We start from the raw sequence: 57,671 nt of genomic DNA, 5'->3' as shown, positions 1-57,671 counted from the left end.
CTGTTGGTGGCGCCGGCCGATGAAATTGCCGCGCGTGAGCGTCAGGAGCTCGAGTCGCAGAAGCAGATCGCCGAACTGGCGCCGCTGCGTCGCGAACTGATTCAGGTGAACTACGCCAAGGCCAGCGACATGGCCAAGTTGTTCCAGTCGGTCACCAGCGCCGAAGGCCGTGCCGACGAGCGTGGTTCTATCACGGTGGACGACAGAACCAACAGCATCATTGCCTACCAGACCCAGGATCGCCTGGATGAATTGCGTCGGATCGTGGTGCAGTTGGATGTGGCTGTGCGTCAGGTGATGATCGAGGCGCGGATTGTCGAGGCCAACGTCGACTACGATAAAGCGCTGGGCGTGCGATGGGGTGGCAACTTCTGGGCTGGTGATAAGTGGAGCGCCTGGGGCAAGAATGGTCAGTTGGGGATTGCGGACGATCCCGATGCAAATGGCAAGCCAGGGGACGACGATTTCATCCCGTCGCGCAACGTGGGTCGTTTCCGGGGTATTCCCGAGGTTCCCGCGAACTCTCCTTTCGTCGATCTGGGCGTTGCTGGCACCTCGGGCATCGGTATCGGTTTCATTACCGATAACGTTCTTCTCGATCTGCAGCTAAGCGCGATGGAGAAAACAGGTTCCGGTGAGGTGGTTTCCCAGCCTAAGGTGGTTACCGCCGACAAAGAAACTGCGAAGATCCTGAAGGGTACTGAGGTGCCTTATCAGGAGGCGAGCTCAAGTGGAGCCACCAGTACCTCATTTAAAGAGGCGGCCTTGTCGTTGGAAGTGACGCCGCAGATTACTCCAGACAATCGCATCATTATGGAAGTCAAGGTCACCAAAGATGCACCGGATTTCTCTGTCACGGCGTCTACCGGTGGGGTTCCCGCGATTAACAAAAATGAGGTCAACGCCAAGGTTCTGGTGGCTGATGGAGAAACCATCGTGATCGGTGGGGTGTTCTCCAATACGCAAGCCAAGTCGGTCGATAAGGTTCCCTTCTTGGGTGACGTGCCTTTCTTGGGGCGTTTGTTCCGGCGTGATGTGGTACAGGATAGAAAATCCGAGCTGCTGGTCTTCATCACCCCGCGTATCATGAACAACCAGGCCATTGCTGTGAGCCGTTGACCCTGTGCGTAATGTAATCCTCGTAGGCCCGATGGGCGCTGGTAAAAGCACCATCGGGCGTTTGCTTGCCAAAGAGTTGCGGTTGCTGTTCAAGGACTCCGACAAGGAGATCGAGCAGCGCAGCGGTGCCGATATTCCGTGGATCTTCGATGTCGAGGGTGAGCAGGGCTTTCGCGAGCGCGAGCGGGCGGTAATTGCCGATCTCTGCGAATTGGATGGCCTGGTGCTGGCCACCGGCGGCGGTGCTGTGCTGCATCCGGACAACCGTGCCGCACTGCGGCGTGGCGGTCGTGTGGTGTATCTGTACGCCTCGGTCGAGCAGCAGCTCGATCGCACTTCGCGTGACCGTAATCGTCCCTTGTTGCGCACTGCCGACCCGGGCAAGGTGCTCGCTGATCTGCTGGCGATTCGCGATCCGCTGTATCGCGAAATTGCCGATGTCATCGTGCAGACCGATGAGCGTCCGCCGCGTTTGGTTGTACAAGAAATACTGGAGTGCCTCGAAGAGCTTTCTCCCCGTTAAAGCAAGGGCCGAACTGCGCTATCCTAGAGCCCTTTTGACGTCGGGGGCTCCATGCAAACTCTTCAGGTCGATCTCGGCGAGCGCAGCTATCCCATCTATATCGGTGCCGATCTGTTGCGTCGTGCGGATTTGCTGGCGCCGCATATCATTGGTCGTCAGGTGGCCATCGTTACCAATGAAACGGTTGCGCCGCTCTACCTGGATGCGCTCAAGGCCGCGCTTGGCGGTTATGCGGTGAGCGCGATCGTCTTGCCGGATGGCGAGGCGTTCAAAACCTGGGAAACCTTGCAGCAAATTTTCGATGGTCTGCTCGGCGCACGACACGATCGGCATACGACCGTGATCGCGCTGGGCGGCGGGGTCGTCGGTGATATGGCCGGCTTCGCTGCGGCCTGTTATCAGCGGGGGGTCAATTTCATCCAGATCCCGACCACCTTGTTGTCCCAGGTCGATTCCTCGGTGGGAGGCAAGACCGGTATCAATCACCCGCTCGGGAAAAACATGGTGGGGGCGTTCTATCAGCCGCAAGCCGTGTTGATCGATACAACCAGCCTGGTCACGTTACCGGCGCGCGAGCTGTCGGCGGGGCTGGCCGAGGTGATCAAGTATGGCTTGATCTGTGACGAGCCTTTTCTGTCCTGGCTCGAGCAGCACATGCCGGTACTGCGGGCGCTCGATCAGGAGGCGTTGACCACCGCGATCGAACGCTCCTGTGCGGCCAAGGCGCGGATTGTCGGTGCCGATGAGCGGGAGTCGGGGCTGCGGGCCACGCTCAATCTGGGGCACACCTTCGGTCACGCCATCGAGACGCAGCAGGGTTATGGCGTCTGGTTGCACGGCGAGGCGGTAGCGGCGGGAACCGTGATGGCGCTGGAAATGTCGCAGCGCCTGGGCTGGATTTCGCCGGCCGAACGCAATCGCGGCATTCGCCTGTTTCAGGCGGCGGGTTTGCCCGTGGTGCCGCCGCAAGACATGACGCCGGAGCACTTTTTGGCGCATATGGCGGTCGATAAGAAGGTGCTCGATGGTCAGTTGCGCCTGGTGTTGTTGCGGCATATCGGCGAGGCGGTGGTGACGGGTGAGTTTCCGCGTGAAATTTTGAATGCCACGCTGAGCGTAGATTACGCGGCGCTGGTGGATCAGCTTGAACATTAATGAGTGTCCCATGACCAGTTTGCATGCTGACGAGGCTTTTCTCGATCACTACCAATTCAGCCACGATCCCTTTGCGGCACGGGTGCCTGGCTTCAAGTTCTTTCCGGCCCAGCGCAAGCCGGTGTTGGGGCAGTTGCATCACCTTGCCCGCTACAGCCAGTTGCTGCTGTTGGTCTGCGGTCCCCTGGGGAGTGGCAAGACCCTGCTGCGCCAGGCGCTGGTGGCCAGCACCAACAAGCAAACTGTGCACAGCGTGGTTGTGTCCGCCCAGGGCGCAGCCGATACGGCGGGCATTCTGCGTCAGGTGGCTCAGGGCCTGCAGGTGCAGCAGTCAGAGCCGCAGGCGATTCTGGCGCAGGTCGGGCAACTGGCCTTGACTGGCCAGGACGTCTACGTGCTGGTCGACGATGCCGAGCAGTTGAGCGATGCGGCGCTGGCCAGTCTGCTGGCTCTGGCGGCGGGCAACGGCGAGGGGCGCCCGCATGTGTTTCTGTTTGCCGAGCCGGAGTTGATTGCGCGCCTTGAGCTGCTGGCCGACGGTGAGGAGTGCTTCCATGCCATCGAACTGCAGCCATATAGCGAAGATGAAACGAGTGAGTATCTGGCGCAGCGCCTGGAAGGCGCGGGGCGGGGGCTCGAGTTGTTGACGGATGAGCAGGTCGCGGCCATCCACGAGCGGTCCGCGGGCTGGCCCGGGGCGATCAACCAGGTTGCCCGTGACACCCTGATCGAGGCCATGCTGGTGCAGCGCGGTGCCGTCAAGCGCGCAGGCTTTGCAGTCAACCTGCCGCGCAAGCATCTGCTGGCCTTGGCGGTGGTTGGGCTTGGGGTCTTGGCGGCCTGGTTGATGCAAGGTCGTCCGGATGATGCGGTGGCTGTGCCTGTGACGACGCAGTTGCCACTCGATCAGGCCGCGCAACCTGTTGTCGAGGCGCCTGTTCCTGCCTCCGGTGCTGCTGGCACCGGCGCACCGGCAATCGAGTTCGAGGGTGGCAATCAGCCCGTCCCGCTGCCTCTGGTTGGCGAGGCGCAGCCGGTGATGCGTGAGCCCTTGGCTCGAGCTGCTGGCTTGAGCGGGGTCGAGGAGGCGGATATCGCGGATGCTGCCGGTTCGGGCTCAGTCGGTGTGCTGGTGGATGAGCGGGTTGCTTCGCTAGCCCAGGCTTCGCCGGTAGTGCCGGTGGCTCCTGCTCCTGCGCCTGCTCCGGTGGCGCCGGTCGCTCAGCCCGCGCCGGTGGTGGCGCCTGCACCGAAGCCGCCAGCAGTAGCGGCGGCACCGGCGAAGGCGGTGGCGGTCGATGATTGGTACGCTGTTCAGGCAGGTTCGCGCTACACCCTGCAAATACTCGGTGCGCGCGCGGAGGATAGTGCTCAGGCCTTTGTGCGTGAGCACGGAGCGCAGTACCACTATTTCAAGAAGCAGCATCAAGGCCAGCCACTGTATGTCGTGACCTATGGTAGTTTCGCCACACCGGAGGCTGCTCGGGCTGCGTTGAAGGGGTTGCCGGACAAGGTGCAGGCAGGTAAGCCTTGGCCGCGGACGTTTGCCAGCATCAAGCACGAGATTGCCCAGGTCCGCTAGCGGAAGCCGTACTTGCACACACCGGCAGGCCGGCATGCGCCGCCGAGAGGGGCTGTGACTCGCGGGTCATTAGCACGACCTCGCGGTCGGTTCCTTCGTTTTCGCGACATAAGCTTGCAGTGGGTCGTCACGCCGATTTGTGACGGCCTTGGTGGATATGTACAATGACCTCCGTTTTGCCTGCGCAAAGCTGGCGCTATGCCCTGCGCGCAAGGTAAGTATTTGAATTAGAAAGCAATTTGTCTCGTTTAGAGGCAGCCTGGTGAGAGTCCCTATGAAAGCAGGTTTGTACCGTCCTGATGAGTTCAAGGATAACTGCGGCTTCGGCCTGATCGCCCATATGCAGGGCGAGGCCAGCCATCACCTGCTGCAGACCGCTATTGAAGCGCTGACATGCATGACCCACCGCGGCGGGATCAACGCCGACGGCAAGACGGGTGATGGTTGTGGTTTGTTGATCCAGAAGCCTGATGCCTTCCTGCGCGCGATGGCCCAGCAGCACTTCGCGGCCGAGCTGCCGAAGCAGTACGCCGTGGGCATGGTGTTCTTCAACCAGGATCCGGTGAAAGCCGAGGCTGCGCGCGCGAACATGAATAGCGAGATTCTGGCGGCCGGGTTGAGCCTGGTTGGCTGGCGCAAGGTGCCGATCGACACCAGCGTACTCGGCCGTCTGGCCCTGGAGCGCCTGCCGCAGATCGAGCAGGTGTTCATCGGTGGCGAGGGCCTGAGCGATCAGGAGTTCGCGATCAAGTTGTTCAGCGCCCGCCGCCGTTCGTCGGTGAGCAACGCCGCCGACAGCGATCACTACATCTGCAGCTTTTCGCACAAGACCATCATCTACAAAGGCCTGATGATGCCGGCCGACCTGCAGCAGTTCTACCCGGACCTGGGTGACGAACGCCTGCAGACCGCGATCTGCGTGTTCCACCAGCGTTTCTCGACCAACACCCTGCCGAAGTGGCCGTTGGCGCAACCGTTCCGTTTCCTCGCCCACAACGGCGAGATCAACACCATCACCGGCAACCGCAACTGGGCGCAGGCGCGCCGGTTGAAGTTCGCCAACGACCAGATCTTCGATCTGGAAGAGCTCGGCCCGCTGGTCAATCGCGTCGGTTCCGACTCCTCGAGCATGGACAACATGCTCGAGCTGATGGTCACCGGCGGCATCGACCTGTTCCGTGGCGTGCGCATGATCATTCCGCCCGCCTGGCAGAACGTCGAGACCATGGACGCCGACCTGCGCGCGTTCTATGAGTACAACTCCATGCACATGGAGCCGTGGGATGGTCCGGCCGGAGTGGTGCTGACCGACGGTCGCTACGCCGTCTGTCTGCTCGACCGCAACGGCCTGCGCCCGGCGCGCTGGGTCACCACCCGCAATGGCTACATCACCCTGGCGTCGGAGATCGGCGTGTGGGACTACCAGCCCGAAGACGTGATCGCCAAGGGCCGGGTCGGTCCGGGGCAGATCCTTGCCGTGGATACCGAAACCGGCCAGGTGCTGGGCACCGACGACATCGACAACCGCCTGAAGTCGCGTCACCCGTACAAGCAGTGGCTGCGCAAGAATGCCCAGCGTATCCAGGCGACCCTGGAAGACCGCGACCACGGTTCGGCGTTCTATGACCTCGACCAGCTCAAGCAGTACATGAAGATGTACCAGGTCACCTTCGAGGAGCGTGACCAGGTGCTGCGTCCGCTGGCCGAGCAGGGGCAGGAAGCGGTCGGCTCCATGGGCGACGACACGCCGATGGCGGTATTGAGCCAGCGCGTGCGTTCGCCGTACGACTATTTCCGCCAGCAGTTCGCCCAGGTCACCAACCCGCCGATCGATCCGCTGCGCGAAGCCATCGTCATGTCCCTGGAGATCTGCCTCGGTGCCGAGCGCAACATCTTCCAGGAGTCGCCGGAACATGCCTCGCGGGTGATCCTCAGCTCGCCGGTGATCTCCCCGGCCAAATGGCGCACGCTGATGACCCTGGAGCGTCCGGGTTTCGAGCGGCAGCTGATCGACATGAACTACGACGAGTCCGTCGGTCTCGAAGCGGCCGTGCGCAACATGGCCGACCAGGCCGAGGAAGCGGTGCGCGCCGGCAAGGTGTTGCTGGTGCTGAGCGACCGCCACATCGGCCCGGGCAAGCTGCCGGCGCATGCCGCGCTGGTCACCGGCGCCGTGCACCATCGCCTGACCGAAACCGGCCTGCGTTGCGATTGCAACATCCTGGTCGAGACCGCCACCGCGCGTGACCCGCACCACTATGCGGTGCTGCTCGGTTTCGGCGCCTCGGCGGTCTATCCGTTCCTCGCCTACGAAGTGCTGGGCGACCTGATCCGCACCGGCGAAGTGCTGGGCGACCTCTACGAAGTGTTCAAGTACTACCGCAAGGGCATCTCCAAGGGTCTGCTGAAGATCCTGTCGAAGATGGGCATCTCCACCGTGGCCTCCTACCGCGGTGCGCAGCTGTTCGAGGCGGTCGGTCTGGCCGATGAAGTCACCGAGCTGTGCTTCCGCGGCGTGGCCAGCCGGATCAAGGGCGCGCGTTTCGTCGACCTGGAGGCCGAGCAGAAACTGCTCGCCGCCGAGGCCTGGAACAACCGCAAGCCGATCCAGCAGGGCGGCCTGCTCAAGTTCGTCTACGGCGGCGAGTACCACGCCTACAACCCGGACGTGGTCAGCACCCTGCAGGTCGCCGTGCAGCAGGGCAGTTACGAGAAATACAAGGAATACAGCGCCCTGGTCGACACCCGTCCGGTGTCGATGATCCGCGACCTGCTCAAGCTGAAGCTGGCCGAGCAACCGCTGGGTCTCGACCAGGTCGAGCCGCTGGACAGCATCTTCAAGCGCTTCGACTCCGCGGGGATTTCCCTTGGCGCGCTGTCGCCCGAGGCCCACGAAGCCATCGCCGAGGCGATGAACCGCCTGGGTGCGCGCTCCAACTCCGGCGAGGGCGGCGAAGACCCGGCCCGCTACGGCACCGTGCGCAGCTCGAAGATCAAGCAGGTGGCCACCGGCCGTTTCGGCGTGACCCCGGAATACCTGGTCAACGCCGAAGTGCTGCAGATCAAGGTCGCCCAGGGCGCCAAGCCCGGCGAGGGCGGCCAGCTGCCCGGCGGCAAGGTCAACGGCCTGATCGCCCGGCTGCGTTACGCCGTACCGGGCGTGACCCTGATTTCGCCGCCGCCGCACCACGACATCTATTCGATCGAAGACCTGGCGCAGCTGATCTATGACCTCAAGCAGGTCAACCCGGCCGCTCTGGTCTCGGTCAAGCTGGTGGCCGAAGCCGGCGTCGGCACCATCGCCGCCGGCGTGGCCAAGGCCTATGCCGACCTGATCACCATCTCCGGTTACGATGGCGGCACCGGCGCATCGCCGCTGAGTTCGATCAAGTACGCCGGCGCACCCTGGGAGCTGGGCCTGGCGGAGACCCATCAGACCCTGCGCGGCAACGACCTGCGCGGCAAGGTGCGGGTGCAGACCGACGGTGGCCTGAAGACCGGCCTGGATGTGGTCAAGGCGGCCATTCTCGGCGCCGAGAGCTTCGGTTTCGGCACCGCGCCGATGATCGCCCTGGGCTGCAAGTACCTGCGCATCTGTCACCTGAACAACTGCGCCACCGGCGTCGCCACGCAGAACGACAAGCTGCGCAAGGATCACTTCATCGGCACCGTCGAGATGGTGATGAACTTCTTCCAGTTCGTCGCCGAAGAGACCCGCGAGTGGTTGGCCAAGCTTGGCGTGCGCAGCCTCGAAGAGCTGATCGGGCGTACCGATCTGCTGGAGATTCTGCCGGGCGAGACCGCCAAGCAGAATCACCTGGATCTGAGTCCGTTACTCGGCAGCGAGCAGATCCCGGCCGACAAGCCGCAGTTCTGTCTGGTGGAGAAGAACCCGCCGTTCGATCAGGGTCTGCTGGCCGAGAAGATGGTCGAACTGGCCAAGCCGGCGATCGATGCCGCCAGCGGCGGCGAATTCGCCCTGGACATCTGCAACTGCGACCGCTCCATCGGCGCCCGCGTCTCCGGCGAAATCGCCCGGGTACACGGCAACCAGGGCATGAACAAGGCGCCGATCACCTTCCGCTTCAAGGGCACTGCGGGTCAGAGCTTCGGCGTGTGGAACGCCGGCGGCCTCAATCTGTACCTGGAAGGCGATGCCAACGACTACGTCGGCAAGGGCATGACCGCCGGCCAGCTGGTGATAGTGCCGCCGCAGGGCAGCCCGTTCAAGACCCAGGACAGCGCCATCATCGGCAACACCTGCCTGTACGGCGCCACCGGCGGCAAGCTGTTCGCCGCCGGCACCGCGGGCGAGCGTTTCGCCGTGCGCAACTCAGGTGCCCATGCCGTGGTCGAGGGCACCGGCGATCACTGCTGCGAGTACATGACCGGCGGTTTCGTCTGCGTACTGGGCAAGACCGGTTACAACTTCGGTTCCGGCATGACCGGCGGCTTTGCTTACGTGCTCGACCTGGACAACAGCTTCTACGACCGGGTCAACCATGAGTTGGTGGAGATCCAGCGGATCAACAACGAGTCGATGGAGGCCTATCGCAGCCATCTGCAGCGGGTACTCGCCGAGTATGTGCAGGAGACCGCCAGCGAGTGGGGGCGTAACCTGCTGGAAAATCTCGACGATTACCTGCGCAAGTTCTGGTTGGTCAAGCCCAAGGCCGCGAGCCTGAAGTCGCTGCTCTCCAGCACCCGCGCCAACCCGCAATAGAACAGAGTTGCAAGCGGCAAGCCGCAAGCCCCGAGTGGGGCCAGGCTTGCCTGCTACCGTGATCGTCTCGCAGCTTGAGGCTTAGAGCTTCGAGCTGCTGCTAAGAGGTTTTGCTATGACTGAACGTCTGAATAACGACTTCCAGTTCATCGATGTCGGGCGCAAAGACCCGAAGAAGAAGCTGTTGCGTCAGCGCAAGAAAGAATTCGTCGAGATCTACGACAACTTCAAGCCGGCCCAGGCCTGCGAGCAGGCGCACCGTTGCCTGGGTTGCGGTAATCCCTATTGCGAGTGGAAGTGCCCGGTGCACAACTACATTCCCAACTGGCTGAAGCTGGTGTCCGAGGGCAACATCCTGGCCGCCGCCGAGTTGAGCCACCAGACCAACACACTGCCGGAAGTCTGCGGCCGCGTCTGTCCACAGGACCGCCTGTGCGAGGGCGCCTGCACCCTCAACGACGGCTTCGGCGCGGTGACCATCGGCTCGGTGGAGAAGTACATCACCGATACCGCCTTCGCCATGGGCTGGCGCCCGGACATGTCGCGGGTCGTCTCGACCGGCAAGCGCGTGGCCGTGATCGGTGCCGGCCCGGCCGGCCTGGGTTGTGCCGATGTGCTGGCGCGCAATGGCGTGACCCCGGTGGTGTTCGACAGGAACCCGGAAATCGGCGGTCTGCTGACCTTCGGCATCCCCGAGTTCAAGCTGGAAAAGACCGTGCTGAGCAATCGCCGCGAAGTCTTCAGCGGCATGGGCATCGAGTTCCGCCTGAACACCGAGATCGGCAAGGACGTGACCATGCAGCAGTTGCTCGATGAGTACGATGCGGTGTTCATGGGCATGGGCACCTACACCTACATGAAGGGCGGCTTCCCCGGCGAAGACCTGCCAGGGGTGTACGATGCCCTGAATTTCCTGGTCGCCAACGTCAATCGCAACCTCGGCTTCGAGAAATCGCCGGAAGACTTCATCGACACCAAGGGCAAGCGCATCGTCGTGCTCGGTGGCGGCGACACCGCCATGGATTGCAACCGCACCGCGATCCGCCAGGGCGCCAAGAGCGTGACCTGCGCCTATCGCCGCGACGAAGAAAACATGCCGGGCTCGCGCAAGGAAGTGAAGAACGCCAAGGAAGAGGGGGTGAAGTTCCTGTTCAACCGCCAGCCCATCGCCATCGTCGGCGAGGATCGGGTCGAAGGCGTCAAGGTGGTCGAGACCCGCCTCGGCGAGCCCGATGCCCGTGGCCGGCGCAGCCCCGAGCCGATTCCCGGTTCCGAGGAGATCATTGCGGCCGATGCCGTGCTGATCGCCTTCGGCTTCCGCCCAAGCCCGGCGCCCTGGTTCGAGCAGTTCAGCATTCAGACCGACAATCAGGGCCGCGTGATTGCCCCGGAGCAGTCGCAGTTCAAGCACCAGACCAGCAACCCGAAGATCTTCGCCGGTGGCGACATGGTGCGCGGTTCCGACCTGGTGGTGACGGCGATCTTCGAGGGGCGCAACGCCGCCGAAGGCATCCTCGACTACCTCGGTGTCTGATCTGCCGATGCTGACGTAGGATGGGTTGAGCTTGGCGATACCCATCTCTGTTTTGATGGGTAACGCCTTCGGCTACCTATTCTGCGGCCGAGTAAAATAGCCGCAATGGACAAAAGGCACGGCGCCCGCCGTGCCTTTTGCTTGGGGGTCTGCGAAAATGCCCGCACTTTTTTACTGCCTGCTCATGTCTCGGGAATTGCTATGACCGCCCTGAAAAACGACCGTTTCCTGCGTGCCCTGCTCAAGCAGCCCGTCGATGTCACCCCGGTGTGGATGATGCGCCAGGCCGGCCGTTACCTGCCGGAGTACCGCGCCAGCCGGGCCAAGGCCGGTGATTTCATGAAGCTGATGATGAACCCCGAGTTCGCCTGCGAAGTCACCCTGCAGCCGCTGGACCGCTACCCGCAGCTGGACGCGGCGATTCTGTTCTCCGACATCCTGACCATTCCCCATGCCATGGGCCAGGGTCTGTACTTCGAGACCGGCGAAGGCCCGCGCTTCAAGAAGGTCATCTCCTGCGCCGCCGACATTGAGGCTCTGCCGATTCCCGACCCGGAGCAAGACCTGGGTTATGTGATGGACGCGGTGCGCACCATCCGCCGCGAACTGAACGGCCGGGTGCCGCTGATCGGCTTCTCCGGCAGCCCCTGGACCCTGGCCACCTATATGGTCGAGGGCGGCTCGTCGAAGGATTTCCGCAAGTCCAAGGCCATGCTCTACGACAACCCGCAGGCCATGCACGCACTGCTCGACAAGCTGGCGCAGTCGGTCACCAGCTACCTCAACGGGCAGATCCTTGCCGGTGCCCAGGCGGTGCAGATCTTCGACACCTGGGGCGGCAACCTGTCGTCGGCGGCCTATCAGGAGTTCTCCCTGGCCTATATGCAGAAGATCGTCGACGGTCTGATCCGCGAGCATGACGGGCGCAAGGTGCCGGTGATCCTGTTCACCAAGAACGGCGGCCTGTGGCTGGAGTCCATGGCCGCCACCGGCGCCGACGCCCTGGGTCTGGACTGGAGCTGCGACATCGGCGAGGCCCGCCGCCGTGTTGGTGGCCAGGTGGCCCTGCAAGGCAATATGGACCCCACCGTGCTCTACGCCCAGCCCGCGGCCATCCGCGCCGAGGTGGCGCGCATCCTCGCCAGCTACGGCCAGGGCTCGGGCCATGTATTCAACCTCGGCCACGGCATCACCCCGGAAGTCGACCCGGCCCATGCCGGCGCCTTCCTCGAGGCGGTGCACGAGTTGTCGGCGCAGTACCACGGCTGAATGATTACAGGCCGTATGAAGGCCTCCCGGCAGCCCGGCGCCGAGTGGCAAGGGCAAGAGGCAACCAAGAGCCTCGCCCTTGTCATGCGCTTTGCATAGAATCCGGGGTCAACGGAATCAGGGAGGTTTGTCATGCGGCGTGTGGTGTTCAATCAGAAAGGCGGGGTGGGCAAGTCCAGCATTGCCTGCAACCTGGCTGCGGTAAGCGCCTCGCAGGGCTATCGCACGCTGTTGGTCGATCTGGATTCCCAGGCCAACTCCACCCACTACCTCACCGGCCTGACGGGCGATGAGATCCCCATGGGCATCGCCGAGTTCTTCAAGCTCAGCCTGACCAGCGGCCCCTTTGCCAAGAAAGGCCGGGTCGACATCTACGAGACGCCGTTCGACAACCTGCATGTGGTCACGGCCACCGCCGAACTGGCCGATCTGCAGCCCAAGCTGGAGTCGAAACACAAGATCAACAAGCTGCGCAAGCTGCTCGATGAACTTGCCGGGGATTACGAGCGGATCTACCTGGATACGCCGCCGGCGTTGAATTTCTACACGGTTTCCGCGTTGATCGCCGCTGATCGGGTGCTTATTCCCTTCGACTGTGACAGTTTTTCGCGTCAGGCCCTGTACGGCCTGTTGCAGGAGATCGAGGAGCTCAAGGAAGACCACAACGAAGGCCTGGAGGTCGAGGGCATCGTGGTCAACCAGTTCCAGCCCCGGGCGACCCTGCCGCAGCAGTTGCTCGATGAGCTGATCGCCGAGGGCTTGCCGGTGTTGCCGGTGAATCTGATGAGTTCGGTGCGCATGCGTGAGTCGCACCAGGCTTGTATGCCGCTGATCTATCTGGATGCGCGACACAAGCTGACCCAGCAGTTCGTCGACCTGCACGACTTGCTCAACGCCGCCGATTAATCGGGGTCGAGCAGAACGACAAAGGCGCCAGTGGCGCCTTTGTCGTTCTGCTCGGGTGGTGGCCTGTTAGCGGCGTACGACGAAAATGTCGCAGGGCGCCTTGTGCAGGAAATGCTGCGCCAGGCTGCCGAGCAATGCCTGGGACAAGGCGCTGCGGCCATGGCTGCCGAGTACCAGCAGCTCACTGTGGCGGCTTTTCAGCTGTTCCTGCAGGCTGCGCAGGATGCCGCCCTGAAGTACCGAGTGGCCCAGTGTGGGACCTTCTGCGGGCAGTTTCTGTGCCTCGTCCCGCATCAGCTGATCGATCAGGGCGCACTGGATCTGCAGTTGCGCCTCGACTTGCTGCGGTGTGCCCTTGTCCGGCTCGAACACGTGCAGGGCATGCAGTTCGGCCGTCTCCGGCAGCAGGCGATAGGCCTGCTCCAGGGCGCTGCAGGCACAGAGGGAGAAGTCGATGGCGGCAAGTGCGCGCTGGTAGGGCTGGAACTCGCTGCGTGCCACCAGCAGCAACGGCACGCGGCAGTTTCTGGCGATACGATCCAGGCTGGTGCCTGAGAAGAAATCGTGGCGCTGGTGATGGGCGCCCAGCACCAGCAGGTCGCAATCGAGCTCGTCCACTTGCTGCAGCACAGTCTCGGAAGGTTTGCCGCTGATCAGCCGCAGCTCGCTGCCCGGCGGGGCATAGCGGGTCAGGCTGCGATCCAGGGTCTGATGGGCCTGCTCATGCTCCTGGCTGCTCTGGGTGGGGTCGAGGACGTGCAGTATCGTCAGCTTGGCATTGTGCTGCTGGGCCAGCTGGGTGGCGCGGCACAGGGCCATGTCGGCGGTGTCGCGCAAATCATGGGCAATGAGAATATGGGTGAACATGGGACATATCTCCGGCCGATGGATGTCGGCGATTTATTATCCATCAAGCAATAGCCTTTCTTTTGATCCAAGGCAAGGCCAGACGTCAGCGTGCACGCAACTGATAGAGGCCGCGACTCTCGGCCACTACTTCGCCACTGGCGTCGGTCAGCTGCAGGTCCAGTACATACTCGGCTTTGCCCCTGCATTCTGCCTCGCCTTGCAGTCGCTCGATCTGCTCGGCAGCGAGTCGGGCCTCGACACGAATATCGCCGGTTGCCGGACGGCGGAAGCGCAGGTTCACTTCCTTGACCACCGGGTAGAAGCGCTGGCTGTCGAAACTGGTGAGAAACAGGGCGCCGCCGGGGATCTCTGCCAGGGTGAAGAGTGCGCCGGCGTACATGCTGCCGATATGGTTCTGGTTACCGGTCAGTGGCATGCACAGGCGCACATACCCCGGCTCGAGCACTTCGGCCCTGAGGCCGCTGCGTTTGACGAAGGCGATCTGTTCTTCGGTAAGTTGGCGCGCCAGTTCAATAGGCATCGGCATCGTTCGGCTCCCTGGGTGACGGTCAGCTCAGCCTAAAGCTTGCCTGGGCGCCGGGTAATGACCGCAAGGCCGGCCGCGGCTTGACCGATTCGCTCAGATGCCGTGCTGACGCAGCCAGCCGAGCAATTGCGCCAGCGGCAGCGCACCACTCTGGCGCGCGACTTCGCGGCCACCCTTGAACAGGAGCAGGCTGGGGATCGAGCGGATGCCCAGCTGCGCAGACAGTTGCGGGCTGGCCTCGCTGTCCAGCTTGCCCAGGCGGCAGCGTCCGTGCAGTTGCTCGGCTGCCTGGTTGAAGGTCGGCGCAAAGGCCTTGCAGGGGCCGCACCAGTCGGCCCAGACATCCACCAGCAGCGGCAGGTCGCCCTTGAGCTGGCTGGTGAAGTTGGCCTGGGTCAGTTCGATCGGCGTGCTCGGCACGACTTCATGCTTGCAGCGCCCGCAACGAGGTGTCTCGCCGAGGCGGCCGGCGGGGATGCGGTTGAGGCCGTTGCAGCTTGGGCAGGGGATCAGCAGTGAGTCGGACATGAGCGGCTCCAGAGACGGGGTACCCCTTATCTGGAGCCGGCGGGTCGACTTGTCAAGGTCGATCCCTTAATCCCTGGCGGCCTGCAGTGCCTGCTGCAGGTCGGCAAGAATGTCGTCGCTGTGCTCGATGCCGATCGACAGGCGCACCATGTCGCGCGGCACCCCGGCCTTGGCCAGTTCCTCGTCGTTGAGCTGGCGGTGGGTGGTGGAGGCGGGATGACAGGCCAGCGATTTAGCGTCGCCGATATTCACCAGGCGCACCACCAGCTTGAGCGCATCGATGAAGCGCGCGCCGGCTTCTTGCCCGCCGACGATGCCGAAGGAGAGGATCGAGGCCGGTTTGCCGCCGCAGTAGCGCTGGGCCAGTTGGTGCTCGGGATGATCAACCAGGCCGGCGTATTTTACCCAGGCCACCTGCGGGTGGTCCTGCAGGTATTCGGCGACCTTGAGCGCGTTCTCGCAGTGACGCTCCATGCGCAGAGCCAGGGTTTCCAGGCCTTGCAGGATCAGGAACGAGTTGAATGGCGAGATCGCCGCGCCCATGTTGCGCAGCGGAACCACCCGGCAGCGACCGATAAAGGCCGCCGGGCCGAAGGCCTCGGTGTAGGTCACGCCATGGTAGGACTGGTCCGGGGTGTTGAGCAGGGCGAAGCGTTCCCTGTGCTGCGTCCAGGGGAAGTTGCCGGAGTCGACCACGACGCCGCCGATACTGGTGCCGTGGCCGCCCATGTACTTGGTCAGCGAGTGAACCACGATGTCGGCGCCGTGCTCGAAGGGGCGACACAGCATGGGCGTGGCCACGGTGTTGTCGACGATCAGCGGCACGCCATGCCGGTGAGCCGCGTCGGCCAGCGCTTGCAGGTCGATGATGTTGCCGGCCGGGTTGCCGATGGACTCGCAGAACAGCGCCTTGGTCTTGCCGTCGATCAGCGCTTCCAGGGCGGCGATGTCGTCATGGGCGGCGAAACGCACTTCGATGCCCTGACGCGGCAGGGTGTGGGCGAACAGGTTGTAGGTGCCGCCATACAGCTTGGCCACCGAAACGATATTGTCGCCGACTTCGGCGATGGTCTGGATGGCGTAGGTGATGGCCGCCATGCCGGACGCCACGGCCAGCGCGCCGACGCCGCCTTCCAGGGCCGCCACGCGCTTTTCCAGCACGTCGGTGGTGGGGTTCATGATCCGCGTGTAGATGTTGCCGGCGACCTTGAGGTCGAACAGGTCGGCGCCGTGCTGGGTGTCGTCGAAGGCGTAGGAGGTGGTCTGGTAGATCGGCACCGCCACCGCCTTGGTGGTCGGGTCGGGGCTGTAGCCGGCGTGGATGGTCAGGGTTTCCAGTTTCATGCAGGCGTTCCTTCGGGCAGATTGAAAGAGCCGCAGCATGGCCAGAGAGGCCAATCGTGGTCAATGATCTGCGGCAATGAAACTGCTGCGACACAGGGGCAACGGGCGTTGACCCTGTGTCGCTCAAGGGCTCACAGCGGCGTCAGCGGCCAGAACCAGGGAATCACCAAGCTGGCCACCACCCAGAGCAGCAGGTTGAGCGGAATGCCGACCTTCATGAAGTCGGTGAAGCGGTAGCCGCCGGCGTTGTAGACGAAGGTGTTGGTCTGGTAGCCGATGGGCGTGGCGAAGCTGGCGCTGGCGGCGAACATCACCGCGACCACGAAGGCGCGCGGGTCGACGCCCAGGTGCTGGGCCATGCCGATGGCGATCGGGGTGACCAGCACCGCCACGGCGTTGTTCGACAGCACCTCGGTGAGGATCGAGGTGAACAGGTAGATGAACGACAGCATCAGCAGCGGCCCGGCCCAGGGCAGCAGGTCCATCATGTTCTGCACCATCAGCGTGACCAGGCCGACCTTGTCCATGGCGATGCTGATCGCCAGCATGCCGAAGATCAGGCTGAGGATCTTCCAGTCCACCGCCTTGTAGGCGTCTTCCACGTCCAGGCAGCGAGTCGCCAGCACAGCCACCGCGCCGATGATCGCCAGGCCCTCGATCGGCATCACGCCGAAGGCGGCGAGGAGCATCACCGCCAGGGTGGCGATGATCGCAATCGGCGCCTTGTCGCGGCGGAAGGCGCGTTCCTGCACGGCGTTGAGGCTGATCAATTCGCCATTGTCGGCGAAGCGCTTGATTTGCGAGGGGGTGCCCTCGACCAGCATCACGTCGCCGAACTGCAGCTCGAAGTCGTCCAGGTTGCCCTGGATGTTCTCGTCCTGACGGTGCACGGCGAGCACGGCGATGCCGTAGCGCGCAGTCAGGTCGAGGTCGCGCATGGGCCGGTGGCTGAAACGCGAACTGCGCCCGACTATGGCCTCGGCCAGCACCACGTCGTGGCTGCTGATGGTCTCGAAGGCGTCGCCGCGGTTGAAGGTCAGGTGACCGCTTTCACGCAGCTCCACCACGTTCTTCACCTGGCCATGCAGTACCAGGCGATCGCCATTGGCCAGTTGGGTGTCGTGGGTCGGTTCGGTGAACTCCTGGTCCTCGCGGAACAGTTTGAGCACCTGCAGGCCACTGCCGCCGTTGAGGTTGGCTTCGGCCAGGGTCTTGCCGATCACCGGTGAGCCATGGGGCACCAGCAGTTCGGTCATGAAGGTGCGGTCGAGGTCGGGGCGCAGCTGCTTGGACAGGGTGTCGCGCTCGGGCAGCAGGTGGCGGCCGATGGTCAGCAGGTAGAGCATGCCGACCGTGGCCAGGATCAGCCCGGCGCCGGTGATCTCGAAGATGCCGAAGGGCGCCAGGCCGGCCTTGCGCGCCACGCCGTCGACCAGGATGTTGGTCGAGGTGCCGATCATGGTCAGGGTGCCGCCGAGGATGGTGGCGTAGGACAGCGGGATCAGCAGTTTCGACGGCAGAGTGCCGGCGCGGCGGGCCAGGGAGATCGCCACCGGGGTGAGAATGGCGACCACCGGGGTGTTGTTCAGGCAGGCGGAAATCACCAGGGCGGTGAGCGTCAGACCGGTGAGCACGCGGATCGGGCTGGTGCCGACCAGGTCGCCCAGCCAGTTGCCCAGGGCGTCGATGCAGCCGGTGCGCTCCAGGGCGGCGGACAGTACGAACATGCAGGCGATGGTCACCGGCGCCGAGTTGCTCAGCACGCTGAGCACTTCGCCGGGCGTCAGCAGTTGCGTGACCAGCAGCGCCGCCACGGCAATCGCCGCGACTATGTCCGGGCTCCACTTCTCGCGCACGAAGGCATACAGCACCCAGATCAGCAGGGCGCCGACAAACAGCAAGGGCAGGGGTAGCGAGTCCCAGAACATGAACGTCCTTAGCGTGCAAATCTCGTGTAAGGCGGCGGGCGCGCTCAAGGGCGGCCATGCGAGGCGCTGAAGATAAGGCTTGCTGCTTAGAGAGTCTAAGAATGTTTGAGAAGGTTTATATGCCTTTTCGATTTAACAGATAAGGCTGCACCCGCCCTCCCGGCCGCGCACCGTCCATGCCGGCGCGCGGGGGCACATGCGCGGCGCTGCCGCTGCTCGACGGCAGCGGGTTGCAGGTGATCATGGCTTGGAGTGGCTATTGGGTGGTTCGCAGGGGACCGCCTGCGGCCTGAGGCGACACAGCGTGGGAGGCGCTTTCGGCTCGGGCATCCTGCTTCGCTCTACCTCCTGCATCCATGCAGTCGCAGCGGCGACAGTCGCGGCTAGCAGGCCGTTGAAAAACGTAGACGAGGCAGGCAATACAAGGACTAGGCGTCCCCGCAAACAGGCGAGGAAGCGACTGGGGTCGCATCCGACTTTACGAGCTGTAAATGAGCATTTTGACGGGGGCGCCTAGCCTGGGCTCGCATCCGAGCCTGTTTTTAACGCGGTATTGCCAACGCAGCTAGTTTTTCAACAGCCTGCTAAAGCCCCTCCCACCCTTGCGCAATTGTTTACGACGAGCAGCTGATCTCCAGGTGCTTGCCCCATTCCGGCGGACGCTGGGCATAGCGCTCGAAGCCGGGTTGCTCGTCGAACGGCCGGCTGAGTACGGCGTGCAGTTCGCGCACGGGGCCGTAGTCGCCCTGTTCGGCGGCATCGATGACTTGCTGGGCCAGGTAGTTGCGCAGGATGTACTTGGGGTTGGCCGCGTGCATGCGCGCGCGGCGCTGCGCCTGATCGGCGCCGTCGCGTGCGCTGCGGGCGCGGTAGTCGCAGGCCCAGGCGTCGAAGCCCTTGAGGTCGATGAAGTCTTCGCGCAGGCGGGCGAGGGCCTGGTCGGGGGTGCTGGCGCCCAGTTCGCGGAAGAAATTGCTGTAATCCACCGCGCTGCTCTGCATCAGTTGCAGCAGGCGCTGGATCAGCCCCTCGTCGCCGACGTCGCTGCTGAGCCAGCCCAGGCGCCGGCGCATCAGGTCGAGGTAGTGGGCCTGGTACAGCGGCAGGAACAGGTTCAGGGTCTCGCGCAGCGCATCGAGCGGCACCAGTGGGGTCAGCGCCTGGCCGAGGGCGGCGAGGTTCCACTGGGCGATCGGCACCTGGTTGCTGAAGCTGTAGCGCCCCGTGTCGTCGGAGTGGTTGCAGATATGGTTGGCGTCGAAGTCATCGAGGAAGGCGTAGGGGCCGTAGTCGAAGGTGATGCCGAGGATCGACATGTTGTCGCTGTTCATCACGCCGTGGCAGAAGCCATAGGCCTGCCAGTGGGCGATCAGCTCGGCGTTGCGTTCGACTACTTCGCGGAACATCGCCAGGTAGGGTTCGGGCTGGGCCAGGCAGGCGGGGAAGTGGCAGCTCAGCACATGCTCGCCGAGCTGTTTCAGCAGGTCGTGCTGGCGGGTGTAATAGAAGTACTCGAAGTGGCCGAAGCGTACATGACTCTGCGCCAGGCGCAGGAGCATGGCGGCGCTTTCCTGCTTCTCGCGCCAGACCGGGGTGCTCGAGGCGGTTACGCACAACGCCCGCGAGCTGGGAATGCCGAGGGCATGCAGGTGTTCGCTGGCGAGGAACTCGCGGATCGATGAGCGCAGCACCGCACGGCCATCGCCCATGCGCGAGTAGGGCGTCTGCCCGGCGCCCTTGAGGTGCAGATCCCAGTACTCGCCGGCGTCGTTGACCACCTCGCCGAGGAGCAGGCCGCGGCCATCGCCCAGGCGTGGGTTGTAGCTGCCGAACTGGTGCCCGGAATAGACCATGGCCCGCGGCTCGGCCTCGCTCCACAGCTTGTGTCCGGCGAATACTTGGGCGAACTCTTCGCTGTCGGCCTCGCGCGGCTCGAGGTCGAGCAGGGTCATGGCTGCCGGGCTGACCACCACCAGGCGCGGCTCGGCGATCGGCTCGGGCAGCACAGGGGTGGAGAAGGCATCGCCGAGACGGGCGAAGCGATTGTCGAAGGTCAGGTCGGTGAGCGACTTCAAGGCAAGACTCCACGAGGACGGGGCGGCAGGGTTGAGCCGCGCGTTGCTCGAAGGGTAGACCCCGAGCAACGCGAGATGTTTACTGCGGATCGACTGCCGGCAACGCCGGCTGCGCCTGCGTTTTCGGCGGCTGGACGAAGTTGGTCAGGCCGCTGCCGAGGTTGAGCTCCTGGCCCTGGGCGTTCTTCACCGTCACCTCGACCTGGTTGAAGGCCATCTCGACGTTGTGCTCGCGGAAGCTCAGGGCGATGCGGGTGAGAATTTCATCGGTGGAGGCATTGCGGTCGCCCAGTTCGCGCACATGGAAGCGCAGTTCATAGTCGAAGGTGCTGGCGCTGATGGTCAGGAAGAACAGCAGCGGCTCGGGGTCGCGCAGCACCCGTGGATTCTCCACGGCGGCCTGCATCATCAGCTGGCGCGCCAGATCCAGGTCGGTTTCGTAAGCTACACCGATCTTGATGATCACCCGGGTGATGGTGTCGTTGAGCGACCAGTTGACCAGTTGGTCGGTGACGAAGGTCTTGTTCGGGACGATGATTTCCTTGCGATCGAAATCGGTGATGGTGGTGGCGCGGATGCGGATCTTGCTCACAGTGCCCGACAGGTTGCCGATGGTCACCACGTCGCCGATGCGCACCGGGCGTTCGAACAGGATGATCAGACCGGAGATGAAATTGGCGAAAATTTCTTGCAGGCCGAAACCCAGGCCCACCGAGAGCGCCGCCACCAGCCATTGCAGTTTGTCCCAGCTGACCCCCAGGGTCGACAGGGTGACCACGAAGCCGATGGCGACGATCAGGTAGGACAGCAGGGTGGTGGTGGCATAGGCGCTGCCCTGCGCCAGTTTCAGGCGTGACAGCACCAGCACTTCGAGCAGGCCCGGCAGGTTGCGCCCGAGGGCCACGGTGATGCCGACGATGATCAGCGCACCGAGCACATCGCTGAGGCTGATCGGCACCAGGCTGGCGGTTTCGCCGCTGCCGCTGCTGTATTCGTAGAGGCTGATGTTGTCCAGGTAGGCGAACACCGAGATCAGGTCGGCCCACACCCAGTACAGCCCGGCAATGAAGGCGCCAAGCAGGGCCAGGCGAATCAGGCGCAGCGACTGCTGGTTGACCTGTTCGATGTCCAGGGTTGGCTCTTCCACCACCACCTCGGCGCCCTCGCTACCCTCCTTGGCCTGAGCCTGGCGTTTGACTGTGGCGCGCTGGTAGGCCAGGCGTCTGGCGGCGACGCCGAGGCCACGCACGAAGGCGGCTTCGACGAACAGCCAGATGACCAGCAGGTAGAGGGTGTCGATCAGGCGGTCGCTGAGTTTCAGTGCGGTGTAGTAGTAGCCGAAGCCGACCGCGACGATCAGCGCCAGCGGCAGCAGGCTGAACAGCAGGCCGAGGAATATGCGGAACGCCGAGGCATGCTCGCGTGCCGGGCCGCTCAGCAGCAGCTGGTGCAGCAGCCAGGCCATCAGGCCGTAACAGCCCAGCACCACGGCGATGCCGATCACATCGTCGGCCAGGCTGGCAGGCTGGTGTTCGGCGACGGCAACCACGCCGGCCAGAGCCATGACCACCAGGCCAAGACGGCGAATCTGCCGGTGGAGGAAATTGACCTGCGCGCGCGGCCAGCGGAAATGCAGCTCGGCCACGCCGCCCGGTGCGAGAACCCGATAGAGGGTATAGAACACCAGCCAGGCCTGGGCCATCTCGAACAGGGCCGCACCGAGGTTGACGTTCTGCCCACGGGCGTCCATCTGCAGGGCGAAGCCGCACAGGGCCAGGAACAGGGTGCCGGGCAGCGCCAGCAGCAGGTTGAACAGAATCGCCAGGGGCGTGTGCAGTTGGCTGTCGCGCTTGAAGTGGCCGATGTCCTGGTGCAGTTCGTTCAGCTTGCGGTACAGGTAGCTGCGTTTCCACAGCAGCAGGCCGATCAGCAGCAGCAGCGGCAGAAACAACAGTGGCCGCTCGATCAGGCCGGCGCCCAGCTCGCGCAGGTTGGAGCCCCATGGCAGGTCGGCTATTTGCCGCTCCAGCAGCTGCGGCACGCTTTTGAACCAGTCGAGATCCAGCGGCTTGTTGCTGGGGATCCAGAACATCTGCTCGTCCAGGGTCGTGCGCAGGGCGCGGGCGGTGCTTTGCAGTTGTTTCTGGTTGAGCTGCAGGGTGATCGACTCGTTGAGCAGCGCATTGAGCTCACGATTGAGGCGTTCGAGCAGTCCGCGCCGCGTGTCCATCAGTTCGAGCAGGGTTGCACGCAATTCTGCGCTGACGTTCTCGGCGGGTTGCTTGGCGAGTAACTGCTCGACATAGGCGCCGGGGTTGCTGAGCCGCTCGCGCTGCTGGGCCAGGTCGAACTGGTAGAGCCGGATGTCGGCGATTTCATTGGCCAGGCCATTGTCCAGGCTCAGCTTGGGCAGAGCCTGTTTTTGCTGGTAGAGGATTTTCGATAGCAGCAGGCTGCCTTGCAGCACGCTGATCTGCTCCTCCAGGGCCTGGTCGCTCTGGTTGAGGGCGTCCAGTTGCTGGCGGGTCTGCAGGTTCTGCTGGGTCAGCTGGTTGAGGCGTTCGGTGGCGCGCAGCAGGTAATCGGACAGCTTGAGGTTGCGTGCGCTGACGCTGGTCAGCAGCTTGTCGGAACCGGCTTTCTGCGCCTCCAGCGATTGCTCGGCGACGGTCTTCTCGGACAGTGCCCGACGTTTCTGGTTGACCAGCGATTGCAGCTCGAGCAACTCCTGCTCCAGGCGCTTGATGCGTTCATCGAGCAGATCGCGCTGGCTGCTGCCCAGATCCTGCAGCAGGCTGTTGCCCGCCAGCTCCTCGCGACGCAGCAGGGTTTGCGCACTGAGCGCGGCGACTTCGGCGCTGAGCAGATCGCGCCGCTCCGCCGTCAGCGATTTGCCGGCTTCTTTGCCGCTTTTCAGGACATTGTTGATCTCCTGAATGCGCGTCTGGTTGTTGCTGATTTCCGCCTGCGCGCGTTCCGGGCGGGTCTGCGCGGTGATGATCAGGCTGTTGGCATCGATGATCTGCTTTTGCCAGTCGTTCAACTGGGTGTTGCGCTCGCCGAGCAACTGTTCCAGTTGCGGCACTGCCGTGTCGGCATGGCGCTGGGTGACTGGCGCGGGTTTGCTGTCCTTGAGGCGGATCAGTTCGCGCTGCGCTTCAGTGATCAGACGCGGCGCCTGTTCGAGTTGCTGCTTGAGGTCGCTCAGGCGCTTTTCGCTGTCGGCCTGCTGATCGAGCAGCTCAAGGGTCTTTTCCAGGGTCTGCTTGAGCGCCAGTTGCTCGGCTTCCGGCAGTTTGCGCTCGGCCAGGTTCTCCAGGCTGCGCTGCACGTCGGTGCGTTGCGGCGACTCGGCGGCGTGGCTCAGGGGCGTGCCCAGGCACAGCCCGAGCAGAAGTACGGCAAGACAGGTGCGTAAAGTGGCCATGGTCACGATCGGCTGGTTCGAAAAGAGACTGAGTTTAACAGGCTGCTGAAAGGCTTGATGCAGGAGGTTTGCCGCGGCCCGTCAGAGAAACAAACCTGGCCCCGGACGACTGCCTTCGGGAAACTTGACCCCGACTTTACGGATCTTGTTACCTTCCATCGCTGCCACTGTCCAGGTCAGGCCCTGCCATTCGACCTGATCGCCGATCACCGGTTCCCCGCCGATTCTATGGGCGATGAAACGCCCCAGGCTCTGCTGGCTGTTGATGCCGTCCAGCTTAAGACCGTAAAGCGCGGCCACGGCGTCGAGTTCGGCATCGCCTTCGAGGACGAAATCGCCGAAGAAGCGCAGGTCTTGACCACGCTTGGGCGCCTGGCTGAACAGTTTGCCCAGGGCCGGCAGGTCGTGTTCGTGGCCAACCACGCAGAGCAGGTCGCCGGCCTCGAGGCGGGTGCTGCCGGAGGGGTGGAGCAGTTCCTTGCCGCGAAACAGTGCGGCGATGCGTGTGCCCTCGGGCATCTTCAGTTCGCGCAGGGCGGCGCCGATGCACCATTTCTCCGCGCCCAGGCGGTAGATGAACAGCTCCCACTGGCTGGTCGGGTGCACGTCCAGGCCGGCGCGCGACACCGGGGCCGGCTCCGGCGGCACTGTAACGCGCAACAGCTTGGCCGCCCAGGGCAGGCTGGTGCCCTGCAGCAGCAGGGAGACCAGCACGATGAAGAAGGCCACGTTGAAGAACAGCTGGGCATTCGCCAGGCCGGCCATCAGCGGGAACACCGCGAGGATGATCGGCACCGCGCCGCGCAGGCCGACCCAGGCGATGAAGACGCGCTCGCGGTCATGGAAGCCCTTGAAGGGCAGCAGGCCGAGGAAAATCGACAGCGGCCGGGCGAACAGAATCATCCACAGCGCCAGGCCCAGTGCCGGCAGGGCGATCGGCAGCAGTTCACGGGGCGTGACCAGCAGGCCGAGCACCAGGAACATGCCGATCTGCGCCAGCCAGGCCAGGCCATCGAGCATGTGCAGGATACCGTGGCGCGAGCGGATCGGCCGATAGCCGAGCAGCAGGCCGCACAGGTAGATAGCCAGGATGCCGCTGCCGCCCACGGTATTGGTGATGGCGAAGATGATCAGCCCGCCGCTGACCACCAGCAAGGGATAGAGGCCGTTGGCCAGTTCCATGCGGTTGACCAGGTTCAGCAGCAGCCAGCCGCCGCCCAGGCCAAACAGCGCGCCTATGCCGAATTGCTGGAGCAATTGCAGGAGTAGCGCCCAGCTCAAGCCATCCTGGCCGCTGGCAAGCATGGCGATCAGGGTGACGGTGAGGAACACCGCCATCGGGTCGTTGCTGCCGGACTCGATTTCCAGGGTGGCGCTGACCCGTTCGTTGAGGCCACGTCCGCCGAGCAGGCTGAATACCGCGGCGGCGTCGGTGGAGCCGACGATGGCGCCAATCAGCAGGCCTTCCATCCAGCTCAGGTCGAACAGCCAGGCGGCGGCGACGCCGGTCAGCCCGGCGGTGACCAGCACCCCGACCGTGGCCAGCGACAGGGAAGGCCACAGGGCCACGCGGAAACTGGAGACGCGGGTGCGCATGCCGCCATCGAGCAGGATGATCGCCAGCGCCAGGTTGCCCACCAGGTAGGCCAGCGGGTAGTTGTCGAAGAGGATGCCGCCCGGGCCATCGGTGCCGGCGAGCATGCCGACGGCGAGGAAGATCACCAGGATGGGGATGCCGAAGCGCGTACCGAAGGCGCTGACCAGGATGCTCAGGGCCACCAGCAATGCACCGATCAAGAACAGATTATTGATGGTGCTGGCGTCCAAGGAGGTGCTCCGGGCTGAAAGGCGGTGGCACCGATATGCACGGTGCGTGCCATGGATTCTAACCGTTGCCCTCGCCCGGCTGTCAAAAAAAACGCCTCGCGCAAGCGAGGCGTTGGGTGATTCGTCCAGGCCGTTCTGGAATGTTCAGCATGCCCAGGAGGTCCGCAGGGTACGCCATGCGCGCCAGCGTTCCCGGGCGAGACCAGGGTGCGTGTGGCGCACCCTACGGGTTTGTGCCGGCGTTTAGAACCAGGCGTCCTGCATGCTGAGACAGCAGTCGTCGCGGGCCTCGAGCAGGGCCAGGTGGTGCTGGCAGCCCGGCACCTCCCAGGTCAGGAAATAGCGCGCGGCCTGCAGCTTGCCTTGATAGAAGTCGGCATCCGCCGGGTTGCCGGCCGCCAGGCCCTGCTCGGCCTTGATCGCCTGCTCCAGCCAGCGCCAGCCGATCACCATATGACCGAAGACGTTGAGGTACAGCGCCGAGTTGGCCAGGCCCTGGTTGACCTTGCCACCCATCAGGTCGCCCAGCAGTGCCAGGGTGACCGCCGACAGGCGCGCCAGCAGTTGCTCCAGCGGCTGGCGCAGGGCGACCAGCGATGGGTATTCGCTGGCCTGCTGGCAGCTGGCCTGGATCAGCTTGAGCAGTTGCTTGAGCGCCGCGCCGCCGTTCATCGACAGCTTGCGCCCGAGCAGGTCGAGGGACTGGATGCCGTGGGTGCCTTCATGGATCGGGTTGAGGCGGTTGTCACGGTAATACTGCTCCACCGGGTAATCGCGGGTATAGCCGTGGCCACCGAGAATCTGGATCGCCAGTTCGTTGGCCTTGAGACAGAACTCCGAGGGCCAGGATTTGACGATCGGGGTCAGCAGGTCGAGCAGCTCCAGGGCGATGCGGCGCTCTTCCTCGGTCGCCAGGGTCTGGGTGTCGTCGAACAGCCGTGCGGCATACAGGCCGAGGTCGAAGGCACCTTCGACATAGGCCTTCTGGGTCAGCAGCATGCGCCGCACGTCGGCATGCTCGATGATCGCCACCTGGCTCGAACTCGGGTCCTTGCCGTCCGGCAGGCGACCTTGCGGGCGCTGGCGGGCGTAATCGAGCGAATACAGGTAGCCGGCGTAGCCGAGCATCACCGCGCCCATGCCGACGCCGATGCGCGCCTCGTTCATCATCTGGAACATATAGGACAGGCCGTGGTGCGGCTTGCCCACCAGATAGCCGACGCAGTCGCCGTTATCGCCGAAGTTCAGCGCGGTGGAGGTGGTGCCGCGCCAGCCCATCTTGTGGAACAGCCCGGCCAGCGCCACGTCGTTGCGCTTGCCCAGGCTGCCGTCGTCGCCCACCAGAAACTTGGGCACGATAAACAGGCTGATGCCCTTCACCCCGGGCGGGGCGTCCGGCAGCCTGGCCAGCACCATGTGCACGATGTTCTCGCTCAACGGATGGTCGCCGCCGGAGATGAAGATCTTGTTGCCCTTGAGCCGGTGAGTACCGTCGCCCGCCGGTTCGGCGCGGGTGCGCAGATCCGATAGCGAGGAGCCGGCATGGGGCTCGGTGAGGGCCATGGTGCCGAAGAAACGCCCGTCGATCATCGGCTGCAGGAAGCGTCGCTTCTGCTCTTCGCTGCCGAAGGTTTCGATCAGGTTGGCCGCGCCCATGGTCAGGAATGGGTAGGAGGTGGTCGCCGCGTTGGCCGACTGGAAGTGGGCGAAGCAGGCTTGCGACAGCAGGTTGGGCAGCTGCATACCGCCAGTTTCGAAGTCTCTTGTGGCATTGAGAAACCCGGCTTCGAGGAAGGCGTCCACCGCCGGCTTGACCTCGGGAATCAGCACCGCCGCGCCGTCGACATATTCGGGTTCGTGTTCGTCGTTCTTGCGGTTGTGCGGGGCGAACAGGTTCTCGGCGATGCTGCGCGCGGTGTCGATGGCCGCATCGAAGGTCTCGCGGCTGTGCTCGGCGAAGCGCTCGCGCTGGGTCAGGGCTTCGGCGTCGAGCACTTCGTAAAGCTCGAAGGCCAGGTTGCGGGCGCTGAGCAGGGACTCGGACATGGGCTACCTCCAATGGAATGGCGCCAGTCTAGGCGGCTGAATAATCAGCGCCTAGCTTCATCCATTGGCGTGATAAGGCTGCAAAACCCGCTTAACGCAGAGTGACCTCTTGTAGGCGCCAGCTTGCTGGCGATGCCGTTGCTCTGCTTGCTAACGGCTGTAGCCTGGTAACCCGGATTGCGTACGGACTACGGGATGGCAATCTTGACGGACAACTTCTTGGGCCTCCATGGCCTGTTTGAGCTACCGCAATCGGTAGGGTGCGCCGTGCGCACCAGCACAGGGACCGGTATTGGCGTTGGCTTTTGTATCGGTGCGCGCGGCACACCCCCTACACCTAGGCATCGTCCTGAACGCAACAGAAGATAACCAACACTTAAGGCCTAACCTTTGGCCTCACTACGCCGCCGCTCGGTCACCGGAATACCGCCGATGCCCCAGTTGTCGGTGTCCACTTCGTCGATCACCACCACGGTGGTCGCCGGGTTCTTGCCCAGCACATCGACCAGCAATTGGGTGGCGCCTTCGATCAATTGACGCTTCTGCTCGGCGGTCGCGCCTTCGCGGGTGATCTTGATATTCACATAGGGCATTGCATTACCTCCTTTCCGATAAATGAACGGGAACCGCAAACGACCAGGCCAGGGCCCAGATCAACGCGGCGGCGCCAAGCGCGAAGCTCTGTCCGAGGCTGCCACCCTGGGCCAGCCATTGCTCGGCCAGCCAGGGACCGGCCAACTGGCTGCCGCCGTACAGCGCGATCAAGGCCGCCGACAAGCGCGGGCCCTGATGTGGATGCAGGTTGCGCGCCAGGCGCTGGGTAAGAAATACGCTGCCGATAAAACTGCCGCCCACCAGCACCGCGCAGAGCAATACGCCGAACTGTCCCGGCCATAGCAACGGCGCGGCCGCGCCGAGCGCCTGGATGGCATAGTTGACGAGCAGCGCACGGCGGTCGCCCAAGCGCGCGCCGAGGTAGTTCCACAGGGCGATGGAGGCCAGGCTGGCCAGTGCGGTCCAGCGCCAGGCGCCGCTCAGTAATGGATCGCCCGCCGGCAATTGTTCGCGGGCGAGGGCCGGCAGAAAGGTCATCGGCAGGATATAGCCGAGACCGGCGCCGGCATAGGCGAGAAACAGCGGGGTGCTGGCGCGATCGAATAGCCTGCTGGTCGGCTGCCGGGTGGTCGAGGCGTGCGGCTGTACCTTGAGCTGGCCGAGCAGATAGGCGCTCAACAGCGCTATCGGCAAGGCCAGGGTCGCAGCCGGCCACCAGCGCTGCGCGCCGCTGAGCCAGTGCGCCGGCCAGTCCGCCACGCCGCTGGAGAGCAACAGCCCGCCGCCCAGGCCGAGATAGATCAAACCGCTCAGGCGCGTACGTTGCTGTTGCGCCAGCCACTCCAGCACCAACGCTGGCGCCTGGACGAACACCACGCCGTTGCTGATGCCATTGGCCAGGCGCAACAGCAGCAGGCTCTGGTAGTCCTCGGTGAGACCCTGGGCCAGGGTCAGCAAGGCATTCAGCAGCAGCGCCAGGGGCAGGGCGATGCGCATCCGCTGCGGCGCGTGCAGGGCGAGGGCGAGCAGCGCGCCGAGCAGGTAGCCGATGTAATTCCAGGACGCCAGGCGGGCGCCCTGTTCCAGGCTGAGCAAGCCGTCGTCGATCAGGTGCGGCAGCAGCGGGGTGAAGGCGAAGCGGCCGAGCCCGTGCACCACCACCAGCGCACTGGCGCCCGCCAGCAGGGCCAGGAAGATATGACGGGGTTGGACTGCAGTCATGGGTGAGGCGCCTGGGTCGAGGCCTTGAACCTTAGCGGTTGTAGCAATCCGACTGTTAATGAAAAATACTGCGCATGTTTTTCACTCATAGTGAATCGGAGGCTGACCATGCTGCCCTGGGAAAGACTCAATCCCCAATTGCTCCGGCATTTTCTCGCCCTTAGCCGCGCCGGCTCGCTGACCGCGGCGGCGCAGCAACTGCATTGCGTGCCGTCGAACGTGTCGGCGCGGCTGCGTCAGCTGGAAAGCCAGCTCGGCGCCGTATTGTTTCAGCGCCAGGCCCAGCGCTTGCGCCTGACCCCGGCGGGCGAGCGCCTGGTGGCCTATGCCGAACAGTTGGAGCAGCTGTGCCAGGCGGCCTGGCGCAGCGTGCAGGAAGATGTCTGGGCCGGCGAGTTGCGCCTGGGTTCGATGGAAACCACCGCGGCGGTGCGTTTGCCCGACGTGCTGGCGGCCTTTCATCGCGATGCGCCACGGGTCGATGTCAGCCTGCTGACCGGCACCAGTCGCCACCTGGTCGAGCAGGTACTGGCGGGGAGACTGGACGCCGCCCTGATCGGCGGGCCTTTCGAGCATCCGCTGCTGGACGCCGAGGTGATCTGGCGCGAGGAGCTGATGCTGGTGCTGCCCGCCAGCCCTGCCGGCGAGGCTTTGCTGCAAGGGCCGGTCAGCCTGCTCGGCTTCCCCGCTGGCTGCCACTACCGCGAGCGCCTGGAGCAATGGAGCGAACGCCATGCCCTGCAGATCAGCGCGCGTCAGAGTTACGGCTCCATCGACGCCATCCTCGGCGGTGTCGCCGCCGGCATGGGCATCGGCATGCTGCCGCGTAGTCTGTTGCAACTGCACCCGCGCGGTCGGCTGGTGGCCGCCAAGGTTATCGACAGCGACCTGGCCACGGCGCCGACCCTGCTGATGCGCCGCCGCGACGCCCCCAGCCACCCGGCTTTGGAACATCTACTCGAATTATTGCGCGCGCCGCTGCTGCAATCGGTCGCTTGAACGACGCGGCAAACGTAAACTGCGCGGCTACAGGAGCCTGCCCATGAACTACCGCCACGCCTTCCACGCCGGCAACCATGCCGATGTACTGAAACACTATGTATTGAGCCGCCTGATCGCCCTGCTGTCACGCAAGGAGGCGCCCTTCGCCTACCTCGACAGCCACGCCGGCGTCGGCCTCTACGACCTGCAGGGTGATCAGGCCAGCCGCACCGGCGAGTGGCTGCAGGGCATCGCCCGGCTGTGGCAGGCCGAGGATGTACCGGATCAACTGGTCGATTACCTGGAAGTGATTCGCGCCATGAACCCCGATGGCGTGCTGCGTCATTATCCGGGCTCGCCGGAGCTGGCGCGCATGCTGACGCGCGAACAGGACCGCCTGCACCTCAACGAAAAACACCCCGAAGACGGTCGCCTGCTCAAGGAAAACATGCACGGCGACCGCCGCGTCGCCGTGCACCTGGGCGAGGGCTGGCACGTGCCGCGTGCCTTGCTGCCGACCCGCGAGAAGCGCGTGCTGCTGCTGATCGACCCACCGTTCGAGCAGGCCGACGAACTGGAGCGTTGCGTGCAGGCGCTGAACGAAGCCATTGGCCGGATGCGCCAGGCGGTGGTGGCGATCTGGTACCCGATCAAGGAGTTGGGCCAGCTCAGGCGCTTCTACCGCGATCTGGAAAAGAGCAATGCGCCCAAGCTGCTGCGCATCGAACTCTATGTGCATCCCGCCGACGACGCCCAGCGCCTGAACGGTTCCGGCCTGGTGATCAGCAATCCGCCCTGGGGCCTGGAGGACGAACTCAAGCAGGTTCTGCCCTGGCTGACCACCTTGCTCGGGCAAAGCCAGGCCGGCTGGCGCATGGATTGGCTGATCGAAGAAAAGCAGCCATAAGCCACAAGCTTGCAGCTGCCGGCTACGCCGGCAAGCACACCCCGGTGCCGCCCAGGCCGCAATAGCCGCCGGGGTTCTTCGCCAGGTATTGCTGGTGGTAGGCCTCGGCATAGTAGAAGGGCGGCGCTTCGCGGATTTCCGTGGTGATGGGGCCGAAGCCGGCCCGTTCCAGCTCGGCTTGAAACTGCGCCTGGCTGGCCCGGGCGGCGGCCAACTGCTCGGCGCCGTAGCAGTAGATCGCCGAGCGGTACTGGCTGCCGATATCGTTGCCCTGACGCATGCCCTGGGTCGGGTTGTGCGCTTCCCAGAAGACTTTCAGCAGCGCCGCGTAGCTGGTTTTCTGTGGGTCGAAGACCACCAGCACCGCTTCGGTGTGGCCGGTCAGGCCGGAGCAGGTTTCCTCGTAGGTCGGGTTGGGCGTATGGCCGCCGGCGTAGCCGACCGCGGTGGTCCACACCCCCGGTTGCTGCCAGAAACGTCGTTCGGCGCCCCAGAAACAGCCGAGGGCGAATACGGCCCGTTGCATGCCGGCGGGGAATGGCCCTTGCAGCGGGTGGCCGTTGACGTAATGGGCGTCCGGCACCGGCAGCGGCGTCTCGCGACCGGGCAGTGCCTGCTCGGCGCTGGGCAGTTCGAGTTGGTGGGCGAGAATTTGCGAACGCAGGGTCATGGGCCATTTCCTCGACATGGGCGTATGTGGATAGACCGCCGCCTGGTCGCGGCGTTACAGGGTAGGAGCCAGCTTGCGGATCGCTACCGGCAGTTTAACCCCGGCAGGGGTAGCGTTGCAGTCGGGCGATCAGCTCACTGCCGGCGATCGGCCGGTCGAACAGGTAGCCCTGGCCGATGTCGCAGTGCTGGCGGCGGAGGAAACTCAGCTGCGCGGCGGTTTCGATGCCTTCGGCGACTACCTTGAGTTTCAATTTGTGCGCCATGGCGATCACGGCCGAGGTGATCTCCATGTCGTCCTGGTTTTCCGGAATGTCCTTGATGAAGCTGCGGTCGATCTTGATCACGTCGATGGGGAATTTCTTCAGGTAGCTGAGCGACGAATAGCCGGTGCCGAAATCGTCCATCGCCAGGGTCAGGCCCAGGCTTTTCAGGCGGCTGAGTTGCTGACGGGTGTCGTCGGTGGCCTCCAGCAGCAGGCTCTCGGTCAATTCCAGCTCCAGCAAGGTTGGCGCCAGCAGTTCCTCATGCAGGATCGCGGCGATCGAACCCACCAGATCGGGATCGGAGAACTGCTTGGGCGACAGGTTGATGGCCACCTGCAGGTTGCCGAGACCGGCCGCCGCCAGTTGCTTGCTCATGTGGCAGGCCTGGCGCACCACCCATTTGCCGATGGGGATGATCAGCCCGGTTTCCTCGGCCACGCCGATGAACTGGTCCGGCTGGATCATGCCTTTCTCCGGGTGGTGCCAGCGCAGCAGCGCCTCCATGCCGAGCAACTGGCCAGTCTTCAGGCACAGTTTGGGTTGATAGAACACCTCCAGCTCGTTCTGGGTCAGCGCGCGGCGCAGGTTGTTTTCGACGAACAGCTTGTAGTCGGCCTCGGCGTTCAGCACATCGGTGAAGACCTGCAACTGGTGTTTGCCGTTGGCCTTGGCCTTGTGCAGCGCCAGGCCGGCATGCTTCATCAGGCGGTGTGGGTCCGCCCCGTGTTCTGGCGTGCAGGCCACGCCCACCGAGCCGGTGACGCTGATCAGTTGATTGTCGACGAACAGTGGCTTGTCCAGGGTGTGCAACACCTGATGGGCCAGCTGTTGGGCGCCAGTCAGGTCGGCGGCATCCAGCAGGATGGCGAATTCGTTGCTGGCGAAGCGCGCGAGTATGCCGCTCGGGGTGAGGCTGTTGCGCAGGCGGCGGGCCAGGCTGATGAGCAGTTTGTCGCCGGTCTGGTGGCCGAGGCTGTCGTTGATCCGCTTGAAGTTGTCGATGTCCACCAGGAGCAGGCTGAACGGCTTGCCGTCAGCGCAGGCAAAGCGCTGTTCCAGGGCGCGGATAAAGGCGTAGCGGTTACCCAGGCCGGTGAGGTTGTCGCTGTAGGCCAGGCGCTCGATGCGTTGCTGGGCCTGCTTGGTTTCGCTGATGTCTTCGTAGATGCCGATGTAATGGGTCAGGCTGCCGTCATCGGCATGCACCTTGGAAATCGACAATTGTCCCCAGTAGGGGTCGAGGTTCTTGCGCCGGCTCTTGAACTCGCCTTGCCAGCTGTTGTGTTCGCTGAGGCTGGTGGGCACCTCGAAGAGTAGCTCGCCGAGGTTTTCCAGGGCCGGCAGCTCGGACAGGCGGCAGCCTTGGACCTCGGCGGAGCTGTACAGGGTGATGGCGGTAAAACTCGGATTGACGTATTCCACCAGTCCGTCGCGGTCGATCAGGATAAAGGCGCTGGCGCTCTGCTCGACGGCACGCTTGAACAGGTGCGGTTCGCTGCTGGCGCTGTGCTGCTGATGCTCCTGTTCTGCCGCGCTTGGCGCGGGCGGGCGTGGATCGCTGGTGGCTATCAGGTAGCCGCGCAGCAGCTGCCGGCCGTGTTGTTTGAACGCTTCGCCCGTTTCCATCAGGCAGACGGGGCCGTGCGCCGTATGCAGGGTGTAATTCACCCGATAATGCGCTTGCTGCGCCAGTTGCAGCTGAATGCTGTCATGCAACCGATGGCGAGCCTCAGGCTCCATCAGGCAGGCATAGGGGGCATCGATCAGTGCGCAGAGTTCGCTGGCCGGGATGCCGAACTGGCGTTCGCAGGCCGGGTCTATAAATAACAGCGTCCAGCTTGCTTCGTTCAAACGCTCGAAGCGCAGCATGCCGAGCCTCGAGGGCACTGGCAACTGTGTCACAACCTCGGATGCTAACCGGCTCACGGCATCGGTATGGCTTTTCATCAAGCGGCTGGCTTCCAGTATGCTGGCTGAGGCGAGGGTTGAGCCCACTTCACTATAGCGTCGACTAAGGGTGCATCATGCATTTGCGACTGACAAGAAAACTAATTCGCGCAGTCTGTTTGCTTGGTTGCCTGCTTGCACCGCCGGCCCTGGCCGACGAACCGGTAGCGGGGCTGAGCAGCGCCGAACCGGCCGGTTATCTGGCCGACTTGCAGCGCCTGTACCTGAGTCGGGACGAGCGCCAGGCGCTGCTCCTGCACAGCAATGCGCTGCTGACCAGCTACGCCCTGCGCGCCGGCTATCAGGTGGGCCAGGCGCAACCCCGGGATCTGCTCTACCAGTTGCGTCTTGGCGCGCCCGGTGAGCTGATACTGCGCGAGGAGACTCGTGGCCAGGGCGGCGACGTGGCCGTGCGCAACCAGCGCATTGCGCTGTTCGGCGTCGATCCCTTTATCCGTTACGACTGCCCCTCCAGCGGCATCAGCTGCGTGCTGTACAACCCGGTCGACGGCAGTCCGCTGCTGAGCATTCTGCGCGATCATCAGGGGGCGGCCGAGCTGGCCAAGGCGCTGAGCTTCCTGATCCGCAAGGTGCAACGGGGCTGATAGGCGCGGGCGATGTGCCGCTCGGTTCTGCAATGCTGTGACAGGAGAGTGGCGCAGGATCAGCGGCGGCAGCTCTGCCCTATAAGGGGCGAGCCTGGGCTGGAAAATTTCACCAGGCGGGGCGATGCTTTAAACAAGGCTATCTACCAATTAGGTGTTGCATGGGGAGCTTGCAAGGGCCGCAATAGGTGGGGTGCGCCGTGCGCACCAAGAGTCTGCAGTCAGCGCTGGTGCGCACGGCGCGCGCTACTGGGTTGGAGCCTTCACACTTGAGCGCCGAAGCCTGAACGCAACACCCTGGGACATAGCCTTAAACAAACCCCTGGTGCCGAATGGGAGTGTGCGCAGATGCTGGACGTCAATCCCGATACTGTTTGTCGACTAATCGCCCTCGCCCGGGTGTTTCATGCCAAAGAGGCGGTGGTCATTCCCGAACAGCCGACCAGCCCCAGTGACGACTGGGCGCTGCAGGTACTCGCCGACCATGAGGATGACGAGGCATTCCTCGAGTTCAAGTCGATCATCGATGACCTGGAGCCCGACCAGCAGCAACAGGTCGTGGCCTTGCTCTGGCTCGGGCGTGGCGATGGCACGCTGGAGGACTGGCCAGAATTGCTCGAACAGGCGCAGGACGACTGGAACCCAAGCACCGCCGAGTACCTGATTGCCCATCCCTTCCTCGCGGATCATCTGCAGGAAGCCCTGGATATGCAGGGTTACGATTGCGAGTGAAGGGGCCGGCAGGTTCGCATTCCGGCGTCGCGCCAGCCGGAGCAACGGCATGCCGGCCGGCCCGTCCTGCAAGAGCGGGTGGCAACAGTTGACCGGTATAGATCCAAAAAAAAACCCCGCCAAACAGGGCGGGGTTGAGGGACGAGCGTGGCGTGCTCGAAAGTTGAAGCCTGGATTTACAGCAGCATGCTGCGGATATCTGCCAGCACATCGCCGAGGCGCTTGGTAAAGCGTGCGGCAGCGGCGCCGTTGATCACCCGGTGATCGTAGGACAGCGACAGCGGCAGCATCAGCTTGGGCTGGAACGCCTTGCCGTCCCAGACCGGCTGGATGGTCGCCTTGCTCACGCCGAGGATCGCCACTTCCGGCGCGTTGACGATCGGCGTGAAGCCGGTGCCGCCAATGTGGCCGAGGCTGGAGATGGTGAAGCAGGCGCCCTGCATGTCGTCGGCGGCGAGTTTCTTGGTGCGGGCTTTTTCCGCCAACGCGGCGGCTTCGGCCGCAAGCTGCAGCAGGCTCTTCTGGTCGACGTTCTTGATCACCGGCACCAGCAGACCATCCGGGGTGTCCACGGCGAAGCCGATGTGCACGTATTTCTTGCGGATGATCGCCTTGCCGCTCGGTGCCAGCGAGCTGTTGAAGTCCGGCAGTTCCTTGAGCAGGAAGGCGCAGGCCTTGAGCAGCAGCGGCAGCACGGTGAGTTTGACTCCGGCCTTCTCGGCCACGGCCTTCTGCGCGACGCGGAAGGCTTCCAGCTCGGTGATGTCGGCCGAGTCGAACTGGGTCACGTGCGGCACATTGAGCCAGCTGCGGTGCAGGTTGGCGGCGCCGACCTGCATCAGGCGGGTCATGGCCACTTCTTCGATTTCACCGAACTTGCTGAAATCCACCAGCGGGATCGGCGGAATCCCTGCGCCACCAGTGGCGCCAGCGGCTGCGCTCGGGGCTTCCTTGGCCTTGAGCATCATCGCCTTGACGTAGACCTGCACGTCTTCCTTGAGGATCCGGCCTTTCGGGCCGCTGCCAGGCACGCTAGACAGCTCGACGCCGAAGTCGCGGGCCAGCTGGCGTACGGCCGGACCGGCGTGCACCTTGTCGCCGCTGGATGCCGGAGGCGTGGCCGCGGCAATGGCGGCGGCTGCCGACAGCTTGGCGATGGCGTTGACTTCGGCGACCACTTCCGGCGCTGCGCCGGGCGGCGTGGTGTGCATTACCGGCGCTGGCGCTGCAGGCGCTGCCCCGGCCACTTTCAGCTTGAGGATCAGGTCGCCGGTGCCGACTTCGTCGTCCAGCTTGACCACGATGCTTTCCACCACACCGGCAACCGGCGAGGGGATTTCCATGCTGGCCTTGTCCGACTCCAGGGTGATCAGCGACTGCTCGGCCTCGACCGTATCGCCGGCCTTGACCAGCACTTCGATGACCTTGGCCTTGCCGGCCGAGCCGATGTCGGGCACGTGAATGTCCTGCACGGCCGCGGCGGCCGCCGCTGCTGGTGCCGCCGCGACAGGCTCCGCAGCCTTGGGCGCTGCGGCGGGTGCGGGTGCTGCTGCAGCTGGCGCCGGGGCGGCTGTGCTGGCGCCTTCGACTTCCAGCTCGAGCAGTTCGTCGCCTTCTTTCAGGCGGTCGCCGAGCTTGACCTTCAGGCTCTTGATCACCCCGGCCTTGGGCGCCGGGATTTCCATGCTGGCCTTGTCCGACTCGAGGGTCAGCAGGCTCTGGTCGGCCTCGATGCGATCGCCGACCTTGACCATCAGTTCGATTACTTCACCCTCACCGCTGCCGATGTCGGGTACGCGAATCAATTCACTCATCGTTTCGCTCCTTAGCAGTCCAGTGGGTTGCGTTTTTCCGGTGCGATGCCGAACTTGGCGATGGCCTCGGCCACCACTTTGGGTTCGATATCGCCACGGTCGGCGAGGGCTTCGAGGGCGGCCAGGACCACCCAGTGGCGATCCACCTCGAAGAAGTGGCGCAGCTTCTTGCGGCTGTCGCTGCGGCCGAAGCCGTCGGTGCCGAGAACCTTGTATTCCTTGCTCGGTACCCACTGGCGGATCTGGTCGGCGAACAGCTTCATGTAGTCGGTGCTGGCGATGACCGGGCCTTGGCGGCCGCTCAGGCACTGCTCGACGTAGGTCTGCTGTGGCTTCTGTTCCGGGTGCAGGCGGTTGCGCCGCTCGACGGCCAGGCCGTCGCGCCGCAGCTCGTTGAAGCTGGTGACGCTCCACACGTCGGCGCCGACGTTGAACTGCTCGCGCAGAATTTTCGCCGCCTCGCGCACTTCGCGCAGGATGGTGCCGCTGCCCAGCAGCTGGACGTGGTGGGCGGCTTCCTTCTTGTCTTCCTCGAGCAGGTACATGCCCTTGATGATGCCGTCCTCGACGCCTGCCGGCATGGCCGGCTGCTGGTAGGACTCGTTCATCACGGTGATGTAGTAGTAGATGCTCTGCTGTTCCTCGATCATCTGCCGCGTGCCTTCGCGGATGATCACCGCCAGCTCGTAGCCGTAGGTCGGGTCATAGGTGCGGCAGTTGGGGATGGTCGAGGCCAGCAGGTGGCTGTGACCGTCTTCGTGCTGCAGGCCTTCGCCGTTGAGCGTGGTGCGTCCGGCGGTGCCGCCGATCAGGAAGCCGCGGGCACGGCTGTCGCCGGCGGCCCAGGCCAGGTCGCCGATGCGCTGGAAGCCGAACATCGAATAGAACACGTAGAACGGCAGCATCGGCTGGTTGTGGCAGCTGTAGCTGGTGCCGGCGGCGATCCAGCTGGACATGGCGCCGGCCTCGTTGATGCCTTCCTCGAGGATCTGCCCCTTCTTGTCCTCGCGGTAGAACATCACCTGATCCTTGTCCACCGGCTCGTACAGCTGGCCGACCGAGGAATAGATGCCGAGCTGGCGGAACATGCCTTCCATGCCGAAGGTACGCGCCTCGTCGGGGATGATCGGGACGATACGCTCGCCCAGCTCCTTGTCCTTGATCAACTGCGCGAGGATGCGCACGAAGGCCATGGTGGTGGAGATTTCACGGTCGCCGGAGCCGTCGAGGATGGCTTTCAGGGTGTCCAGCGGCGGGGTCGGGATGCTGAAGCTGTTGACCCGGCGCTGCGGCACGAAACCACCGAGGGCGGCGCGGCGCTTGGCCAGGTACTTGGCCTCGGCGCTGCCTTCCTCGGGACGGAAGAACGGCAGGTTTTCCAGTTCGTCGTCCTTGACCGGGATGTCGAAGCGGTCGCGGAATTTCTTCAGGCTGTCGACGTCGACCTTCTTCACGTTGTGCGCGATGTTCTTCGCTTCGCCGCTGCCGGTGCCGTAGCCCTTGATGGTCTTGGCCAGCACCACGGTCGGCTGACCCTGGTGGTTGACCGCCTGGTGGTAGGCCGCGTAGACCTTGTAGGGGTCGTGGCCGCCACGGTTGAGCTTCCAGATCTCGTCGTCGGAGAGGTCTTCGACCATCGCCTTGAGTTCCGGGGTGTTGAAGAAATGCTCACGCACGAAGGCGCCGTCTTTGGCCTTGTAGTTCTGGTACTCGCCGTCGACCACTTCGTCCATCCGCCGTTGCAGGATGCCGTCTTTGTCCTTGGCCAGCAGCGGGTCCCAGAAGCGACCCCAGACCACCTTGTTGACGTTCCATTGGGCGCCGCGGAACACCCCTTCGAGCTCCTGGATGATCTTGCCGTTGCCGCGCACCGGGCCGTCGAGGCGCTGCAGGTTGCAGTTGATGACGAAGATCAGGTTGTCCAGCTTCTCGCGGCCGGCCAGGGAGATGGCGCCGAGGGATTCCGGCTCGTCGCACTCGCCGTCGCCCATGAAGCACCAGACCTTCTGCTTGCCGGCGGGGATGAAGCCGCGCGCTTCCAGGTACTTCATGAAGCGTGCCTGGTAGATCGCCTGGATCGGGCCCAGGCCCATGGATACGGTGGGGAACTGCCAGAAGTCCGGCATCAGCCAGGGGTGCGGATAGGACGACAGGCCTTGGCCATCGACTTCCTGGCGGAAGTTGTTCATCTGCTCTTCGCTGATCCGGCCTTCCATGTAGGCACGGGCGTAGACGCCGGGCGAGGCGTGGCCCTGGAAGAAGATCAGGTCGCCGCCGTGCTCCTCGGTCGGCGCCTGGAAGAAGTAGTTGAAGCCGACGTCATAGAGGGTCGCGCTGGAGGCGAAGGTGCCGATGTGGCCGCCCAGGTCGGGATCCTGCAGGTTGGTGCGCATCACCATGGCCAGAGCATTCCAGCGCACCAGCGAGCGAATGCGGCGTTCCATGAACAGATCGCCAGGCATGCGTGCTTCGTGGTTCAGCGGGATGGTGTTGCGATACGGTGTGGTGATCGCATAGGGCAGCTGGGAACCACTGCGGGTGGCCAGTTCGCCTAGGCGGGTCATCAGGTAATGCGCGCGGTCTTCGCCTTCCTTGTCGAGAACGGACTCAAGGGCGTCCAGCCATTCCTGGGTTTCGACGGGATCGAGGTCTTGCATGGCTTGCTCCAGGGCGGAAAGGCTTCCAGAATCGGAGGCCAGGATTCGTGACCGGCTTTGTGGGCGGGCACGTGAATTCTTGGATGTACCGGGGGTAGGACCGGCTCTGTGTAGTTTTACTACATATCGACGGCAATTTCAGCCCTTTGGATACAATCTTTCGTAGCAAAACTACAGTTTATTTGTCTGTTTGTTGCGCGCGCCGCGTCAAGCGAGAGGGTTTCCGGCTTTGTGCGTGTCACTTGCAGTTCGCCAAAAAGGATAGACCATGAGCCTGCCCGCGTTGGCTTCTTTACCTGCCACTCTTGCTCCCCTGGCCCTGCGTGCCGAACAGTCCTTGCAGCTGGCTTGCGCCGAGTGTTCTGCCGCGGCCGCGGCCGAGTTTGCCGCCTGGCCGAGTGCGCGCCGCGAGGTGCTGCGGCGCGTGGCGGCGGCCAGCGACTTCGTCGTCGAGCAGGCCCGGCGCGACCCGCAGATGCTCCTGGGCTTGGCCGCCTGCGGCGAGCTGGAGCGCGCGCTGCAAGCCGGCGAGCTGCGCGGGCAACTGGCGGGGGCGTTGCTCGATTGCGCCGATGAAGACGAGCTGGGCCGGCGCCTGCGGCGCTTTCGCAATCGCCAGCAGCTGCGCATCATCTGGCGCGACATCAGCCGCCAGGCCGACCTGATCGAAACCTGCCGCGACCTTTCGGATCTCGCCGACGCCTGCATCGATCTGGCCTATCACTGGCTCTATCCCCGGCATTGCGCGCAGTTCGGCACACCCATCGGCCGGCGTAGCGGCCAGGCCCAGCACATGGTGGTGCTCGGCATGGGCAAGCTGGGCGCCCATGAACTGAACCTGTCCTCGGATATCGACCTGATCTTCGGCTACCCGGAGGGCGGCGAGACCGAAGGGGTCAAGCGTCCGCTGGACAACCAGGAGTTCTTCATTCGTCTGGGCCAGCGCCTGATCAAGGCCCTGGATGCAATCACCGTCGACGGCTTCGTCTTCCGCACCGACATGCGCCTGCGCCCCTATGGCTCATCGGGCTCCCTGGTGTTCAGCTTCAACGCGCTGGAGCAGTACTACCAGGATCAGGGTCGCGACTGGGAGCGCTACGCCATGATCAAGGCGCGGGTGGTCGGCGGCGACCCGGTAGCCGGCGCGCAGTTGCTGGAGATGCTGCGGCCCTTCGTCTATCGGCGTTACCTGGACTTCTCCGCGATCGAAGCGCTGCGCACCATGAAGCAGCTGATCCAGCAGGAGGTGCGGCGCAAAGGCATGGCCGAGAACATCAAGCTCGGCGCCGGTGGCATTCGCGAGGTGGAGTTCATCGCCCAGGCCTTCCAGTTGATCCACGGTGGCCGCGACCTGAGCCTGCAGCAGCGGCCGCTGTTGCAGGTGCTCGGCACGCTGGCCGGACAGGGTTATCTGCCGGTCGCGGTGGTCGACGAATTGCGCCAGGGCTACGAGTTCCTGCGCTACACCGAACATGCCTTGCAGGCAATCGGCGACCGGCAGACGCAGATGCTCCCCGACAACGACCAGGACCGGACACGCGTGGCGTGCATGCTCGGCTTCGACGACTGGCCGGCGTTTCACCGGCAACTGATGCACTGGCGTGGCCGGGTCGACTGGCACTTTCGCCAGGTGATCGCCGATCCGGATGAGGATGGCGCAACCGCCGCCGATGAAGTGGTCGGCGGTGAGTGGCTGCCGCTGTGGGGCGATGTGCAGGACGAGGCCGCCGCCTGCCGGCAGCTGGCCGAGGCCGGGTTCAGTGATCCGCAGTCCGCCTGGCAGCGCCTGGCCGGCTTGCGCAACGGCAACCAGGTGCGGGCCATGCAGCGCCTCGGCCGTGAGCGCCTGGATGCGTTCATGCCCAGGCTGCTGGCGCAGGCGGTGGAGCACGACAACCCCGACCTGGTGCTGGAACGGGTGCTGCCGCTGATCGAGGCGGTGGCGCGGCGCTCGGCCTACCTGGTGCTGCTGACGGAAAACCCCGGCGCCCTGCAGCGCCTGCTGAACCTCTGCGCCGCCAGCCCGTGGATCGCCGAGCAGATCACCCGCTTCCCCTTGTTGCTCGACGAATTGCTCAACGAGGGCCGGCTGTTCAAACCGCCGCTGGCGCCGGAGCTGGCCGCTGAGCTGCGTGAGCGACTGATGCGCATCCCCGAGGACGACCTCGAGCAACAGATGGAGGCGCTGCGCCACTTCAAGCTGGCGCACCGCTTGCGCGTGGCGGCGTCGGAGATCGCCGGCAGCCTGCCGCTGATGAAGGTCAGCGACTACCTGACCTGGCTGGCCGAAGCGATTCTCGACCAGGTGCTGGCCCTGGCCTGGCGGCATACCGTGAGTAAATACGGGGTGCCGCTGCGCGTCGATGGCAGCCCCTGCGACCCGGACTTCATCATCGTCGGGTACGGCAAGGTCGGTGGCATCGAACTGGGTCATGGCTCGGATCTGGACCTGGTGTTCATCCACGATGGCGACCCCCAGGCCGAGACCAATGGCGCCAAGTCGATCGACGGCGCGCAGTTCTTCAATCGCCTGGGCCAGCGCATCATCCACCTGCTGACCACTCAGACCAACTCCGGCCAGCTCTATGAAGTCGACATGCGCCTGCGCCCTTCGGGTGTGGCGGGTCTGCTGGTCAGCTCGCTGGGCGCCTTCCAGCGCTATCAGGAAAGCGAGGCCTGGACCTGGGAGCACCAGGCCCTGGTGCGCGCCCGCGTGCTGGTCGGTTGTCCGCGGGTCGGCAAGGCGTTCGAGGCGGTGCGCGCGGCGGTGCTCGGCCGCGAGCGTGATCTCGACCTGCTGCGTAGCGAAGTCAGCGAGATGCGCGCGAAGATGCGCGACAACCTCGGCACCCGGGCCACGGCTGCCGGCACCGCAGCCAATGCCTTCGAGGCCTCGGTCTGCTTCGACCTCAAGCAGGATGCCGGTGGTATCGTCGATATTGAATTTATGGTGCAATACGCGGCCTTGGCTTGGTCGCGAGAATACCCCGAGCTGTTGGCGTTCACCGATAACATCCGCATCCTGGAAGGCCTGGAGCGTGTCGGCTTGCTGGCCGCCGAGGATGCCCGGCTGCTGCGGGAGGCCTACAAGGACTACCGCGCGGCGGCCCATCGCCAGGCCCTGCAGAAGCAGCCCGGGGTGGTGCGCGGCGACCAGTTCCAGGAACAAAGGCGCAGCGTGCTGCGCATCTGGCAGGCGCTGGGGTTGAACTGAATTTTTCCGAGGCTGGGCGCGTGTGGCGACCAGATCCGTGTGTAGCAAACGAATTTGAGGAGCAGGCAACTATGTCGATGGCCGATCGTGATGGCGTGATTTGGTATGACGGCAAGCTGGTGCCGTGGCGTGACGCGACCACCCATGTGCTGACCCACACCCTGCATTACGGCATGGGCGTATTCGAAGGCGTGCGCGCCTACGACACCCCGGACGGCACGGCGATCTTCCGCCTGCAGGCGCACACCGACCGGCTGTTCGACTCGGCCCAGATCATGGCCATGAAGATTCCGTTCAGCAAAGACGAAATCAACCAAGCCACCCGCGCCGCGGTGCGTGAGAACAACCTGGAAAGCGCCTACATCCGCCCGATGGTGTTCTACGGATCTGAAGCCATGGGCCTGCGCGCCACCGGCCTGAAGGTGCATGTGATAGTCGCCGCCTGGAACTGGGGCGCCTACATGGGCGACGAAGCCCTGCAGATCGGCATCAAGGTGCGCACCAGCTCCTTCACCCGCCATCACGTCAACATCTCGATGACCCGGGCCAAGGCCAACGGCAACTACATCAACTCGATGCTGGCCCTGCAGGAAGCCATTTCCGGCGGCGCCGACGAGGCCATGCTGCTGGATACCGAGGGTTATGTGGCCGAGGGCTCGGGGGAGAACATCTTCCTGGTCAAGAACGGCGTGGTCTACACCCCGGAAGTGACCTCCTGCCTCAACGGCATCACCCGCAACACCATTCTGACCCTGGCCGACGAGCTGGGCATCAAGGTGGTCGAGAAGCGCATCACCCGCGACGAGGTGTACATCGCCGACGAGGCCTTCTTCACCGGCACCGCCGCCGAAGTCACGCCGATCCGCGAAGTCGATGACCGGCAGATCGGTGCCGGCCGCCGTGGCCCGGTGACCGAGAAGCTGCAAAAAGCCTATTTCGACCTGGTGGCCGGCAAGACCAGCGCCCACGCCGAATGGCGCACGCTGGTTAAATAAGCGGCAAGCCACCAGCTGCAAGCTGCAAGCGCTCCGGCTGCTTTGGCTTGCGGCTCATGGCTTGCGGCTCGAGGCTGCCCCTATGAATATCCTGATTATCGGCCCCAGTTGGGTGGGCGACATGGTGATGGCACAGACGCTGTTTCAGTGCCTGAAACAGCGTCATCCCGACTGCGCGATCGATGTGCTGGCGCCCGAGTGGAGCCGGCCGATTCTCGAGCGCATGCCCGAAGTGCGCCAGGCCCTGAGCTTTCCGCTCGGCCACGGCGTGTTGCAACTGGCGACCCGGCGCAAGATCGGAAAATCCCTGGCCGGCCAGTACGATCAGGCCATCCTGTTGCCCAATTCGCTGAAGTCGGCGCTGGTACCGTTCTTCGCCGGGATCGCCACGCGCACCGGCTGGAAGGGCGAGATGCGCTACGGCCTGCTCAACGATGTGCGCGTGCTGGATAAAGACCGTTATCCGCTGATGATCGAGCGTTTCATGGCGCTGGCATTCGAGCCTGGCGTTGATTTGCCGAAACCCTATCCGCGGCCGTCCCTGCACATCGACCAAGGCAGTCGCGCGGCGGCGCTGAGCAAGTTCGGCCTGAGCCTGGACCGGCCGGTGCTGGCGCTCTGTCCCGGCGCCGAGTTCGGCGAGGCCAAACGCTGGCCGAGCGAGCATTACGCCCGGGTCGCCGAGGCGAAGATCCGTGCCGGCTGGCAGGTCTGGCTGTTCGGCTCGAACAACGATCACCCGGTGGGTGAGGAGATCCGTCTGCGGCTGATTCCAGGGCTGCGCGAAGAAGCGGTCAATCTGGCCGGTGCAACCAGCCTGGCCGAGGCCATCGACCTGCTGTCCTGCGCCGGCGCCGTGGTCTCCAACGACTCGGGCCTGATGCATGTGGCCGCCGCGCTCAATCGCCCGCTGGTGGCGGTCTACGGCTCGACGTCGCCGCAGTTCACCCCGCCGCTGGCCGAGCAGGTGGAGATCGTCCGCCTGGGCATCGAGTGCAGCCCCTGCTTCGAGCGCACCTGCCGCTTCGGTCACTACAACTGCCTGCGTGAGCTGGCGCCGCGGCCGGTGCTCGAGGCGCTGGATCGTCTGGTGGCCGATCCGGTCGAGGTCGAATAGTTTGCGCGTACTGTTGATCAAGACCTCCTCGCTCGGCGACGTCATCCATACCCTGCCGGCCCTTACCGACGCGGCCAAAGCGATTCCCGGAATCCGCTTCGACTGGGTGGTGGAAGAGGGCTTCGCCGAGATTCCCGCCTGGCACCCCGCGGTGGCCCAGGTGATTCCAGTGGCGCTGCGGCGTTGGCGCAAGCACCTCTGGCAGACCCTGAAGAGCGGCGAGTGGCGGCGCTTCAAGGCGCGCCTGGGGGAAACCCGTTACGACCTGGTGATCGATGCCCAGGGCCTGCTGAAAAGTGCCTGGCTGACCCGTTACGTCAAGGCGCCGGTGGCCGGCCTGGGGCCGGACTCCGCGCGTGAGCCGATCGCCAGCCGCTTCTATGACCGCCGTTACAGCGTACCGCGCGAGCAGCACGCGCTGGAGCGGGTGCGCCAGTTGTTCGCCCAGGCGCTGGGCTATCCGCTGCCGGCGGGTATTGGCGACTATGGGCTGAATCGCGTGCGCTTGGCCGGTGCGGTGGAGCAGCCGTATCTGCTGTTCCTGCACGGCACCACCTGGCCGAGCAAGCATTGGCCGGAAGCCTGCTGGCGCGAACTGGCCGAACGCATGAGCGCGCTCGGCTGGGCCGTACGCCTGCCGTGGGGCAACGAGGTCGAGAAGGCGCGCGCCGAGCGCATCGTCGCAGGCCTGGACAATGCCGCGTTGCTGCCAAAATTGAACCTGGCCGGCGTGGCCAAGGTGATCGCCGGTGCCAGCGCCTGCGTGGCGGTCGATACCGGGCTCGGCCACCTGGCCGCGGCCCTGGATGTGCCGACCATCTCGCTCTATGGACCGACCTTGCCGGGGCGGGTGGGCGCCTATGGCCGTTCCCAGGTTCACCTGTGCGCCACGGGCCCGGGTGCCGGTTCGGGCGACCGCCACAAGCCCTGTTTCGAGACGCTGTTGCCGGAGCGGGTGGTCGGCGAGTTGCAGGCGTTGCTGCAGGCCGAGGCCGTCGTCTGATGCGGGTGCCGAGCATTTTCCCCGGCTTGCAGCCGGGCTACGCGATTGAAGGGCTGGCCTGATGCAGTTGGCATTTATCCTCTATAAATATTTCCCCTTTGGCGGCTTGCAGCGCGATTTCCTGCGCATCGCCCTGGAGTGCCAGCGGCGCGGTCATGCCATCCGCGTGTATACGCCGATCTGGGAGGGCGAGGTGCCCGAGGGGTTCGAGGTGGTGGTGGTGCCGGTCAAGGCGCTGTTCAACCACAAGCGCAACGAGAAGCTCACGGCCTGGGTCGAGGTCGACCTGGCCAGGCGACCGGTCGACCGGGTGATCGGCTTCAACAAGATGCCGGGGCTGGATGTGTATTACGCCGCCGACGGTTGCTTCGAGGACAAGGCGCAGACCCTGCGCAACCCGATTTACCGCAAATGGGGCCGTTACAAGCATTTCGCCGACTACGAGCGGGCGGTATTCGCCCCGGACGCCAAGACCGAGATCCTGATGATCTCCGAGGTGCAGCAACCGCTGTTCGTCAAGCATTACCACACCCCGCGGCAGCGCTTTCACCTGCTGCCGCCGGGCATCGCCCAGGACCGCCGCGCGCCGGCCAATGCCGGCGAGATTCGCGCCGAGTTCCGCCGCGAATTCGGCCTGGCGGATGACCAGCTGCTGCTGGTGCAGATCGGTTCTGGGTTCAAGACCAAGGGCCTGGATCGCAGCCTGAAAGCCGTCGCCGCCTTGCCGCGCGAGCTGCGCCAACGCACCCGGCTGATCGTCATCGGCCAGGACGACCCGCGTAGCTTTCAGTTGCAGGCCAAGGCGCTGGGTATTGCCGAACAGGTGCAGATCCTCAAGGGCCGCAGCGATATCCCGCGTTTCCTGCTCGGCGCCGACCTGCTGATCCATCCGGCCTACAACGAAAACACCGGCACCGTGCTGCTCGAGGCGCTGGTCGCCGGCCTGCCGGTGCTGGTGACCGATGTCTGCGGTTATGCCCATTACATCCGCGACGCGGATGCCGGGCGGGTGCTGCCGAGTCCCTTCGAACAGGAGCGGCTCAATCATACCCTGGCCGACATGCTGGCCGACGATCAGCGCCGTGCCTTCTGGGGGCGTAACGGCCTGGCCTATGCCGACTGTGCCGACCTCTATTCCATGCCGCAGAAGGCGGCCGATGTGATCCTGGCGGAGCGCCCATGAATTTCTTGTGTAGGGTGCGCTGTGCGCACCACAAGGCCGGCATCGCCGCTTCACCGGTGCGCATGGCCTGGGCGGCCCCGCGACACCCTGCGGATGGAGGCACCCGCCAGCAAGGGTGGCAAGCATGCGCCTGATCCTTGCCGAACCCTTTAAAAGTCTGTGGGCCGACCAGGACCCTTTTGTCGCGGTGGAGGCCTTGCAGGGCCAGGTCTACCGCGAGCTGGAGGGCCGCCGCACCCTGCGCACCGAAGTGGCCGGGCGTGGCTATTTCGTCAAGATCCATCGCGGCATCGGCTGGGGCGAGATCGCCAAGAACCTGCTCACCGCCAAGTTGCCGGTGCTCGGCGCGGGGCAGGAGTGGCGAGCGATCCAGCGCCTGCAGGAAGCCGGCGTGGCGACCATGACCGCGGTGGCCTATGGCGAGCGCGGCAGCAATCCGGCGCAGCAGCATTCCTTTATCGTCACCGAGGAGCTGGCGCCCACCGTCAGCCTGGAGGACTTCAGCCTCGACTGGCTGCAGAACCCGCCCGCGCCTGCGCTCAAGCGCGCGCTGATCGCCGAAGTGGCGCAGATGACCGGGCGCATGCACCGCGCCGGGGTCAACCATCGCGACTGCTACATCTGCCACTTCCTGCTGCACACCGACAAGCCGGTCGGTGCGAGCGATTTGCGCCTGTCGCTGATCGACCTGCACCGCGCGCAGATCCATGCCCGCTTGCCGCTGCGCTGGCGCAACAAGGACCTGGCGGGGCTGTACTTCTCGGCCCTGAATATCGGCCTGACCCGGCGCGACAAGCTGCGCTTTCTCAAGGGCTATTTTTCCGCCCTGCATGACCCGCAAAGCCAGGGTGCGCCGTCGCTGCGGCAGATCCTGCGCGACGAGGCGCAGTCGCTGGCCTGGTTACAGCGCAAGGCGGACAAGCTGCTGGCCCGCTATGCGCGCAAATATGCCCCGGGTGCCGCTCATGAGTGAGTGGCGGCTGAGCGAGCAGGCGTCGCCGCGGGTGGCGGCGGCCTTTGCCGATCTGGATGCGGTGTTCGCCCTGCAAGGCGAGTGCATCACCCGCGACCCGCTGTCCGAGGTGCTGCGCGTCGAGTACGAGGGCGTGCGCTACTACGTCAAGCGCTATCACGGCGCCGGCAAGGGGCTGCGCCGCTTCATCGGGCGGCCGCGGGTCAAGGCCGAGTGGCAGAATCTCAAGTATTTCGCCAAGTGGGGCATCGCCACCGCGCCCATCGTCGCCTACGGACTGGAGCGCAAGGCTGGCGCCTTCGTCCGCGGCGCGCTGATCACCCGCGAGCTGGTCGCCACCGAGGACCTGGCGCAGCTGGCGCAGCGCGATGCGGCCTGCCTGCGCGACCGCACCTGGGTGGCGCGGGTCAGCCAGCAACTGGCCGCGGCGACCCGAACCCTGCATGACCACCACTTCACCCACAACGACCTGAAGTGGCGCAACCTGCTGGTCAACGATCGGGCCGAGCTGTTTCTCATCGACTGCCCGACCGGCGCCTTCTGGTGGGGGCCGTTGCTGCGCTATCGCATCGTCAAGGACCTGGCCTGCCTGGACAAGGTGGCCAAGTACAAGTTGTCGCGCACTCAGCGCCTGCGTTTTTATCTGCAGTACCGCGGGCGGCAGCGCCTGAATGCTTCGGACAAGCGCCGTGTGCGGCAGGTCGTGGGCTATTTCGAGGGCCGCGAATGAAGGATTTTATCGCCGAGCAGGATCGTGCGCTGCTCGAGCGCCACGGCCTGGCCGACTATGACGCGCTCTGGGCGCTCAAGCTGGAGGCGGTGGACGAACCGAACACCGAGCGCGGCGGCTGGAGCAGTGTCTATCGCCTGGACCTGGGCGAGGCCGCGTTCTACCTCAAGCGCCAGAGCAATCACCTCATCCGTCGGCTGAGCTGCCCGCTGGGGGAGCCGACCTTTGCCCGCGAGTTTCGCAATATTCAGCGCTACCAGCGCCTGGGGATTCCGGCGCTGCAGGCGGCGTTTTTCGCCCAGCGCCGGGTGGCCGGCGAGCGCCGGGCGATTCTGCTGACCCGCGCCCTGGATGGCTGGCAGGATCTGGATGCGTTGCTGGACGGTTGGCAGCAGCGCGCCGAGAGCGAGCGCGCGAACATTCTGCGCAGTTGCGGCGCACTGGCGCGGCGTCTGCACGACGCCGGGCAGATGCATGGCTGCTTCTACCCCAAGCATATTTTCCTCAAGCGGGACGCCGACGCCTTCAGCGCGCAATTGATCGACCTGGAAAAGACCCGGCCGTTGCTGTTCGGCGAGCGTGACCGGATCAAGGACCTGGAGCCGCTGCTGCGTCGCGCCAGCCTCTGGAGCGAGAGCGAAGTGCGCCAGTTGCTGGCTGCCTATCTGGGCGCGGGCGCCGATGTCGAACACTGGTGGCAACGCCTCGGCCGTCGCCGTCGCAACAAGGAGACGCGCCCTTGACCCTCGCTGAATTGAGTCGGGCCGGGCGTAGCCCGCAGTTGCCGTTGTCTATCGAGTTGGCGGACGCTGCCGGACCGGCCACCCTGGTGCTGCAGCGTCTGCTGCGCGTGCTGCCCGGGCAGCGCTATGTCGGCGTGGCCGAGTGGCGCGGGCGCAAGGTGCTGGCCAAGCTGCTGGTCGGCGGCAAGGCGGCGCGCGCCTTCCAGCGTGAACTGGACGGCGCCCGCCTGCTCGCCGGGCAGGGTCTGCCGACGCCGCTGCTGCTGGCCGATGGCTTGCGTGACGGCGAGGGCGGTTGGCTGCTGTTCGACTACCTCGATAATGCCGAGAGCCTGTGGGATGCCTGGCGCGCGGTCGAGGGGCAGCCGTTGCTGTCGGATGACCAGCAGAGCGTGCTCGGTGAAGCCCTGGCGCTTATCGCCCGGCTGCATGGCCGGGGTCTGTGGCAAGCCGACCTGCATCTGGACAACCTGCTGCGCCATGCCGGCCAACTGCATGTGATCGACGGCGGCGGTGTGCGTGGCGAAACGCCCGGGCAGCCGCTGTCGCGGGACAAGGTGCTGGAAAATCTCGGGGTGTTCTTCGCCCAACTGCCGGTCGAGCTGGAGTCGTTCATCGAGGAGTTGCTGGTGCATTACCTGCTGGCCAATGGCGAGCATGCCCTGCCGGTGGAGGCCTTGCTCGAGGAGATTGGCAAGGTTCGCCGCTGGCGCCTGCGCGACTACCTGCGCAAGGTCGGCCGCGACTGCAGCCTGTTCAGCGTCCGCCGCGGTGCATCGATCCTGCAGGTGGTGCGGCGCCGGGATGAGAGCCGCCTGGCACCCTTGCTGGCCGATCCGGATGCGGCCATCGCCGCCGGTCAGTCGCTCAAGCTCGGCGGCACCTCCACGGTGGCGCTGGTCGGGCAGGCTGGCCAGCAGTTGGTGGTCAAGCGCTACAACATCAAGGGCTTCGCCCATTGGCTCAAGCGTTTCTGGCGGCCCAGCCGCGCCTGGCACAGTTGGCGCGAGGGCAATCGCCTGGATTTCCTTGGCATCGCCACGCCCAAACCCCTGGCCCTGCTGGAGCGGCGCAGCCTGTGGCTGCGCCGGCGCGCCTATCTGATTACCGAATACGCCGCCGGTGAGGATATAATCGCGCGCTTCAAACCCTGCCTGGACGCGCCGGGGGAGGCCGGTTCGCCGCCCGAGGTCGAGCTCCAGGCGCTGGATCTGCTGTTCGCGGCCCTGCTGCGCGAGCGCATCAGCCATGGCGATCTCAAGGGCAGCAACCTGCTCTGGGAGGGCGGCCGCTGGGTTCTGATCGATCTGGATGCCATGCAGCAACACCTGAGTGCGCACAGTTTCGCCCGGGCCTATGCCCGCGACCGCGCCCGCTTTCTGCGCAATTGGCCGGCCGATTCAAGGCTGTTCCAGCTGCTCGACGAACGTTTACCGCAGGTGCCCGGCACCTGCCCTGAATAGAGGCTTTCACCTGTGGCACTGACGATTCTTGGCCTGTCCGGCGCTCTCAGTCACGATCCTTCCGCCGCCCTGTATATCGACGGCAAGTTGATCGCGGCCGCCGAAGAAGAGCGCTTCGTGCGCGACAAGCACGCGAAGAACCGCATGCCCTACGAATCGGCCAAGTTCTGCCTGGAACAGGCCGGGATCAAGCCGAGCGACGTCGACGTGGTGGCGATTCCCTTCGCCCCCATCAGCCTGTTCGGCGAGGCGCGCTGGAAGTACGCCAAGCGCTACTGGTACGCCCCGGACCGTGCCCTGGATGCGATCCTGATGGGCAACCGCCGCTACAAGCGCTACCGCAACAAGATCGTCTGGTGCCTGGAGCAACTGGGTTTCGACTCGAAGCAGATCAAGATCGAGCCGGTCGAGCACCACCTGGCCCACGCCTCCAGTGCCTACCACTGCTCGGGCTTCAAGGAGAAGACCGCGATCCTCGGCATCGACGGCAAGGGCGAGTATGCCACCACCTTCTTCGGCTACGGCGAGAACGGCAGGATCCACAAGATCAAGGAGTTCTTCGACCCGGATTCGCTCGGTGGCCTGTATGGCGCGATCACCGAATTCCTCGGCTTCGAGATGCTCGACGGCGAGTTCAAGGTCATGGGCATGGCGCCCTACGGCGACGCCAGCAAGTACGATTTCTCGCGTCTGGCCACGTTCGAGAACGGCGAACTGATCATCAACACCGAGTACGCCAACGTCATCGGCCTGCGCCGCTATAAAGAGAAGGGCAAGGGCTACTACTTCTCGCCCAAGCTGATCGAGTGGCTGGGGCCCAAGCGGGTCGGCGATATCGCCGACGACCCTTACATCCACTTCGCCGCCAGCATGCAGGCGCTGTTCGAGAAGCTGGCGCTGCAGATGATGGACCACTACCTCGGCGACATCATCAAGCAGACCGGCAAGATCGCCTTCGCCGGCGGCTGCGCGCTGAACGTCAAGCTCAACCAGAAGATCATCGCCCGCGACGAGGTCAAGGAGCTGTTCGTCCAGCCGGCCTCCGGCGACGCCGGCACCGCGGTCGGCGCCGCGGCCTATGTGTCGCATGCCCGCGGCGTGCCGGTGGAGAAGATGGAACACGTCTACCTCGGCCCGTCCTTCTCCAACGAGGACGTGATCGCCGCCTGCGCCAAACACCCGAGCAGGCCGGTGTTCAAGCAGATCGACAACATGCCGCAGCGCATCGCCCAGATCATGGTCGCGGGCAATCCGGTGGCCTGGTTCCAGGGCCGCATGGAGTTCGGCCCGCGCGCCCTCGGCGGCCGCTCGATCATTGGTTGCCCGAGCATCCCCGGGGTGGCCAACCGGATCAACGAGCAGATCAAGTTCCGCGAGCGCTGGCGCCCCTTCTGTCCGTCGATGCTCGACACCGTCGGCCCGCAGATGCTCAAGGTCGATCACCCGAGCCCGTTCATGACCTTCACCTTCGAAGTCAATGAAGAGTGGAAGACCCGCGTCGGCGAAGTGGTCCACGAAGACGGCACCTCGCGCGCCCAGGTGCTCAAGCGCGAATACAACCCGCGCTACTACGACATGATGCTCGAACTGGAAAAACTCACCGGCAACGGCGTGTCGCTCAATACCTCGCTGAACCGCCGCGGCGAGCCGATGATCTGCTCGCCTAAAGATGCGTTAGACATGTTCTACGGTTCGGATCTGCAGTATCTGATCATGGAAGACATTTTGGTGGTCAAGGACGGCATGGATTGGTATGACAATGTCGGCTAAGCCGCTGCTGAGCGTTGTGATTCCCGCTTACAACTACGCGGCGGTGTTGCCGCGTGCGGTCGAGTCGGTACTCGCGCAACTGGATGAAGCATCCGCCGAGCTGGTCGTTATCGATGATGGCTCAACGGATGACTCTCGGCAGGTGCTTGACGGGCTGCTGGCGACTCATCCCGGACGCTTTCGCGTCGTCCACAAGAGCAACGGTGGCGCCTCCTCGGCGCGCAACCTGGGCATACGCGAGACTGCGGGCGACTACCTGATCTTTCTCGATGCCGATGACCAATTGGCCCCCTCCGCCTTGGCGGCACTGCGCGCGCACCTGACGGCGCAGCCGCAGACGCGCCTGGTGATCGGTGGGCATATCGCTGTCTCCCCCGATGGCAAGCGTCGGGAGCACAAAGCTATCGTCTTGCCCGAACAGCCGCTGGAGCGGTTGAAGGCCTATCTGCTGGACAAGCGCCTGGCCCTGTCCAATGGCGCCTGTGCCATGCACCGCGAGCTGTTCGCGCGTGGTGGCTATCCCGAGGCGTTCCGCAGTGCCGAGGATATCCCGGTGTTTGCCCAGGCCCTGGCCAATTACCCCTGCACCCTGCTGGAGCAGCCGCTGGCGCTGATCCACAAACACAACGACAGCCTGCGCCACCAGTTCAGCCACGCCAAGGCCGGTGGCCTGGCGCTGGTCGACGAAGTGTTCGCCCCGCAGCGGCTGGATGCGCGCTTTCAGGTGCTGAAAACCGCATTCTATGTGCAGCGCTGCCTGTCGCTGTTCCGCAGCGCCTACCTGGCCGGCGATGTGGCGGCGGCCAAGTCGTACTTCGTTGCGGCGGTGAAGGCGGATTGGCGAGTGCTGTTGAAGGGCTCTTATGCACGCAAGGCCGTGCGCCTGTGGCTGGGGCTGGGAGCATGAGCCGCAAGATCAAGGTGCTGCAGTTGCAGAATCGCTACAACGTCAATGCCTCCGATCTGGCCGAACAGGTCATCCAGGGCTTGCCCGCCGAACGTTTCGAGGTGACCACGGCGTTCCTGCGCGGACGCCCCGGTCCGGGGGAGCCGGAGAGCCGGGCGGCCCGTTCGATCTACTTCGGCTTCAGCCAGTCGGACCTCAAGGGACTGCGCCTGCGGGCATTGTGGCGCCTGTATCGGCTGTGGCGCGAGCAGCGCTATGACGTGGTGATTGCCCATCGCTTCAAGCCGATGAACATGCTGATGCTGCTCAACCGCTGCCTGCGCATTCCGGCTTGCATTGGGGTGCAGCATGGCATCGGCGACTTCGATCGGGCCTACCGGCGCTGGGAAGCACGCCGACTGTTGACTGCCAACTGGCGCATCGTCGGCGTGTCGCGGGCGGTGCGTGACTATCTGGTGGGCTGCGGGGCGGGTTTCGATGCCGGCAATACCGTGCAGATCAACAATGCCATCGATATCGACCGCGCCGAACGCCTGCAACATCCGCGCGAGCAGGCGCGCAGTCTGCTCGGGCTGGCCCGGGAACCCTTCATTTTTGGCGCCATTGGCCGGCTGGTGCCGGTGAAGGGGCATATCCACCTGATCGAGGCCTTCGCCCAGGTACAGTCCGTTTACCCGCAGGCGCAGCTGGCAATCATCGGCGAAGGGCGCATGCGCGCCGAACTCGAAGCCGCAATCGCCCGCTTTGGCCTGGGCGGAAAAGTGCAGCTGCTCGGCGCCCGCGAGGACGCTCTGCAGTACGTGCGAGCCTTCGATGCCTTCGTCATGCCGTCGCTCAGCGAGGGGCTGCCGCTGGCCTTGCTCGAGGGCATGAGCGGTCATCTGCCGGTGATCGGCTCGGATATCCCAAGTTTGCGACCGATACTCGAGGATTGTGGGGGGCGGATATTCCCGGTTGGTGATGTCGCTACCCTGGCCAAGCAGTTGGGGGCGGTGCTGAACCTGGATGCCGAACAACGCCGTGCCGAAGGTGAGCGGGCCTACAGCTACTTACGCGGCGCGCATGCCATCGAGGATTTCCGCCTGCAGTATCTGCAGTTGATCGAGCAATCACTAGCCGCGGAGCGAGCAGCCTTATGAGTGATATTCAGGACGTCGAACTGCCGCTGGTGACGGTGATCATTCCGTCCTACAACCACGGTAAATACGTCGAGCAAAGTATTGCCAGCGTGTTGCAACAGTCCTACCCGCGGGTGGAGTTGCTGGTCGTCGATGACGGTTCGCAGGATGACAGTGTCGAGCGCATTCAGCGTCTGCAGGCGATACACGGCTTCGATTTTCGGGTGCAGGCCAATCAGGGCCTGTCGCGTACCTTGAATGGCGCCATCGCCCGGGCTTGCGGCAGCCTGATCGCCCCCTTCGGCTCGGATGATGTCATGTGTCCCGAGCGTCTGGCGCTACAGGTCGCGCACCTGCGTGACAAGCCGGAAGTGGGTATCTGTGGCGGCAATATCGAGAAAATCGACGAAACCGGTCGGCCGTTACCCAAGCAGCGCATGAAGCCGGCCCGGCGCCTGACCTTCGACGATATCTTTCTCGGACGCCAGCCGGGTGCCCCAGCGCCCACCATGCTGTTTCGTCGGGAGGCGCTGGAAGCTGTCGGCGGCTTCGATCCGGAAATCAGGCTCGAGGATCTGCTGATCAAGCTGAAGATCACCCGGGCGGGCTATGTCATCGATGTACTGGATGCGGTATTGGCCCAATACCGTACGCATGAACATAACACCTATAAGAACTATCGATTCATGATCGATAACGTGCTGAAGACCTATGCACAATTCAGTGACGAGCCCGCTTATGCCGAGGTTTGCGCGCGATTTGTCAATTCCATGCTGCTCAAATGCGCACGAGAGGATAAAGCGCTGGCCCGTGAGTTATTCGAGCAGCTGCCCTGGCGTTTCTGGAATCGCAAGACGGCGCGTGCCCTGGGGCGTTTTCTCTTGCCGGCTGCCAGGCGGACGAGCTGAGTCCGGCTCCTCAGGCCAGTGTGCGCAGTATCTTGGCAGGTATGCCGCCAGCGACAACATTCTCGGGGATGTCGCTGTTTACGATCGAGCCATTGGCGATCACGCTGTTGTCGCCAATGCATACGCCTTTGAGCACGGTGACGTCCGCGCCGATAAACACATTCGAACCGATGCTGACGGCTTGGCTCTGCTGCAGCCCCGAGCTGCGCAAGCTGGGTTCGAGGCAGTGGAAGTCGGAGTCGTAGGCCGAGAAGTTGTGGCCGATCAGGGTGTTGTCGCCAATGCTGATGCTGCTGCGCTCGGCAATCAGCACGGCGTTGTTGTTGAGGTGGCTGTTTGCGCCTATCACGATCTTCGCTGTGACTTCCCGGGCCTCGATGTGGGCGTAGCCGTTGAGGAAGAAAGGCGATGGCCATACGCCGATAGTGGATCTGCCAATGCGTATTTCGCCTCGCCCGGAGAACAGTGCCGGTTGTTTCAGGCGACCCTGCATGAGACGTGGCGGGTTCTCCTGCGTATTTCGGCCCACCGTGACCGGTCGTTTCGGTAGATCGTGACCGTCCATTTCGCTAACGCGTGACCGCTCATTTCGCTAACAACGTGACCGATTTCCAGCCTGCTCCGAAACAGGCGGTCACGACTTACCGAAATCATCGGTCACGGCTTAGCGAAACGCTTCCACCCCGTTGCGCATGACCTGACGCGACCGTCACCCTCGCCCGATTTTGGGGAGTAGAGGAATGGCGGCGCAGCGAGTAGCCATGCGTAATATCAAAGAATGTCTGCGCCTCAAGTTTGAGGGAGGCCTCTCTCACGAGAAGATCGCCCGGGCCTTGCAGCTGTCCAAGGGCGTCGTCAGCAAGTACGTCACGGCGGCCAGCGAGACAGGCCTGGAGTGGGCGGCGCTGGCCGCGCTGGATGAAGTGGCTCTGGCCGCGGCACTGTTGCCAACTGCCAAGGTGCGCCACACCCGCGGCGAGCGGGTGCTGCCGGATCTGCTCACTATCCACCGCGAACTGCGGCGCAAGGGCGTCACCCTGCAACTGCTGTGGGAGGAGTACGTCGCCGCCCATCCCGAGCAGCCGACCTACCGCTATACCCAGTTCGTCGAGCACTACCGCCGCTACGCCAGCACCCTCAAACGTTCGATGCGCCAACAGCACCGGGCCGGCGAGAAGCTGTTCATCGACTATGCCGGCCCGACGCTGCCGGTGATCGATCCGGCCACCGGCGAGATCAGCCGGGCGCATATCTTCGTCGCGGCGCTGGGGGCCTCGAACTACACCTATGCCTGCGCCACGCCGGGGGAAACCCAGGTGGACTGGCTGACCGCGCTGGGCCAGGCGTTCAGCTACCTAGGCGGCGTCAGCGAGATGGTCGTGCCGGACAACCCGCGCGCGCTGATCGCCCACCCCGATCGCTACGAGCCGGGCTTGAACCGCGCCGCACTGGAGTGTGCCCGGCATTACGACACGGTGATGCTGCCGGCACGGCCGCGTAAGCCCCAGGACAAAGCCAAGGCCGAGGTGGCGGTACAGGTCGTCGAGCGCTGGATCATGGCGCGGCTGCGACACCAGCAGTTCTTCAGCCTGCACGCGCTCAACCAGGCGATTGCCGAGCTGCTGGAGGACTTGAACCAGCGCCCGTTCAAGAAGCTCGACGGCTGCCGCCGGGAGTGGTTCGAGCGGCTCGATCAACCGGTGCTGCGGCCGCTGCCACTGCATCCCTACGAGGTGGTGACCTTCAAGCGCTGCAAGGTCAACATCTTGTGTGGCCTTGCGATTTCTGTGGCCTTCAGTCCGCGGCACGGC

Annotated in this window: 42 protein-coding genes (1 of these 42 running past the window's edge); 26 read left to right on the top strand and 16 right to left on the bottom strand. The window is 64.4% G+C overall.

All coding sequences use genetic code 11. The features are described from left to right. From BM315_RS11650 to BM315_RS11615, 8 genes are all read left to right on the top strand, one after another. A protein-coding gene (locus tag BM315_RS11650; RefSeq protein ID WP_090501073.1) for a type IV pilus secretin PilQ crosses the window boundary here: on the top strand, positions 1–1,119 show its 3' portion. Its footprint begins 1,029 nt before the window's first position; 1,119 of the gene's 2,148 nt are visible here — the last part of the coding sequence; its start codon lies beyond the left edge, outside the window; it ends in the stop codon at positions 1,117–1,119. 4 nt (positions 1,120–1,123) lie between these two features. Next, positions 1,124–1,642 (top strand): shikimate kinase AroK, encoded by a 519-nt coding sequence (aroK, locus tag BM315_RS24990; protein ID WP_090501069.1) that lies wholly within the window; start codon positions 1,124–1,126, stop codon positions 1,640–1,642. Positions 1,643–1,693: 51 nt separating this feature from the next. Further along, positions 1,694–2,797 carry a 3-dehydroquinate synthase gene (aroB, locus tag BM315_RS11640; RefSeq protein ID WP_090501067.1) on the top strand — a complete coding sequence of 368 codons (1,104 nt, stop codon included), beginning with the start codon at positions 1,694–1,696 and terminating at the stop codon, positions 2,795–2,797. A 10-nt stretch (positions 2,798–2,807) separates the two neighbouring features. Then, positions 2,808–4,379 carry an AAA family ATPase gene (locus BM315_RS11635; RefSeq protein ID WP_090501065.1) on the top strand — a complete coding sequence of 524 codons (1,572 nt, stop codon included), beginning with the start codon at positions 2,808–2,810 and terminating at the stop codon, positions 4,377–4,379. Positions 4,380–4,653: 274 nt separating this feature from the next. Continuing rightward, positions 4,654–9,102: a glutamate synthase large subunit gene (gene gltB / locus BM315_RS11630; protein WP_090501063.1), complete on the top strand. Its 4,449-nt coding sequence runs from the start codon at positions 4,654–4,656 to the stop codon at positions 9,100–9,102. Between the two features lie 115 nt (positions 9,103–9,217). Further along, positions 9,218–10,636 (top strand): FAD-dependent oxidoreductase, encoded by a 1,419-nt coding sequence (locus BM315_RS11625; RefSeq protein ID WP_090501061.1) that lies wholly within the window; start codon positions 9,218–9,220, stop codon positions 10,634–10,636. Positions 10,637–10,837: 201 nt separating this feature from the next. Then, positions 10,838–11,905, top strand: a complete 1,068-nt coding sequence (gene hemE, locus BM315_RS11620) for a uroporphyrinogen decarboxylase (RefSeq protein ID WP_090501059.1) — start codon at positions 10,838–10,840, stop codon at positions 11,903–11,905. A 132-nt stretch (positions 11,906–12,037) separates the two neighbouring features. Next, positions 12,038–12,811, top strand: a complete 774-nt coding sequence (locus BM315_RS11615) for a ParA family protein (protein ID WP_090501057.1) — start codon at positions 12,038–12,040, stop codon at positions 12,809–12,811. Positions 12,812–12,877: 66 nt separating this feature from the next. Here BM315_RS11615 and BM315_RS11610 read toward each other — a convergent pair whose 3' ends face one another. The 11 genes from BM315_RS11610 to BM315_RS11560 form a co-directional block, all read right to left on the bottom strand. Further along, positions 12,878–13,678: a universal stress protein gene (locus BM315_RS11610; protein WP_090501055.1), complete on the bottom strand. Its 801-nt coding sequence runs from the start codon at positions 13,676–13,678 to the stop codon at positions 12,878–12,880. Between the two features lie 85 nt (positions 13,679–13,763). Next, positions 13,764–14,207 carry a PaaI family thioesterase gene (locus tag BM315_RS11605; protein WP_090501054.1) on the bottom strand — a complete coding sequence of 148 codons (444 nt, stop codon included), beginning with the start codon at positions 14,205–14,207 and terminating at the stop codon, positions 13,764–13,766. A gap of 93 nt (positions 14,208–14,300) precedes the next feature. Then, entirely contained in the window at positions 14,301–14,735 is a 435-nt protein-coding gene (gene trxC, locus BM315_RS11600; RefSeq protein WP_090501052.1) for a thioredoxin TrxC, read from the bottom strand. 66 nt (positions 14,736–14,801) lie between these two features. After that, positions 14,802–16,079 carry a bifunctional O-acetylhomoserine aminocarboxypropyltransferase/cysteine synthase gene (locus BM315_RS11595; protein WP_090501050.1) on the bottom strand — a complete coding sequence of 426 codons (1,278 nt, stop codon included), beginning with the start codon at positions 16,077–16,079 and terminating at the stop codon, positions 14,802–14,804. Between the two features lie 131 nt (positions 16,080–16,210). Continuing rightward, complete coding sequence (locus BM315_RS11590) at positions 16,211–18,007, bottom strand: SLC13 family permease (RefSeq protein ID WP_090501048.1); 1,797 nt, start codon at positions 18,005–18,007, stop codon at positions 16,211–16,213. A 614-nt stretch (positions 18,008–18,621) separates the two neighbouring features. Continuing rightward, on the bottom strand, positions 18,622–20,082 hold the full coding sequence (gene selO / locus BM315_RS11585; protein ID WP_090501046.1) for a protein adenylyltransferase SelO: 1,461 nt from the start codon (positions 20,080–20,082) through the stop codon (positions 18,622–18,624). A gap of 79 nt (positions 20,083–20,161) precedes the next feature. Beyond that, positions 20,162–23,509 (bottom strand): mechanosensitive channel MscK, encoded by a 3,348-nt coding sequence (gene mscK, locus BM315_RS11580; protein WP_090501044.1) that lies wholly within the window; start codon positions 23,507–23,509, stop codon positions 20,162–20,164. Between the two features lie 81 nt (positions 23,510–23,590). Further along, on the bottom strand, positions 23,591–25,336 hold the full coding sequence (locus BM315_RS11575) for a potassium/proton antiporter (RefSeq protein WP_090501042.1): 1,746 nt from the start codon (positions 25,334–25,336) through the stop codon (positions 23,591–23,593). 243 nt (positions 25,337–25,579) lie between these two features. Then, on the bottom strand, positions 25,580–27,382 hold the full coding sequence (locus tag BM315_RS11570; protein WP_090501040.1) for an acyl-CoA dehydrogenase: 1,803 nt from the start codon (positions 27,380–27,382) through the stop codon (positions 25,580–25,582). A gap of 383 nt (positions 27,383–27,765) precedes the next feature. Then, complete coding sequence (locus BM315_RS11565) at positions 27,766–27,975, bottom strand: 2-hydroxymuconate tautomerase family protein (RefSeq protein WP_090501038.1); 210 nt, start codon at positions 27,973–27,975, stop codon at positions 27,766–27,768. 4 nt (positions 27,976–27,979) lie between these two features. Further along, positions 27,980–29,158: a YbfB/YjiJ family MFS transporter gene (locus tag BM315_RS11560; RefSeq protein WP_090501036.1), complete on the bottom strand. Its 1,179-nt coding sequence runs from the start codon at positions 29,156–29,158 to the stop codon at positions 27,980–27,982. 108 nt (positions 29,159–29,266) lie between these two features. Here BM315_RS11560 and BM315_RS11555 point away from each other — a divergent pair, with 108 nt between their 5' ends. Together BM315_RS11555 and BM315_RS11550 are read left to right on the top strand one after the other, a co-directional pair. Further along, complete coding sequence (locus BM315_RS11555) at positions 29,267–30,157, top strand: LysR substrate-binding domain-containing protein (RefSeq protein ID WP_090501034.1); 891 nt, start codon at positions 29,267–29,269, stop codon at positions 30,155–30,157. Between the two features lie 43 nt (positions 30,158–30,200). Continuing rightward, a complete protein-coding gene (locus BM315_RS11550) occupies positions 30,201–31,046 on the top strand; it encodes a 23S rRNA (adenine(2030)-N(6))-methyltransferase RlmJ (protein ID WP_090501032.1) in 846 nt (281 codons plus the stop codon). 22 nt (positions 31,047–31,068) lie between these two features. Here the strand turns inward: BM315_RS11550 and msrA are convergent, their stop codons facing one another. Next, positions 31,069–31,716, bottom strand: coding sequence for a peptide-methionine (S)-S-oxide reductase MsrA (gene msrA, locus BM315_RS11545; RefSeq protein WP_090501030.1), 648 nt, complete (start codon positions 31,714–31,716; stop codon positions 31,069–31,071). Between the two features lie 94 nt (positions 31,717–31,810). Continuing rightward, positions 31,811–33,928: a putative bifunctional diguanylate cyclase/phosphodiesterase gene (locus BM315_RS11540; protein ID WP_090501029.1), complete on the bottom strand. Its 2,118-nt coding sequence runs from the start codon at positions 33,926–33,928 to the stop codon at positions 31,811–31,813. 77 nt (positions 33,929–34,005) lie between these two features. On the opposite strand from BM315_RS11540, the gene BM315_RS11535 reads away from it, so the two are divergent. After that, the gene (locus BM315_RS11535) at positions 34,006–34,533 is read left to right on the top strand and encodes a hypothetical protein (RefSeq protein ID WP_090501027.1); all 528 of its coding nucleotides are present in this window, start codon (positions 34,006–34,008) and stop codon (positions 34,531–34,533) included. Between the two features lie 348 nt (positions 34,534–34,881). Beyond that, a complete protein-coding gene (locus tag BM315_RS11530; RefSeq protein ID WP_090501024.1) occupies positions 34,882–35,265 on the top strand; it encodes a DUF3775 domain-containing protein in 384 nt (127 codons plus the stop codon). Positions 35,266–35,441: 176 nt separating this feature from the next. On the opposite strand, the gene aceF is transcribed toward BM315_RS11530, so the two are convergent. Together aceF and aceE are read right to left on the bottom strand one after the other, a co-directional pair. Then, positions 35,442–37,079, bottom strand: a complete 1,638-nt coding sequence (gene aceF, locus BM315_RS11525) for a dihydrolipoyllysine-residue acetyltransferase (protein ID WP_090501022.1) — start codon at positions 37,077–37,079, stop codon at positions 35,442–35,444. An 11-nt stretch (positions 37,080–37,090) separates the two neighbouring features. Further along, positions 37,091–39,736, bottom strand: coding sequence for a pyruvate dehydrogenase (acetyl-transferring), homodimeric type (gene aceE / locus BM315_RS11520; RefSeq protein ID WP_090501020.1), 2,646 nt, complete (start codon positions 39,734–39,736; stop codon positions 37,091–37,093). 268 nt (positions 39,737–40,004) lie between these two features. Between aceE and glnE the strand changes: the two genes are divergently transcribed. From glnE to BM315_RS11455, 13 genes are all read left to right on the top strand, one after another. Beyond that, positions 40,005–42,950: a bifunctional [glutamate--ammonia ligase]-adenylyl-L-tyrosine phosphorylase/[glutamate--ammonia-ligase] adenylyltransferase gene (glnE, locus tag BM315_RS11515; RefSeq protein WP_090501018.1), complete on the top strand. Its 2,946-nt coding sequence runs from the start codon at positions 40,005–40,007 to the stop codon at positions 42,948–42,950. A 71-nt stretch (positions 42,951–43,021) separates the two neighbouring features. Continuing rightward, positions 43,022–43,945, top strand: coding sequence for a branched-chain amino acid transaminase (locus BM315_RS11510; protein WP_090501017.1), 924 nt, complete (start codon positions 43,022–43,024; stop codon positions 43,943–43,945). An 82-nt stretch (positions 43,946–44,027) separates the two neighbouring features. Further along, positions 44,028–45,062 carry a lipopolysaccharide heptosyltransferase II gene (gene waaF, locus BM315_RS11505; RefSeq protein WP_090501015.1) on the top strand — a complete coding sequence of 345 codons (1,035 nt, stop codon included), beginning with the start codon at positions 44,028–44,030 and terminating at the stop codon, positions 45,060–45,062. 1 nt (position 45,063) lies between these two features. Then, positions 45,064–46,065 carry a lipopolysaccharide heptosyltransferase I gene (gene waaC / locus BM315_RS11500; RefSeq protein WP_090501013.1) on the top strand — a complete coding sequence of 334 codons (1,002 nt, stop codon included), beginning with the start codon at positions 45,064–45,066 and terminating at the stop codon, positions 46,063–46,065. Positions 46,066–46,126: 61 nt separating this feature from the next. After that, a complete protein-coding gene (locus BM315_RS11495; RefSeq protein WP_090501011.1) occupies positions 46,127–47,248 on the top strand; it encodes a glycosyltransferase family 4 protein in 1,122 nt (373 codons plus the stop codon). A 124-nt stretch (positions 47,249–47,372) separates the two neighbouring features. Beyond that, entirely contained in the window at positions 47,373–48,221 is an 849-nt protein-coding gene (rfaP, locus tag BM315_RS11490) for a lipopolysaccharide core heptose(I) kinase RfaP (RefSeq protein ID WP_090501008.1), read from the top strand. Next, positions 48,214–48,951 (top strand): lipopolysaccharide kinase InaA family protein, encoded by a 738-nt coding sequence (locus BM315_RS11485; protein WP_090501260.1) that lies wholly within the window; start codon positions 48,214–48,216, stop codon positions 48,949–48,951. Before rfaP ends, BM315_RS11485 begins: the two co-directional genes overlap by 8 nt. Further along, positions 48,948–49,694, top strand: a complete 747-nt coding sequence (locus BM315_RS11480; RefSeq protein WP_090501006.1) for a lipopolysaccharide kinase InaA family protein — start codon at positions 48,948–48,950, stop codon at positions 49,692–49,694. The genes BM315_RS11485 and BM315_RS11480 overlap by 4 nt, the downstream gene beginning before the upstream one ends. Beyond that, the gene (locus tag BM315_RS11475; RefSeq protein ID WP_090501005.1) at positions 49,691–51,157 is read left to right on the top strand and encodes a lipopolysaccharide kinase InaA family protein; all 1,467 of its coding nucleotides are present in this window, start codon (positions 49,691–49,693) and stop codon (positions 51,155–51,157) included. Before BM315_RS11480 ends, BM315_RS11475 begins: the two co-directional genes overlap by 4 nt. A gap of 12 nt (positions 51,158–51,169) precedes the next feature. Next, the gene (locus tag BM315_RS11470; RefSeq protein WP_090501003.1) at positions 51,170–52,927 is read left to right on the top strand and encodes a carbamoyltransferase family protein; all 1,758 of its coding nucleotides are present in this window, start codon (positions 51,170–51,172) and stop codon (positions 52,925–52,927) included. Continuing rightward, on the top strand, positions 52,911–53,834 hold the full coding sequence (locus tag BM315_RS11465) for a glycosyltransferase family 2 protein (RefSeq protein ID WP_090501001.1): 924 nt from the start codon (positions 52,911–52,913) through the stop codon (positions 53,832–53,834). The genes BM315_RS11470 and BM315_RS11465 overlap by 17 nt, the downstream gene beginning before the upstream one ends. Next, complete coding sequence (locus BM315_RS11460; protein ID WP_090500999.1) at positions 53,831–54,973, top strand: glycosyltransferase; 1,143 nt, start codon at positions 53,831–53,833, stop codon at positions 54,971–54,973. The genes BM315_RS11465 and BM315_RS11460 overlap by 4 nt, the downstream gene beginning before the upstream one ends. After that, positions 54,970–55,860, top strand: coding sequence for a glycosyltransferase family 2 protein (locus BM315_RS11455; protein WP_090500996.1), 891 nt, complete (start codon positions 54,970–54,972; stop codon positions 55,858–55,860). Before BM315_RS11460 ends, BM315_RS11455 begins: the two co-directional genes overlap by 4 nt. A 10-nt stretch (positions 55,861–55,870) precedes the next feature. Here BM315_RS11455 and BM315_RS11450 read toward each other — a convergent pair whose 3' ends face one another. Continuing rightward, positions 55,871–56,389, bottom strand: coding sequence for an acyltransferase (locus tag BM315_RS11450; protein ID WP_170862206.1), 519 nt, complete (start codon positions 56,387–56,389; stop codon positions 55,871–55,873). 211 nt (positions 56,390–56,600) lie between these two features. On the opposite strand from BM315_RS11450, the gene istA reads away from it, so the two are divergent. Then, a partial coding sequence (istA, locus tag BM315_RS11445) for an IS21 family transposase (protein WP_141123939.1) occupies positions 56,601–57,671 on the top strand: 1,071 nt, incomplete at its 3' end.

Origin of the sequence: Pseudomonas borbori (assembly GCF_900115555.1) — a bacterium.
Lineage (GTDB): Bacteria > Pseudomonadota > Gammaproteobacteria > Pseudomonadales > Pseudomonadaceae > Aquipseudomonas > Aquipseudomonas borbori.
This window is presented reverse-complemented; position numbering and strand designations above follow the sequence as displayed.

Bases quoted from the DNA above. Each gene is read 5' to 3' on its own strand.
- aroB (WP_090501067.1), top strand. From the start codon at position 1,694: ATGCAAACTCTTCAGGTCGATCTCGGCGAGCGCAGCTATCCCATCTAT.
- BM315_RS11635 (WP_090501065.1), top strand. From the start codon at position 2,808: ATGACCAGTTTGCATGCTGACGAGGCTTTTCTCGATCACTACCAATTC.
- gltB (WP_090501063.1), top strand. From the start codon at position 4,654: ATGAAAGCAGGTTTGTACCGTCCTGATGAGTTCAAGGATAACTGCGGC.
- BM315_RS11625 (WP_090501061.1), top strand. From the start codon at position 9,218: ATGACTGAACGTCTGAATAACGACTTCCAGTTCATCGATGTCGGGCGC.
- hemE (WP_090501059.1), top strand. From the start codon at position 10,838: ATGACCGCCCTGAAAAACGACCGTTTCCTGCGTGCCCTGCTCAAGCAG.
- BM315_RS11615 (WP_090501057.1), top strand. From the start codon at position 12,038: ATGCGGCGTGTGGTGTTCAATCAGAAAGGCGGGGTGGGCAAGTCCAGC.
- BM315_RS11610 (WP_090501055.1), bottom strand. From the start codon at position 13,678: ATGTTCACCCATATTCTCATTGCCCATGATTTGCGCGACACCGCCGAC.
- BM315_RS11605 (WP_090501054.1), bottom strand. From the start codon at position 14,207: ATGCCGATGCCTATTGAACTGGCGCGCCAACTTACCGAAGAACAGATC.
- trxC (WP_090501052.1), bottom strand. From the start codon at position 14,735: ATGTCCGACTCACTGCTGATCCCCTGCCCAAGCTGCAACGGCCTCAAC.
- BM315_RS11595 (WP_090501050.1), bottom strand. From the start codon at position 16,079: ATGAAACTGGAAACCCTGACCATCCACGCCGGCTACAGCCCCGACCCG.
- BM315_RS11590 (WP_090501048.1), bottom strand. From the start codon at position 18,007: ATGTTCTGGGACTCGCTACCCCTGCCCTTGCTGTTTGTCGGCGCCCTG.
- mscK (WP_090501044.1), bottom strand. From the start codon at position 23,509: ATGGCCACTTTACGCACCTGTCTTGCCGTACTTCTGCTCGGGCTGTGC.
- BM315_RS11570 (WP_090501040.1), bottom strand. From the start codon at position 27,382: ATGTCCGAGTCCCTGCTCAGCGCCCGCAACCTGGCCTTCGAGCTTTAC.
- BM315_RS11565 (WP_090501038.1), bottom strand. From the start codon at position 27,975: ATGCCCTATGTGAATATCAAGATCACCCGCGAAGGCGCGACCGCCGAG.
- BM315_RS11560 (WP_090501036.1), bottom strand. From the start codon at position 29,158: ATGACTGCAGTCCAACCCCGTCATATCTTCCTGGCCCTGCTGGCGGGC.
- BM315_RS11555 (WP_090501034.1), top strand. From the start codon at position 29,267: ATGCTGCCCTGGGAAAGACTCAATCCCCAATTGCTCCGGCATTTTCTC.
- BM315_RS11550 (WP_090501032.1), top strand. From the start codon at position 30,201: ATGAACTACCGCCACGCCTTCCACGCCGGCAACCATGCCGATGTACTG.
- msrA (WP_090501030.1), bottom strand. From the start codon at position 31,716: ATGACCCTGCGTTCGCAAATTCTCGCCCACCAACTCGAACTGCCCAGC.
- BM315_RS11540 (WP_090501029.1), bottom strand. From the start codon at position 33,928: ATGAAAAGCCATACCGATGCCGTGAGCCGGTTAGCATCCGAGGTTGTG.
- BM315_RS11535 (WP_090501027.1), top strand. From the start codon at position 34,006: ATGCATTTGCGACTGACAAGAAAACTAATTCGCGCAGTCTGTTTGCTT.
- BM315_RS11530 (WP_090501024.1), top strand. From the start codon at position 34,882: ATGCTGGACGTCAATCCCGATACTGTTTGTCGACTAATCGCCCTCGCC.
- aceF (WP_090501022.1), bottom strand. From the start codon at position 37,079: ATGAGTGAATTGATTCGCGTACCCGACATCGGCAGCGGTGAGGGTGAA.
- aceE (WP_090501020.1), bottom strand. From the start codon at position 39,736: ATGCAAGACCTCGATCCCGTCGAAACCCAGGAATGGCTGGACGCCCTT.
- glnE (WP_090501018.1), top strand. From the start codon at position 40,005: ATGAGCCTGCCCGCGTTGGCTTCTTTACCTGCCACTCTTGCTCCCCTG.
- BM315_RS11510 (WP_090501017.1), top strand. From the start codon at position 43,022: ATGTCGATGGCCGATCGTGATGGCGTGATTTGGTATGACGGCAAGCTG.
- waaF (WP_090501015.1), top strand. From the start codon at position 44,028: ATGAATATCCTGATTATCGGCCCCAGTTGGGTGGGCGACATGGTGATG.
- BM315_RS11495 (WP_090501011.1), top strand. From the start codon at position 46,127: ATGCAGTTGGCATTTATCCTCTATAAATATTTCCCCTTTGGCGGCTTG.
- rfaP (WP_090501008.1), top strand. From the start codon at position 47,373: ATGCGCCTGATCCTTGCCGAACCCTTTAAAAGTCTGTGGGCCGACCAG.
- BM315_RS11485 (WP_090501260.1), top strand. From the start codon at position 48,214: ATGAGTGAGTGGCGGCTGAGCGAGCAGGCGTCGCCGCGGGTGGCGGCG.
- BM315_RS11480 (WP_090501006.1), top strand. From the start codon at position 48,948: ATGAAGGATTTTATCGCCGAGCAGGATCGTGCGCTGCTCGAGCGCCAC.
- BM315_RS11465 (WP_090501001.1), top strand. From the start codon at position 52,911: ATGACAATGTCGGCTAAGCCGCTGCTGAGCGTTGTGATTCCCGCTTAC.
- BM315_RS11460 (WP_090500999.1), top strand. From the start codon at position 53,831: ATGAGCCGCAAGATCAAGGTGCTGCAGTTGCAGAATCGCTACAACGTC.
- BM315_RS11455 (WP_090500996.1), top strand. From the start codon at position 54,970: ATGAGTGATATTCAGGACGTCGAACTGCCGCTGGTGACGGTGATCATT.